51 protein-coding genes (2 of these 51 running past the window's edge) are annotated in these 57,671 nt (G+C 48.5%); 26 read left to right on the top strand and 25 right to left on the bottom strand.

Going from position 1 to position 57,671, the window contains the following annotated elements:
- Positions 1 to 381 carry the beginning of a carboxylesterase/lipase family protein gene (locus ACYVF1_RS26140; RefSeq protein ID WP_461084520.1) on the bottom strand. 1,278 nt of this gene lie to the left of the window's left edge, so the window shows 381 of its 1,659 coding nt (coding positions 1-381); it begins with the start codon at positions 379 to 381; its stop codon lies beyond the left edge, outside the window.
- A 241-nt stretch (positions 382 to 622) separates the two neighbouring features.
- On the opposite strand from ACYVF1_RS26140, the gene ACYVF1_RS26145 reads away from it, so the two are divergent.
- Both ACYVF1_RS26145 and ACYVF1_RS26150 read left to right on the top strand, forming a co-directional pair.
- Positions 623 to 1,294 (top strand): YceI family protein, encoded by a 672-nt coding sequence (locus ACYVF1_RS26145; RefSeq protein ID WP_461084522.1) that lies wholly within the window; start codon positions 623 to 625, stop codon positions 1,292 to 1,294.
- Positions 1,295 to 1,450: 156 nt separating this feature from the next.
- Positions 1,451 to 2,338: a dienelactone hydrolase family protein gene (locus ACYVF1_RS26150; protein WP_461084524.1), complete on the top strand. Its 888-nt coding sequence runs from the start codon at positions 1,451 to 1,453 to the stop codon at positions 2,336 to 2,338.
- 62 nt (positions 2,339 to 2,400) lie between these two features.
- On the opposite strand, the gene ACYVF1_RS26155 is transcribed toward ACYVF1_RS26150, so the two are convergent.
- Complete coding sequence (locus ACYVF1_RS26155) at positions 2,401 to 3,129, bottom strand: NUDIX hydrolase (RefSeq protein ID WP_461084525.1); 729 nt, start codon at positions 3,127 to 3,129, stop codon at positions 2,401 to 2,403.
- A 217-nt stretch (positions 3,130 to 3,346) separates the two neighbouring features.
- Here ACYVF1_RS26155 and ACYVF1_RS26160 point away from each other — a divergent pair, with 217 nt between their 5' ends.
- From ACYVF1_RS26160 to ACYVF1_RS26175, 4 genes are all read left to right on the top strand, one after another.
- A complete protein-coding gene (locus tag ACYVF1_RS26160; RefSeq protein ID WP_461084527.1) occupies positions 3,347 to 3,724 on the top strand; it encodes a hypothetical protein in 378 nt (125 codons plus the stop codon).
- Positions 3,725 to 3,814: 90 nt separating this feature from the next.
- On the top strand, positions 3,815 to 4,195 hold the full coding sequence (locus ACYVF1_RS26165) for a hypothetical protein (RefSeq protein ID WP_461084529.1): 381 nt from the start codon (positions 3,815 to 3,817) through the stop codon (positions 4,193 to 4,195).
- 204 nt (positions 4,196 to 4,399) lie between these two features.
- Positions 4,400 to 7,738, top strand: a complete 3,339-nt coding sequence (locus ACYVF1_RS26170) for a glycosyl hydrolase (protein ID WP_461084531.1) — start codon at positions 4,400 to 4,402, stop codon at positions 7,736 to 7,738.
- Positions 7,739 to 7,858: 120 nt separating this feature from the next.
- Positions 7,859 to 8,770, top strand: a complete 912-nt coding sequence (locus tag ACYVF1_RS26175) for a DUF2279 domain-containing protein (RefSeq protein WP_461084533.1) — start codon at positions 7,859 to 7,861, stop codon at positions 8,768 to 8,770.
- On the opposite strand, the gene ACYVF1_RS26180 is transcribed toward ACYVF1_RS26175, so the two are convergent.
- The 4 genes from ACYVF1_RS26180 to ACYVF1_RS26195 all read right to left on the bottom strand — a co-directional run bounded on the left by ACYVF1_RS26180 (position 8,761) and on the right by ACYVF1_RS26195 (position 14,096).
- Entirely contained in the window at positions 8,761 to 10,572 is a 1,812-nt protein-coding gene (locus ACYVF1_RS26180; RefSeq protein ID WP_461084535.1) for a MutS-related protein, read from the bottom strand. The two genes, ACYVF1_RS26175 and ACYVF1_RS26180, sit on opposite strands and share 10 nt — an antisense overlap.
- 126 nt (positions 10,573 to 10,698) lie before the next feature.
- Positions 10,699 to 11,115: a Fur family transcriptional regulator gene (locus ACYVF1_RS26185; protein ID WP_461084537.1), complete on the bottom strand. Its 417-nt coding sequence runs from the start codon at positions 11,113 to 11,115 to the stop codon at positions 10,699 to 10,701.
- Positions 11,116 to 11,207: 92 nt separating this feature from the next.
- The gene (locus tag ACYVF1_RS26190) at positions 11,208 to 13,013 is read right to left on the bottom strand and encodes an ABC transporter ATP-binding protein (RefSeq protein WP_461084539.1); all 1,806 of its coding nucleotides are present in this window, start codon (positions 13,011 to 13,013) and stop codon (positions 11,208 to 11,210) included.
- A gap of 108 nt (positions 13,014 to 13,121) precedes the next feature.
- Positions 13,122 to 14,096, bottom strand: coding sequence for a gliding motility protein GldB-related protein (locus tag ACYVF1_RS26195; protein WP_461084541.1), 975 nt, complete (start codon positions 14,094 to 14,096; stop codon positions 13,122 to 13,124).
- Positions 14,097 to 14,135: 39 nt separating this feature from the next.
- On the opposite strand from ACYVF1_RS26195, the gene ACYVF1_RS26200 reads away from it, so the two are divergent.
- Complete coding sequence (locus ACYVF1_RS26200) at positions 14,136 to 15,038, top strand: porin family protein (RefSeq protein WP_461084543.1); 903 nt, start codon at positions 14,136 to 14,138, stop codon at positions 15,036 to 15,038.
- 25 nt (positions 15,039 to 15,063) lie between these two features.
- On the opposite strand, the gene hisF is transcribed toward ACYVF1_RS26200, so the two are convergent.
- The 6 genes from hisF to ACYVF1_RS26230 all read right to left on the bottom strand — a co-directional run bounded on the left by hisF (position 15,064) and on the right by ACYVF1_RS26230 (position 19,491).
- Complete coding sequence (gene hisF / locus ACYVF1_RS26205) at positions 15,064 to 15,819, bottom strand: imidazole glycerol phosphate synthase subunit HisF (RefSeq protein WP_461084545.1); 756 nt, start codon at positions 15,817 to 15,819, stop codon at positions 15,064 to 15,066.
- Positions 15,820 to 16,242, bottom strand: a complete 423-nt coding sequence (locus tag ACYVF1_RS26210) for a GNAT family N-acetyltransferase (protein ID WP_461084547.1) — start codon at positions 16,240 to 16,242, stop codon at positions 15,820 to 15,822.
- A 9-nt stretch (positions 16,243 to 16,251) separates the two neighbouring features.
- Positions 16,252 to 16,905 (bottom strand): hypothetical protein, encoded by a 654-nt coding sequence (locus tag ACYVF1_RS26215; protein ID WP_461084548.1) that lies wholly within the window; start codon positions 16,903 to 16,905, stop codon positions 16,252 to 16,254.
- Positions 16,906 to 16,917: 12 nt separating this feature from the next.
- A complete protein-coding gene (gene hisA, locus ACYVF1_RS26220) occupies positions 16,918 to 17,637 on the bottom strand; it encodes a 1-(5-phosphoribosyl)-5-[(5-phosphoribosylamino)methylideneamino]imidazole-4-carboxamide isomerase (RefSeq protein WP_461084550.1) in 720 nt (239 codons plus the stop codon).
- A gap of 56 nt (positions 17,638 to 17,693) precedes the next feature.
- Positions 17,694 to 18,281, bottom strand: a complete 588-nt coding sequence (gene hisH / locus ACYVF1_RS26225) for an imidazole glycerol phosphate synthase subunit HisH (protein WP_461084552.1) — start codon at positions 18,279 to 18,281, stop codon at positions 17,694 to 17,696.
- 268 nt (positions 18,282 to 18,549) lie between these two features.
- Entirely contained in the window at positions 18,550 to 19,491 is a 942-nt protein-coding gene (locus ACYVF1_RS26230) for a DUF72 domain-containing protein (protein ID WP_461084554.1), read from the bottom strand.
- Between the two features lie 159 nt (positions 19,492 to 19,650).
- Here ACYVF1_RS26230 and ACYVF1_RS26235 point away from each other — a divergent pair, with 159 nt between their 5' ends.
- Both ACYVF1_RS26235 and ACYVF1_RS26240 read left to right on the top strand, forming a co-directional pair.
- Positions 19,651 to 22,290 carry a valine--tRNA ligase gene (locus ACYVF1_RS26235; RefSeq protein ID WP_461084556.1) on the top strand — a complete coding sequence of 880 codons (2,640 nt, stop codon included), beginning with the start codon at positions 19,651 to 19,653 and terminating at the stop codon, positions 22,288 to 22,290.
- Positions 22,291 to 22,437: 147 nt separating this feature from the next.
- Positions 22,438 to 22,962 (top strand): D-glycero-alpha-D-manno-heptose-1,7-bisphosphate 7-phosphatase, encoded by a 525-nt coding sequence (locus ACYVF1_RS26240; protein WP_461084558.1) that lies wholly within the window; start codon positions 22,438 to 22,440, stop codon positions 22,960 to 22,962.
- A gap of 169 nt (positions 22,963 to 23,131) precedes the next feature.
- On the opposite strand, the gene ACYVF1_RS26245 is transcribed toward ACYVF1_RS26240, so the two are convergent.
- From ACYVF1_RS26245 to ACYVF1_RS26285, 9 genes are all read right to left on the bottom strand, one after another.
- Positions 23,132 to 23,986 carry a DUF3037 domain-containing protein gene (locus ACYVF1_RS26245; RefSeq protein WP_461084560.1) on the bottom strand — a complete coding sequence of 285 codons (855 nt, stop codon included), beginning with the start codon at positions 23,984 to 23,986 and terminating at the stop codon, positions 23,132 to 23,134.
- Positions 23,987 to 24,039: 53 nt separating this feature from the next.
- Entirely contained in the window at positions 24,040 to 25,383 is a 1,344-nt protein-coding gene (locus ACYVF1_RS26250; RefSeq protein WP_461084562.1) for a hypothetical protein, read from the bottom strand.
- The gene (locus ACYVF1_RS26255; RefSeq protein ID WP_461084564.1) at positions 25,383 to 27,500 is read right to left on the bottom strand and encodes an ATP-binding protein; all 2,118 of its coding nucleotides are present in this window, start codon (positions 27,498 to 27,500) and stop codon (positions 25,383 to 25,385) included. The genes ACYVF1_RS26250 and ACYVF1_RS26255 overlap by 1 nt, the downstream gene beginning before the upstream one ends.
- A 26-nt stretch (positions 27,501 to 27,526) precedes the next feature.
- A complete protein-coding gene (locus tag ACYVF1_RS26260; protein ID WP_461084566.1) occupies positions 27,527 to 28,501 on the bottom strand; it encodes a DNA-methyltransferase in 975 nt (324 codons plus the stop codon).
- 164 nt (positions 28,502 to 28,665) lie between these two features.
- Positions 28,666 to 30,282 (bottom strand): amidase, encoded by a 1,617-nt coding sequence (locus ACYVF1_RS26265; RefSeq protein ID WP_461084568.1) that lies wholly within the window; start codon positions 30,280 to 30,282, stop codon positions 28,666 to 28,668.
- Between the two features lie 84 nt (positions 30,283 to 30,366).
- On the bottom strand, positions 30,367 to 30,828 hold the full coding sequence (locus tag ACYVF1_RS26270; RefSeq protein WP_461084570.1) for a pPIWI_RE_Z domain-containing protein: 462 nt from the start codon (positions 30,826 to 30,828) through the stop codon (positions 30,367 to 30,369).
- 103 nt (positions 30,829 to 30,931) lie between these two features.
- The gene (locus ACYVF1_RS26275) at positions 30,932 to 31,177 is read right to left on the bottom strand and encodes a hypothetical protein (protein WP_461084572.1); all 246 of its coding nucleotides are present in this window, start codon (positions 31,175 to 31,177) and stop codon (positions 30,932 to 30,934) included.
- Positions 31,178 to 31,197: 20 nt separating this feature from the next.
- On the bottom strand, positions 31,198 to 31,344 hold the full coding sequence (locus ACYVF1_RS26280) for a hypothetical protein (RefSeq protein ID WP_461084574.1): 147 nt from the start codon (positions 31,342 to 31,344) through the stop codon (positions 31,198 to 31,200).
- 32 nt (positions 31,345 to 31,376) lie between these two features.
- Complete coding sequence (locus ACYVF1_RS26285; RefSeq protein WP_461084576.1) at positions 31,377 to 31,853, bottom strand: pPIWI_RE_Z domain-containing protein; 477 nt, start codon at positions 31,851 to 31,853, stop codon at positions 31,377 to 31,379.
- Between the two features lie 239 nt (positions 31,854 to 32,092).
- Here ACYVF1_RS26285 and ACYVF1_RS26290 point away from each other — a divergent pair, with 239 nt between their 5' ends.
- Both ACYVF1_RS26290 and ACYVF1_RS26295 read left to right on the top strand, forming a co-directional pair.
- The gene (locus ACYVF1_RS26290; protein WP_461084578.1) at positions 32,093 to 33,097 is read left to right on the top strand and encodes a helix-turn-helix transcriptional regulator; all 1,005 of its coding nucleotides are present in this window, start codon (positions 32,093 to 32,095) and stop codon (positions 33,095 to 33,097) included.
- Between the two features lie 275 nt (positions 33,098 to 33,372).
- A complete protein-coding gene (locus ACYVF1_RS26295) occupies positions 33,373 to 34,332 on the top strand; it encodes an ABC transporter substrate-binding protein (protein ID WP_461084580.1) in 960 nt (319 codons plus the stop codon).
- An 81-nt stretch (positions 34,333 to 34,413) separates the two neighbouring features.
- Here the strand turns inward: ACYVF1_RS26295 and moaA are convergent, their stop codons facing one another.
- Positions 34,414 to 35,394 carry a GTP 3',8-cyclase MoaA gene (moaA, locus tag ACYVF1_RS26300; RefSeq protein ID WP_461084582.1) on the bottom strand — a complete coding sequence of 327 codons (981 nt, stop codon included), beginning with the start codon at positions 35,392 to 35,394 and terminating at the stop codon, positions 34,414 to 34,416.
- 241 nt (positions 35,395 to 35,635) lie between these two features.
- On the opposite strand from moaA, the gene ACYVF1_RS26305 reads away from it, so the two are divergent.
- The 8 genes from ACYVF1_RS26305 (at position 35,636) to ACYVF1_RS26340 (ending at position 46,089) form a co-directional block, all read left to right on the top strand.
- Positions 35,636 to 36,175: a hypothetical protein gene (locus tag ACYVF1_RS26305; protein WP_461084584.1), complete on the top strand. Its 540-nt coding sequence runs from the start codon at positions 35,636 to 35,638 to the stop codon at positions 36,173 to 36,175.
- A gap of 450 nt (positions 36,176 to 36,625) precedes the next feature.
- Positions 36,626 to 37,747, top strand: coding sequence for a hypothetical protein (locus ACYVF1_RS26310; protein WP_461084586.1), 1,122 nt, complete (start codon positions 36,626 to 36,628; stop codon positions 37,745 to 37,747).
- A gap of 102 nt (positions 37,748 to 37,849) precedes the next feature.
- Positions 37,850 to 38,746: a hypothetical protein gene (locus ACYVF1_RS26315; RefSeq protein ID WP_461084588.1), complete on the top strand. Its 897-nt coding sequence runs from the start codon at positions 37,850 to 37,852 to the stop codon at positions 38,744 to 38,746.
- Between the two features lie 7 nt (positions 38,747 to 38,753).
- Positions 38,754 to 40,301 (top strand): vanadium-dependent haloperoxidase, encoded by a 1,548-nt coding sequence (locus ACYVF1_RS26320; RefSeq protein WP_461084590.1) that lies wholly within the window; start codon positions 38,754 to 38,756, stop codon positions 40,299 to 40,301.
- 125 nt (positions 40,302 to 40,426) lie between these two features.
- The gene (locus tag ACYVF1_RS26325; protein WP_461084592.1) at positions 40,427 to 42,640 is read left to right on the top strand and encodes a TonB-dependent receptor family protein; all 2,214 of its coding nucleotides are present in this window, start codon (positions 40,427 to 40,429) and stop codon (positions 42,638 to 42,640) included.
- 590 nt (positions 42,641 to 43,230) lie between these two features.
- Positions 43,231 to 44,148 carry a hypothetical protein gene (locus ACYVF1_RS26330; protein ID WP_461084594.1) on the top strand — a complete coding sequence of 306 codons (918 nt, stop codon included), beginning with the start codon at positions 43,231 to 43,233 and terminating at the stop codon, positions 44,146 to 44,148.
- A gap of 95 nt (positions 44,149 to 44,243) precedes the next feature.
- On the top strand, positions 44,244 to 45,752 hold the full coding sequence (locus ACYVF1_RS26335) for a PA-phosphatase (RefSeq protein ID WP_461084596.1): 1,509 nt from the start codon (positions 44,244 to 44,246) through the stop codon (positions 45,750 to 45,752).
- A 148-nt stretch (positions 45,753 to 45,900) separates the two neighbouring features.
- The gene (locus tag ACYVF1_RS26340; RefSeq protein ID WP_461084598.1) at positions 45,901 to 46,089 is read left to right on the top strand and encodes a hypothetical protein; all 189 of its coding nucleotides are present in this window, start codon (positions 45,901 to 45,903) and stop codon (positions 46,087 to 46,089) included.
- A gap of 114 nt (positions 46,090 to 46,203) precedes the next feature.
- On the opposite strand, the gene ACYVF1_RS26345 is transcribed toward ACYVF1_RS26340, so the two are convergent.
- Together ACYVF1_RS26345 and pnuC are read right to left on the bottom strand one after the other, a co-directional pair.
- Positions 46,204 to 47,250, bottom strand: coding sequence for a ribonucleotide-diphosphate reductase subunit beta (locus ACYVF1_RS26345; protein WP_461084600.1), 1,047 nt, complete (start codon positions 47,248 to 47,250; stop codon positions 46,204 to 46,206).
- Between the two features lie 294 nt (positions 47,251 to 47,544).
- Positions 47,545 to 48,213, bottom strand: coding sequence for a nicotinamide riboside transporter PnuC (gene pnuC / locus ACYVF1_RS26350; RefSeq protein WP_461084602.1), 669 nt, complete (start codon positions 48,211 to 48,213; stop codon positions 47,545 to 47,547).
- Positions 48,214 to 48,284: 71 nt separating this feature from the next.
- On the opposite strand from pnuC, the gene ACYVF1_RS26355 reads away from it, so the two are divergent.
- Positions 48,285 to 49,478, top strand: a complete 1,194-nt coding sequence (locus ACYVF1_RS26355; protein ID WP_461084604.1) for a Gfo/Idh/MocA family protein — start codon at positions 48,285 to 48,287, stop codon at positions 49,476 to 49,478.
- Between the two features lie 61 nt (positions 49,479 to 49,539).
- Here ACYVF1_RS26355 and ACYVF1_RS26360 read toward each other — a convergent pair whose 3' ends face one another.
- On the bottom strand, positions 49,540 to 50,163 hold the full coding sequence (locus ACYVF1_RS26360) for a hypothetical protein (RefSeq protein ID WP_461084606.1): 624 nt from the start codon (positions 50,161 to 50,163) through the stop codon (positions 49,540 to 49,542).
- 165 nt (positions 50,164 to 50,328) lie between these two features.
- On the opposite strand from ACYVF1_RS26360, the gene ACYVF1_RS26365 reads away from it, so the two are divergent.
- The 6 genes from ACYVF1_RS26365 to ACYVF1_RS26390 all read left to right on the top strand — a co-directional run.
- Positions 50,329 to 51,111 carry an SDR family NAD(P)-dependent oxidoreductase gene (locus ACYVF1_RS26365; RefSeq protein ID WP_461084608.1) on the top strand — a complete coding sequence of 261 codons (783 nt, stop codon included), beginning with the start codon at positions 50,329 to 50,331 and terminating at the stop codon, positions 51,109 to 51,111.
- Positions 51,112 to 51,408: 297 nt separating this feature from the next.
- Positions 51,409 to 53,697, top strand: coding sequence for a polyprenyl synthetase family protein (locus tag ACYVF1_RS26370; protein WP_461084610.1), 2,289 nt, complete (start codon positions 51,409 to 51,411; stop codon positions 53,695 to 53,697).
- A 23-nt stretch (positions 53,698 to 53,720) separates the two neighbouring features.
- A complete protein-coding gene (locus ACYVF1_RS26375; RefSeq protein WP_461084612.1) occupies positions 53,721 to 54,890 on the top strand; it encodes a lipase maturation factor family protein in 1,170 nt (389 codons plus the stop codon).
- Positions 54,818 to 56,029 carry a hypothetical protein gene (locus ACYVF1_RS26380; RefSeq protein WP_461084851.1) on the top strand — a complete coding sequence of 404 codons (1,212 nt, stop codon included), beginning with the start codon at positions 54,818 to 54,820 and terminating at the stop codon, positions 56,027 to 56,029. The genes ACYVF1_RS26375 and ACYVF1_RS26380 overlap by 73 nt, the downstream gene beginning before the upstream one ends.
- 1 nt (position 56,030) lies before the next feature.
- On the top strand, positions 56,031 to 56,939 hold the full coding sequence (locus ACYVF1_RS26385) for an FkbM family methyltransferase (RefSeq protein WP_461084614.1): 909 nt from the start codon (positions 56,031 to 56,033) through the stop codon (positions 56,937 to 56,939).
- On the top strand, positions 56,936 to 57,671 hold the 5' portion of the coding sequence (locus ACYVF1_RS26390; protein WP_461084616.1) for a glycosyltransferase. It continues 428 nt past the right edge of the window; the window shows 736 of its 1,164 coding nt (coding positions 1-736); its start codon is at positions 56,936 to 56,938; its stop codon lies beyond the right edge, outside the window. The genes ACYVF1_RS26385 and ACYVF1_RS26390 overlap by 4 nt, the downstream gene beginning before the upstream one ends.

Raw genomic sequence — 57,671 nt, forward strand, 5'->3', positions numbered from 1 at the left:
ATGATCCACGAACGAAGCGTATACATTAGCGTAACGTTTCTCCATAATCTGCGGAGCTGAGTTACCCCACCAAAGCGTCGGCCGGACATCGGTCCAGGAAGCGGGTTTCTGGGGCGGCATAAACCGGTTTTTCCCAGCTGTATCAGCGCCGTAAGGAATCCCCAAAAACTGGTGTATACCGCGCAGGATAAATCCACGCACTTTGCCATATTCAGTCTTGGCAATGGCGATATTATCGCCCACAAACAGAATTTGCTCGTCGGCCGTTGGCTTGACAAGTTTGGGCGGGCGCGACGTAGCAGCTATGGTTTCCTGGGTTACACCCAGCCCGGCCACACCAGCGCCAAATAAATGAAGAAAATTACGTCTTGTCGCTTTCATGAGAACGTTTCGTTAAGAATCAGATACTAAAGCGCAAAGCGTCGGTAATCTAAGCATATCAACAGGCGTATGTCAGAAGCGAATGATACCGTAGTGCCAAACCCGTAAAAACAGGGTATACCCTACTTATACAGATTCAACAAATGATTAAAACTCTGCCTGTTAACAATTAATACTTATCATTGGCAGTTAATGCAAGTAATGACTTTCTTCTAATAACCATTTAACAAATTAAGTAACCATGCAGAATAACCTGATTTTACATGCAACGCTGGCAGTTATGCTTCTCACCGGCACTACGTTGGCTACTATCGGCGTTGGAGATTCCCCGGCAAAATCGGCTATTCGTAAGAACGTAGCGAAAGCCGTTACGTATACCGTCGACCCGGCGCAGAGTACCATCACTTGGAACGCTAAAAAAGTGACGGGCAAACATGATGGTATCGTAAAAATGGCAAAAGGCCAACTTATGGCCGACGGCAATAAACTTACGGGAGGAACCTTCGTGGCCGATATGACAACCATGCGCGACACCGACAAAGGGGAATCGAATCCATTTAACGAACGGTTGGTCAATCACCTGAAAAGCGAAGATTTTTTTGGCGTGGAAAAATATCCAACCGCTACGTTTAAAATTACAGACGTGAAACCCATTGCAGGAGCCAAAGCGGGCGAACCCAACTATACCGTCAGTGGCGATCTGACCATCAAAGACATTACCAAACCCCAGACGTTTCCAGCTACGGTGAACATCAACGGCAACGTAGCACAAGCAACGGCTAAGATGGTTGTTAATCGCCTGGAATATGATATTAAATACCGGGCGGCCATCATTGGTACGGCTGCCGACAAAATTATTGACGATACGTTCGCGCTGGATTTAAAAATTATAGCCAACAAAGCATCTATGTAAGCTACGGCTTAAAAAAGGTCATTTTATTATTCCAATCAGGCTGGGGAATAATAAAATGACCTTTTTTCTATCCCTTAGTGAACCATAGTTAAATACCAGATAAACATTTCAGACAATTGATGTAGTAACTTTACTCAAACCCCAAGACCAACCAACATGAGCGAAATTAAAAAAGAAGACATCAAACAGGAAGTTTTTGACCTTTACGATGACTACGCCCATAGCCGAATTGACCGGCGCGACTTTGTGCAGAAACTTTCGACCTACGCCGTGGGCGGAATTACGGTAGCGTCGCTAATGAGCTTTCTAATGCCCGATTATTTGGGAGCTATCCAAATAAAAGCCGATGACCCGCGCTTAAAATCCGACTACGTTACGTATCCATCGCCAAAAGGAGGAAAAAGTATCAAAGCCTTGCTGTCGATGCCCGCCGATGCGAAAAAACCCCTTGGAGGCATCGTCGTCGTTCATGAAAATCGTGGTCTAAATCCGCACATCGCCGACGTAGCAAGGCGAGCTGCACTGGCCGGATTTATTTCAATTGCTCCGGATGCGCTGACCCCGCTGGGCGGCTACCCCGGTAATGACGACGCCGGGCGTGAAATGCAGGCCAAACGTAACCGAGACGAAATGCTGGAAGATTTTATTGCGGCTTATGATTACCTGAAAGCCGACAAGAACTGCAACGGCAAAATTGGTGTAGTGGGTTTCTGTTTTGGTGGGTGGATTTCCAACATGATGGCGGTACGTATACCCGGTTTAGCAGCCGCCGTTCCATTTTATGGCGGTCAACCAGCGGCCGAAGATGTACCCAAAATAAAAGCCCCTTTACTAATTCATTACGGTGCGTTGGATACTCGCGTCAATGAAGGCTGGCCCGCCTATGAAGCGGCCTTAAAACAAAATAACAAAGAGTATACGGAATACATGTATCCAAATGCCAATCACGGCTTCCATAACGACACAACCCCGCGTTACGACAAAGCCGCAGCCGAACTGGCCTGGCAACGTACCATCGACTTTTTTAAAGCGAAACTAACGTAGTGCGGGTTGGAAAGTTATAGAGCCAGGGCATGCCCTGGCTCTATAACTTTTAGGTTTTGTTTCTACTGTTTTATCAATCGATATAAGTACGGTGCCTTGTTGGCAGCGCCCGTAAATTTCTTCTCAAGCCGTTCCAATACGTTCATATCCAGAATCTTCTTCTGGAAATTATTGCGGGCAAAAGGCTTATCATAAATCGCTTCGTACACTTCCTGTATGTCTTTCATGGTAAACAATTCAGGCAGCAGACTAAACGCACTCAGCCGCTGATCGACAGTTAACCGCAACGTATCAATGGCTTTTTGCACAATCTCCTTGTGATCCATAACCAGGGGCGGCAGTTGTCGGACATCGTACCACCCAATAGACTGGTCAATTTCGTGTATCTGAGGAATTACCTTGGCCATGTCGACCAGAGCGTAGTAGCCGATAGAAATAAAACGTCGGGTAAACCATTCATATTCAAGACGATTTTTGGGCAATTGAACCTGCATAGCTGGGTTAAGTTCCAGCAGGCGATCCATAAATGCCACACTGCTTCGGTCGGCCTTACCAAACACGTGAAACTGCTCCAGGTACGTGTCTTTAATTCTGGTTCGGTCCTCCAGAATGCGCCGGGCCGCTTCATCGACATCTTCACCCTGATAAATAAATCCGCTGGGCAAAACCTGAAACCCGCCTTCAAATTTGAGCGTAGAAATCAGAACCTTAAGTTGTTGATTTTCATAGCCAAAAATGACGCAGTCAATGGAAAGTTGCTGAATATAATTCTGTTCACGAAGTGAATGCATGAGTATTCGTAAGTTTTCAGTTAATAGCTGTCAGTCAACAATCACCAGCTCGCGAATTCATTAACAACTATTGCTAATGGCGTATTCTAACGCAAATGTATAAAGACCAAAATATTTAATGTCTATTTTTTAGACAATAATAAAAACATTTCTACCTTTGCTTGTGATTTTACTATATACAGACAAATAAAGAGTTCGTATTTAATCAATTATCATTATGAAGAAGGCAAGTGTGTTCTTTTTGCTCTTGTTGTTAAGCGTTGCCTATACTGGCTTTTCGCAGACTACGCCACCGACCGATTTTTTTGCCGGGAAATGGGAAATCTCGGTGACAGGAACACCGATGGGTGATGTCAAATTCCTGACGGATCTGGTTCGCAAAGACGGAAAACTGACGGGCGAACTAACCAATGCCGCTGAGCCGAATGCCGAGAAACGGAAAATTACGAAAGTGGAGGAAAACGGCGACAAACTGGCTATCTTCTTCGAGTCGTCGCAAGCCGGAGAAATCTCGATTGACTTAACAAAAGTTGATAACGACAATCTTAAAGGCACGCTCTATAACTTTGATGCAACCGCCAAACGGGGAAAATAATCCAGTTTTTTGTTATGCTCCCTTCGTCAGCATGGCAAAAAACCCTAATGTAAATGACTCTACGATCTTAGTTCTAAATCAATCAAAACCATGAAAAAAGTAAGTACATTTCTGTTCCTTTCCTTGCTGTGCCTGATCTACACAGCTTTTGCACAAACCGCCACCCCCCCAGCCGATTTCTACGCCGGAAAATGGGAAATTACCATAACGGGCACACCACAGGGTAATTCTGTATTGATAGCTGAATTAGTCAGAAAAGACGGCAAACTGACGGGACAATTGACGAATGCGGCCGAACCTAACGCCGAGAAAATTCCGATTACCAGCATTGAAGAAAATGGCGATAAACTTGGAATGGCGTTTACAGCACAGGGCTATGACGTTACCCTCGACCTAGCTAAAGTAGACGAAGACAATCTTAAGGGTAGCCTGATGAATATGTTTGAAGCCAAAGCAAAACGAGTGAAGTAAACCGTTGCTGGCATAGTAACTTAATTGAGTGATAAGCCCTAAAGCATCTTACGTTTTCCAAACGAACTAGTAAGGAAATCGTAAGATGCTTTTTTTAAATGTGCGCACAAAAGCCATCAGGGAATAAAGAAATTACTCAAATATTAATTGTTTTAATGCTATTTACCAGAATACCTTTATCCTTTAAACCTAACCGAACAAGCAATGAAGCAATTCGCCTTCCTTTCCTTAACTGTATTGTTCGCAGCTCAGTCAAGTTTTGGGCAATCGAACGCCCAACTCACTAGCCCACAGGCCCAACAATTCATGAATCCACCAAACTCGGCTAAACCCCGTGTGTGGTGGCACTGGATGAACGGTAATATTACCAAAGACGGTATTCAGAAAGATCTGGACTGGATGAATCGGGTGGGTATTGGTGGCTTTCAGAATTTCGACGCAAACCTGTTTACGCCCGTCGTTGTGCCTAAAAAGCTGGTGTTCATGACGCCGGAGTGGAAAGATGCGTTTCGGTTTACGACCGAGCAGGCCAGCCAGAAAGGACTTGAAATGGCAATTGCCGGTTCGCCCGGATGGAGCGTAACGGGTGGCCCCTGGGTAGAACCGAAAGACGCTATGAAAAAATACGTCTGGACCCAAACCAACGTAGCAGGTGGCAAAGCGTTTACCGGGAAATTACCACAGCCGTCGGACGTTACGGGATCATTTCAGAACGTAAAATTAGAGAGTGGCGGCCTAACGGGTGGTTTTGTGGGTACCGTACCCGCTTTCTATCAGGATGCCGTAGTAATTGCCTACCGACTGCCGGCCTCTGAAAAAAACCTGGCCGAACTCAAACCAAACGTTACGTCGAGTGGCGGCAATTTTACGCTCGCCGACCTCACCGATGGCGATCTGGGGAAAACCACTTTTCTGCCGCCATTGGCTGTAGGCGAGGATATGTACATCCAATACGCGTTCGATACGCCCCAAACCTTCAAAGCACTTTCCATTGTAGGCGCTATCAAAGGACCGCTGGCTGAATTTCGGGGCGGTAACGAAAACCGTACGTTACAGGTGAGCGACGATGGCACTACGTTCCGCGACATAGCGAAAGTACCGGGAAGTATAGCGGCTCAGAATACAGTGTCTTTTCCGGCAACCACGGCTAAATTCTGGCGGATGGCCATTAAAACCCTTCCTCCTCCAGTCAATCCATTTGGTGGACTAATGGGCCAGAGGGGCGGAGAAGCAAAATCGGAAGGCGTCAACGTAGCCGAATTTGTGCTTTACAACACCGATCGTATTGACCAGTTTGAAGACAAAGCGGGTTTTACGCCCTACAGAGAAGATACGAAAACGAACATTGCGTCAAAAGCTGACGCAATTCCAACCGAGGACGTAGTGGATCTGACCACGAAAATGCAGCCCGATGGTACGTTAAACTGGACGGCTCCAGCTGGCAATTGGGTTGTCATGCGGTTTGGTTACTCGCTGACTGGTCGCCAGAATCACCCAGCCTCCCCCGAAGCCACGGGTTTAGAAGTAGACAAGCTGGATAAGGAAGCGGTTCGGAAGTACATCAATACGTATCTGGATATGTATAAAGATGCTACAGGTGGTATGATGGGTAGCAAAGGACTTCAGTATATGGTGCTCGACAGCTATGAAGCGGGCCACATGAACTGGACAAAATCGTTTCCCGAAGAATTTCAGAAACGACGTGGTTACGCTATTCAGCCGTGGTTGCCGGTGCTGGCGGGCCGGGTAATTAAAAGTGCCGAAGCGAGTGAGAAATTCCTATGGGATTTCCGAAAAACCATTGGTGAACTGATTACCGAAAGCCATTACGAGGTGATTGGCGACGAACTCCATAAGCGGGGCATGAAACGGTACACCGAGTCGCACGAGGGTGGGCGGATTTACCTGGCCGATGGTATGGACGTGAAACGCTACGCTGACGTACCAATGTCGGCCATGTGGACGCCTGGCAGCCTGGCGGGCGGCAACGATGAAGAAGTACGTAGCGAAGGCGATATCCGCGAATCGGCATCGGTGGCCAACATCTACGGCCAGAATCTGGTAGCGGCCGAGTCGATGACAGCCGCCGGAAATGCCTTTTCGTCGTATCCCGAAAAGCTCAAACGCACCGCCGATCTCGAAATGGCGTCGGGTTTGAATCGATTCGTTATTCACACATCGGTGCACCAGCCTCTCGATGATAAATTGCCCGGTTTTTCACTGGGGCCATTCGGGCAGTGGTATACGCGTCAGGAAACGTGGGCTGAGCCGGGCAAAGCCTGGATTGCCTATTTAGGACGTAGCTGTTATCTGCTGCAACAGGGCCGGAACGTAGCAGATGTGCTGTATTACTACGGTCAGAACCAGAATATTACCTGGATCACGCGGGAAAAACTGCCCGCCCTTCCGACTGGCTACGAATTCGATTTTGTGAATGCATCGGCCCTGATCGACGCCATCAGCGTAAAAAATGGTCAGCTCGTAGCGAAAAGCGGCAATACGTACCGTTTGCTGGTGCTGGACGAAAGCGCCAGATCTATGACCTTGCCCGTGCTAAAAAAACTGCGTGATCTGGTTAAAGCGGGGGCCAAAGTAGCCGGAACCAAGCCTGAACAGTCGCCTAGTCTGTCCGATAATCCGGCCGATTTTCAGGCAATTGTGAATGAAATATGGACCAGCCCTAACGTAGTAAAAGGGTCGATAGCCGATGCGTTGAAGGCTCAGAACGTAGCCGAAGACGTTATCATCAAAAACGCTACGTCGAAAATTCTCTACCGCCATCGCCAAACCGCCGATCAGGATTTTTACTGGCTCGACAACCGAAGCGACAATCCGACCACAGCCGAAGTGAGTTTCCGGGTAACGGGCAAAGTACCAATGCTCTGGAATCCGCAAACCGGAAAAACCGAAACCGTTTCGTACCAGATCAAAGAGGGCCGAACCATCGTTCCGCTGCAATTTGAATCGTGGGATGCGTATTTCATTGTGTTTGGTGGTAAGGCAACTACGATAGCTTTTACCAAACCAGCGGAGAAAACGGCGGAGTTGATGGCTATTTCTACCCCCTGGACGGTACGTTTCCAGGAAGGACGTAGCGCTCCACCACAAGCTACGTTTGCCAGCCTGGCTTCCTGGACCGGCAATAGCGATCCCGGCATCAAATATTTTTCAGGCACCGCTACGTACGAAAATTCGTTCAATCTGTCGTCGGTGGACAAATTGGCCTACTACGTCCTTGATCTGGGCGATGTGAAAAATATGGCTGAAGTAATCGTGAATGGGCAAAACATGGGTATCATCTGGAAGAAACCATTCCGGATAGACGTAACGTCGGCGCTGAAAACCGGTGCCAATAACGTATCGATAAAAGTGACGAACACCTGGGTCAACCGGCTTGTTGGCGATCAGCAACCGGACGCAAAGAAAATTACGTTCGTGACCATGCCGTTTTACAAAGCCGATTCACCGCTCCAGCCTTCCGGTTTGCTGGGGCCGGTTCGTGTGCTATCTACTACGTCAGCAAAGGCCGAAGCAAAGCATTAAAATGATAATCAAAGAAATTACGAATGCCATTACTTCGAGTAATGGCATTCGTGTTATTAGAGGTTAACACTCCCAGAATTTAACGAAACCCGCGTCACTTTTACCTACGTTTTGAGTCTTATGGACCTTATGGTCCTGAAACTTCTTCTGCTTTGTGGTTCGCTTCGGTATTTTATACCAACCTGTTCGCCCATAAACACCACCGACACCTTAGACAACGTAACAGCCGTTCGGGCGGATACGCTACGTCAGAAACGACTTTGGGCGGTAGGCGCTACGTCACTGCTGACGCTAGGTTCAACTTACGTTTATCTAGAACGTACCTGGTGGAATGGAAAAGGCGTTCAGTTTCATTTTGACGAAGGACGCGATCTAACCTACGCCAGCGGACTCGACAAAGTGGCGCACCTGGCCGGAGGAACGTTTGTCGCTGAAGCGTATTACAACGCCTTCCGTTGGGCGGGTGTCTCACCCCGAAAGGCTGAATGGCTGGCGTTCGGTTCTGCTACGTTCGTTGAGTTAGGTATTGAGCTTAAAGATGCTTATTCTCCAACATACGGCTTTAGCTGGCGCGACGTAGCATTCGGTACGGTAGGCGGTTTCTGGCCGATGGCTCAGCACCGGTCTGGATTTCTGCGGGATGCACAGTGGAAAGTCAGCTACTGGCAGCAGACCCCCAAATACTTTAAAGCACGGGGCATTCCGATACAGCGTTTTTCCATTGATGATTACATCAACCAGACGTACTGGTTTTCGGTATCGCCCAGGCACTTAATCGGGAAAAAGACCTTTCCTGACTGGATTCAACTATCTGTCGGAATGGGTCTGGAAGCTGAAACGTGGAGCCTCAACAACGACGGTTTGGGCGGCCGACACGAGTGGTACGTTGCACCGGACATCAACGTAGTGAAACTGCTAAAACCACGTAGCACAACCGCAAAAGTGATTTTGGGATTATTGAAATACATCAAAATCCCCATGCCGACGCTACAGGTAGCTCCGAAACTGCGCTGGTATTGGCTTTACTTCTGAGCGCCAGCCATATCAATTCCAATGGCCTGCATGAGCTGGCTGGCATTGAAACTTTTGCAAATCCCATCGCGAAGTTTGTAGTCGAAAACCAACTGCCCGTCAATCAAATCAGATTGAAAATGGTAATTACGGACGAACGTATCGGCGTCGGTAAGCTGTCCCAGTTCGAGATCGTGGGTGGATACGAAACCCGCTGCTGTGGTGTGGTGCAATTGACGTATCAACGCTTCAGCGCCCCGGTGCCGGTCGGCGGAGTTGGTGCCTTTCAGAATTTCGTCCAGGAAATACAGAACGGGTATCTGTTCATCGGGCGATTGCTGGGTTAGCTTAATCAGCGTCTGGAGCCGTTTCAATTCAGCGTAGAACGATGACGTACTTTCTTCGAGCGAATCCTGCGTACGCATACTCGTAAACACGCGCATGGGCGAACATTTGAATTTCTCCGCGCTAACTACGGCACCCGCCAATGCCAGTACTACGTTGGTACCAACCGTTCGCAGAAACGTACTTTTTCCGGACATATTGGAACCGGTAATCAGGATTGTTTTTCCAGCGCCCTGTAAACGTAGCGAGTTCGCGATGCTACGTTCGGGAGGAAGCAGCGGATGGGCCGCCAATTTGAAATCAAGCGTTAATTCCCCATTCACAATGTCGGGCGTTACGTAACTGGGGTGCGCATACGCAAACCCGGCCAGACTGTTGAGCGCTTCCAGTTCACCCAAGGCGCTCAACCAGTGCGACAGGGCTGAGCCATAAGTTTTTCGCCACCTTTCGAGCCGAAACAAATAATGAATATCCCAGAGACTGGCGATGCCAAAAAACAGGTAGAAATAGGGATTTCGCCGGAAGTTTAAGCTTTCGGTCAGATTTGCCAATTGGCGGATAGCCGACGATGCGGGCAATTCGTTGTCAGCGAATACGTTCCGGATTGCCGTCAATCGGAGAGCATCGCCCTTCACTTGCTCAGCCTGTTTAACCAGATTCCAGAAAGCGCCGAGCGCCGTTGCCATATCGTATGTTTGCTCACTTACTTCTTTCACCCGAGCCGAAACGTGGCTGAGAACCTGTCCGTGTATAGCCAACGCGCCCAGAACAGCAAGTCCGGGAAGGATGCCCATAAGCCAGGCAACAAATATGCCTAACGTAATAGCTGGTAAAACAAACCGAACAATATTGAGATAAGTCGGTAGCGGAGCAACTTCGGCCGTAGCCCACTGCACCAGCTTTTCCGGCGATTGACCAACAGTTGTCTCAAGATTCGCCAACGCTTCAAACTGCTGACGCCAATCTAGCTGGAGCTTTAGATCGGCAGCCGCCAATTGGCGTAGGTTTATGGCATCGGGCGATGAGGTCGCTTTAAGCCACTTCGCCAGTCGGTTCTGACCTTCGTACGTGTGCGTCCGGTTGAGAAGTCGAAACAGCGAATGTTTTCCAAATACGTCCAGATCGCCGGTGTAGTAATGCGTTGGACTGGCAAATTGCTCACCGGTTTCAGGGCGGAGATATTGGCGTTTCAAGCGGCTGGCTTCGTCCTGATTAATAAAAACCAGTTGATGATTTAAATCCCGCTCCCGACGAACGGCCTGGTGTTTTTTCAACAGAATCAGAAACCCTATGATGCCCACGAGTGCAGTTCCAATTCCTAAAGAGTCGCGCTCGGCACGAATAAACAACCAGACGACCAGAACACTTACGACAAACCAAATCAATCGCCAGAAAGCCAATTGATTATACCGACGTTGAGCAGCCTGTTCGGCCTGCGTAAATTCTTGTTGACGCTGAAGAAAAATTTCGGAAGGCATAAGAAAGCAGAAAATCTGCCATTAGAATGGAGCCGAAAAAGCTAGACTTGTCATGCTGGTGAAGCATGACAAGTCTAGCTTTTTCGGACATGTTTATGAAATTGAAACAACGTCAAAACGAACGGATTATTTATTACAATCCTGACAAACCCCCTGGATAAGCAGGTTCATTTCCTTACGATTATAGCCATCCGGCAACGTAACAACAGGAATGATTACCTCATCAAGGCAGGTGGTCTGGCCACAGGCTTCGCATTTGAAATGCACATGGTCATGGTGATGGTGCCCGTCGGAGCAGGTTTCCCGGCATAAAGCGTACTTTGTACCGCCCTCATCGTCAAGCACTTTATGCAGCAAACCTTTATCCAGAAACGTACGTAGCGTTCGGTAAATCGTTACGCGGTCGTGGTCGGGACCCAGGCCGTTTTCTACGTCGTGGTGGGCTAGTGCATGGCCTGCATTCAGAAACAAATCAAGCACTTCCTCCCGGCCAGCGGTGTGCCGTAGGTTAAAGTCTTTCAGGGTTTTAGCAGACAAAGTCATAATCTATACATGGAAAAGGCTCCGACAGGCTTTGGCTGTCGAGTCGCGCTAGCGACTAACCCAGCAGCTACAGCCGACAGTCAGAGCCCTCGTTACTCAATCGGTTCAAATTGCAATTTAACCAGATTTGCGTAGATGCCGTCTTCCTGCATGGCCAGTTGGTCATGCGTGCCGGTTTCTACAATCTGACCTTCACGCAGTACATAAATCATATCTACCTTCCGGATCGTGGCCAGTCGGTGGGCAATAATAATCGTGGTGCGATTCTGCATTAACTCATCCAAAGCATTCTGAACCAGCTTTTCAGACTCGGCGTCGAGCGAACTCGTGGCTTCGTCCAGAATCAGGATGGCCGGATCTTTCAGGATGGCCCGCGCGATGGCGATACGTTGCCGTTGACCACCGGAAAGCTTGACACCCCGCTCGCCCACGACCGTTTGCAGTCCTTCCGGAAACGAGTCGATGAACTGTAACGCGTTGGCTTTGCGAGCAGCTTCGCGCACTTCCGCTTCAGTCGCACCGGGTTTGCCGTACTGAATATTTTCGAAGATGGTTCCGCCAAACAAAATGACTTCCTGCGGTACTACCGCCACGTTTTTACGCAATTCTGTTACGTTAAAATTAGCCAGATCACGCCCATCGACCGTAATCTGACCGCCGGAAATCGGATAGTAGCGCATCAGCAATTGTACAATCGTCGACTTCCCGGCGCCACTCTGCCCAACCAGCGCAATCTTACGGCCAGCCGCTACGTTGATCGACACGCCTTTCAGCACTTCCATCTCCGGCCGCGACGGGTATGAGAATCGGACATTGTTGAACGCTACGTCACCGTGAACCGGCACAAACAGCGGAAGCTCATCGGCGGCATTAACTTCGGAAGGCTCTTCCAGAATTTCCAGAATTCGCTCCGAAGCTCCCACGGTTTTCTGCACCTGGGCGTACATATCGCCAATACCCGCCACCGAACCACCAATGAAAGCCGTGTAGAAAATAAATGTCAGCAGGTCGGCAAACGGAATTTCGCCCGATTGTACCAGACTACCGCCGTACCACACGATGCCCATAATGCCGCCGAACATGGCAAAAATGATGAACGACACAAATACTCCCCGGAACCGGGCGGTACGTAGCGCAATGGTCACCATTTTGTTCAGCGAACTCCCGTAACGACCAATTTCGAGCCGTTCGTTCGTGAACGCTTTCACTACGTTGATGGATTGCAACGTTTCTTCCACAATCACACTGGCGGCAGCTAATTGATCCTGCGCCTGCTTCGACAGTTTCCGAATGTATCGCCCAAAAATGATGGCCGCCACGATGATCACCGGAAACGTAGCGAGCATGAACAGCGTCAGTTTCCAGGAAACGTAGAGGATGAATAACGTACCGCCCAGCAACGTAGCGACCTGCCGAAACAACTCCGCCAACGTAATGGATAGTACGTCCTGCAACTGCGATACGTCGGCTGACAGGCGACTAGTGAGTTCACCAACGCGCCGTTTCTCGAAAAAGGGAATCGGCAACGTAATGATTTTGCCGTATACTTCCCGCCGAACGTCGGCCATCGAGCGTTCGCTCACCTGCGCGAAAAAGTAGATTCGGAAGAATGAAAAAATGGCCTGCAAGACCAGAATCCCGCCAAACATCAGAATCACCTGATTGAGCGTAAACGGCGATTTCCCCTGAATAACGCTGGTCACCTGCCCAATCAGCGCCGGAAAACTAAGCGTGGTTGCCGTCGACAAAATCAGGAAAATAAAGCCAGCTACAAACTGCATCCGATACGGTCGAACGTAGCGAAACACACGCAGCGCTTTCTTAAAATCCTCGCGACTAATTTTCTTTTTATCGGCTTCGCTCGCTTCCTCGCCAAACCCTCTTCTTCCTTTTGCCATTGGTTAGTAGTCAATATTAGGCCCCCACAGCCTCTGGCCGTGGGAGTCGCACCAGCGACTAACTAGGTAGCTACAAACCACAGCCAGAGGCTGTGGGGGCCTGTTATATTATTCCTTTTGTCCTTTATAACCCGACTGTTCAAAAATCTGCCGGGCATTGGCGTTTCGCATCAGGTCGGCGATGCTTACGCCTGAATGTTCGTCATGGTACATACCCACGATCCGCCATCCTACCCACCGCCCGATAGCTCCAGGGCAAGCTGGCCCTATTTCAGCGGTAAAGGGCCGTTCATTCAAATATCGCTGTTTTACGGCTGGATTCGTTTGGAAAAGCAACTGATTGTCGATAAAATGTCCCCAAATTAAATCCTGCGCGTTAAACGTTTCGGTCAGCTGTTTGTCAGAGTAACCGATGATCAGGCTGTCGGCCAGTTCGGGCAGCACGGTTTTAGTAAATACATACCCTTTGCCGTAGTAAATCATGTCAGCCAGCATAGTCTGGTCCTGGCGGTTCGTGGCATTGTATTTGTCAGATAATGCAAAGACAATAGCGGGCACAATATGATCTTTGTCATACCGCCGTAAGATGTATTGTGGATATTGGTTACCGCGTGGCCGATATTTCGCTTTTGAACCGCCGAAATAATCAAGTCCAATAACAATCAGACTGTCAGAAATGGCTAGATCAGGACCCATAAAACCAGTTACAACAGTTGCAATTTTGGGTGCTTTAAAGTCAGGAAAGTCTTTTTTAATGTTTGTAAAGGCCTCGGCCAACTGGTTTCGAAGGTCGGTAAGATCACCAAATTCGGCCTGAATCTGAGCCTGAAACTCGTTCAACGCTGGATTATTGACCCGATTAGTCAATTCTCGAACAACGGCTGTATCATTTCCGGCTCCGTTCGCGTTAAAGTACAATTGAGCGACAGCCGGGTTTCGGTTCAGGAATGCCCTGATACTGTCGGGCGATTTGCTGGAGAAGAGTTGCTGATCGAGCTGAATAACCGAAACATCTTCTTTTTTCTGGCACGACGTTAGCAGAAAGAAACAAAAAAGGCCCGCAATGGCCGCTTGTATTCGCATGAAACTCTGGAGTTTTCAATATAGAAAACGTACAAAATTATGAAAAAAGTTGCAGGGTTCGGATTGATTTTGGTCTTGCTGACAGTTGGTTGCGTTTGGGCGCAGTCGACCTCGCCTGCACTTTATCGACTACGTACCAAAGAATCGAACGTAACGGAAAGACGATTTCGTAAAATTCTGGGTGACAATTACGACGGTCAGGATAAGAATCGGCGCGATTATGACGATGATCGTAAAAAACGTAAACGCAAACAGAAGCAAGCCGAAACGGAATCGACGGAAAATAACGGTTACGGTTCTGGCCCGGACTACGCCTGGCCTACGCACCTGATTGAGATGAGCATCCGGTTTGCTCCATCGCTTAACATCAATGCGGTTGAAGGCACCGGTACGTATGCAGGATTCAAAGACAATGGCGTTGGCGTTCGGATGAGTCTCGGCCCCTCGCTCGATTATTTCTTTTTTAAAGATCGTTACGCTTTTGGAACCGGACTTTGGTATACAGTGAAACGATCTGGTTTTCAGATGCCGGGTTCGTTTGGGGGCGGACGCTGGAATCCGAGTTTGCCCGAAAAAGAGTCGGTTTATAATTTACAATACCTACAGCTTCCGGCAACGGTGAAGTTATTTGCCAACAACATCGGTCCGAACCTGCGTCTCTACTTTCAAGCGGGCGGAATTTTCAGTGTAAAACTGGCCGAAAAGCCGCTCGACCAGTCGACAAACGGTTTATACAATGCTGAAAACGGTGGTACTGATCGTCACTATGGTTTCGGTGACGTAGAGTTACTGTTAGGAACGGGTGTTCAATACAAAATCAACCAACACAACGCTTTCAATCTGGGAATGAGCTACCAACGCGGCCTGATTAACGTAGCACGCGGCAGCGAACTGATCTCCAGAAGCCGGATTGTAGCACTGGAGTTAGGATTTAAGTTTTAGCAACGTGGGCTTTCGCCCGCATTACTTACAACCGCATCTCAATTCCTTTCTCCCGCAAATACCCTTTCAACGCCGGAATTTCAATTTCTTTAAAGTGAAAGATGCTGGCGGCCAATCCGGCATCGGCTTTGCCGGTAGTGAATACGTCCACAAAGTGATCCATCGTACCAGCGCCACCCGACGCGATGACTGGAATATTAGCATTGCCTGAAATTTGAGCCGTCAGTTCAAGGGCAAAACCAGCTTTAGTACCGTCGGTATCCATCGACGTTAGCAGAATTTCCCCCGCACCCCGTTCTTCGATTTCTTTCGCCCAGGCAATGGTACGTAGCGAGGTCGGCTTACGGCCGCCGTGCGTGTGGACAATGTGCTCGCCGTCAACGTAGCGCGTATCGATAGCAACCACAATACATTGACTTCCGAATTCGAGGGCTAACTCATTCACTAAATCCGGATTTCGCACAGCTGACGAATTAATCGAAATCTTGTCAGCACCAGCATTTAACAACGCCGATACGTCTGCGACAGACGAAATTCCGCCCCCGACCGTAAACGGAATATTGATGGTATGCGCTACGTTCCGAACCAGATCAATCAGGGTTTTGCGTTCATCGACGGTAGCCGTAATGTCGAGGAAAACCAGTTCGTCGGCACCCTGTTCGGCGTATACTGCAGCAAGTGCAACCGGGTCGCCCGCATCGCGCAGGTTCACGAAGTTCGTGCCTTTTACAGTACGTCCATCTTTGATATCGAGGCAGGGAATGATACGTTTGGTAAGCATTTAATAATGGGTAAAAGCTTTGATAGACATGGTATTTTCGGGTTCGTCAACCGGCTTGAACCCAAACTGAGTATAGAGCCCGTGCGCGTCTTTGGTCACCAGCATAATCCGGCGTAATCCCTGCAAAGGTGGGTAAGCCATGATGAAGGACATGAGTTGTTTGGAAAGCCCTTTTCCACGATGTTCGGGCAAAATGAACACGTCGGCCAGATACCCGAACGTAGCGAAGTCGGTCACGACGCGTGCAAAACCTACCTGCTCATCGTCTTTGTATACACCAAAACAGACTGCATTTTCGATAGCGCGTTTTACTACATCGAGCGGAATATTCTGGCTCCAGTAGGCTTCCTGGCTCAGAAACTGATGGATAACGTCAAGATTTAGTTTGGCTTTGTCGGTGCTTATCGAATAGTCGTTCATCATGGTGGAGGATTAATTGTGATGTTGAAAAAGTGCGTTTAGCTTATCCAGAATAGCGACAAATTTCTGCAACTCCTTAACCTTAGGTTTCGCACGGAGATAGCTCTGTGGATTGCCATGCTCATACTGCTGATGGCTGTTCTGGCCAAATACATCGACGTGATAACTTTCTCCATCCGATACCCACACAGAACTCTCGAACTTTTTTGCATGTACGTTTATGCTTCCATCCGGCTCTATTGACGTATAGGTTGAATCCTTATGACGTGGATGTAGCTGGCGGTCAATAGCAGCATAATCAGGAGGAGTCAGAATATCCAGTTGCACAAATTCCATCCAGACCGAATCAGGAACAGATTCAATAGATTTGACTTTTGTAAAATCGCGAAAACCCTGTTTATCAGACCGAATCTTGTATTTAGTTAGGGTGAATTTCTTTGTGCGTTTCTCAAGAAGATATAATTCATGCGCTTCACCAAAACAGAGTTGGCATTTCTGCCAGATACGTACTTCGAATTCATCCGCTCCCAATGTTGGGACTTTCAATCGCATCTTTTTCGCCAAGTTCGGAAACCAGATATTCACTGCAGAATCCGGCCTGATTTCGGCCAAAGAACGTAGCGGCAGCGAAAAAATAGCAAGCAGGATAAGAAGTGAACGTAGCATAAAGTCGAATGCTTATTCAGTAAACTTTCTCAATTCTTTCAACGTAACGCGTCCTTCGTAAATCGCCTTTCCGACAATAACGCCGAAGAGATTCATATCAGCCAGCGTTTCGAGATCGGCCATGTTGCTGACCCCACCGCTGGCAATGATGTTCAGTTTCGGAAATTGATCCTGTAAGTTGCGATACAGTTCGAATGAAGGTCCCTGCAGAAGGCCATCTTTCGCTACGTCGGTGCTGATAACGTAACGAATGCCGGTTTCCACCCACCGTTCTACGAAATCGTAAACCCACATTTCTGTCGATTCTTCCCAGCCGCTGACCGCGATTTTTTCATTTTTGGCGTCGGCACCCAGAATGATTTTCTCCGCTCCCTGCTGCGATAGCCAGCGCTCCATTACGTCGGGTTGTTTCACGGCGATGCTGCCGCCCGTCACCTGTTTGGCTCCGCACTCGAAAACAATACGCAAATCCTCGTCCGACTGAACGCCACCACCAAAATCAACGTGCAGACTCGTTTTAGACGTAATGAGTTCCAGCACTTTCCAGTTGATAACCCGTTTTTCTTTCGCACCATCGAGGTCAACAAGGTGCAGACGCGTCAATCCAGCGTCTTCAAACTGTTGCGCTACTTCGAGCGGACGGGCGTTGTATTCTTTTTTCTGATTATAATCACCCTGAGTCAGGCGAACGGCTTTTCCTTCAATGAGGTCGATTGCGGGTATAATGTGCATAGTAACGCGGACATGCTGTCCGCATAGTTAGTGACACGACGGACAGCATGTCCGCGTTACAATTTCAAAAAATTCTCCAATATCCGCTGACCAGCATCTCCGCTGATTTCAGCGTGAAACTGAGCAGCATAAAAATTATCGCGGTGTAGCATAGCGCTGAACGGACGAACGTAATCACAAACAGCCGTGGTTTCGGGGCAGACATCAGCCGCATAGCTATGCACGAAATACATATACGCATCTTCCGCCAGGCCTTCTGTCAGCGGGCCTTTTAAGCTATGAATGTTATTCCAGCCCATGTGCGGCACTTTGAAACCCGGTTCTTGTGGAAACCGTCGTACATCGATATCAAAAATGCCCATGCAGGACGTATCGTTTTCTTCCGAATAGCGACACATGAGCTGCATCCCGACGCAGGTCCCTAATACCGGCTGTTTCAGCGAAGGAATTAGTTTGTCCATTCCACGTTCGCGCAGGTAAGCCATAGCTGTGCTGGCTTCTCCAACGCCCGGAAAAATCACTTTATCTGCCGAGCGAATTTCCGTTTCATCGTCCGTGAGCAGATAGCTGGCACCCAGCCGATCAAGCGCATACATGACCGACTGAACATTGCCCGCGTTGTATTTAATAATTACTGTTTTCATAGAACTAGGCTCCGACAGGCTCTGGCTGTCGAGTCGCGATAGCGACTAAGTAGGTACTGCAACATAACCGACAGCCAGAGCCTGTCGGGGCCTAAAAAAAGCCCGGCTCCTTCACAGAACCGGGCTTTGTATATTGTGGGAATCAGAATTAGCTGACCAAACTCACAAACACGCATCTCGTTCTGCTGCGTTACCGCTCAGAATGGTGATGCCGGTGATGTGATGCGATTAAAATCATAAGGCAAAAGTAACGGCTTCGGGCGGCAAATCAAAACAAACTTCCCTGCACCACTTGCGGCTGGAGGACGGGTTCGCGCAGATTCAGACCGCAATGTTTATTCAATTCGCGAATCCAGTAAAGAATCAGTTCGGGAGCCGTGTCGTTATCGCCACCGCCATGAACGAACAAGTAGGCCGTTTGGAGTCCTTTTTCGAACCAGGTTTTCAGTCGTTGTACCCAGGCATCGGCCCGGCTATAATCGGTGGAATGGCCTTCGTTGGCGATGAAACGTAACGTGAGAATCGGGCTGCTAAGACCCATGTGCAGTACGTCGCGCCGGCCCGCTACGTCGGTAATCACTACGTGCCGACGTAGCAGATAAAGCCGTTCCAGCGTTTGTTGCCAGACCGTTCCGCCAATGCGGGCGGCTTTGCTGAACCAGTCGGGGTGGCGAAACTCCACGGCTACGTCCAGTTCGTCAGGAAGGCTTTTCAGATACGTTTCCAGAACCGGCCATTTATCAGGGCCGAAATTGGGTGGCAGTTGTAGAAATGACATTCCCAGAAATTCTTCCAGACTGAGTACCGCGTTCACAAATTCTTCGGTCACGGCTTCAGTCGCTACGAGCTGACGTTCGTGGCTGATTAGCTGCGGGAATTTTGGGCAATATGTAAATCCGGTGCGATCAGGCGAACCAGCCGCTTCCATTTTCCATTTCTCAATCATACCCGGCGTCGGAATCTGGTAATGCGTCAGATTCAGTTCGATGGTGTTGAACTGCCGCGTATAATAGTGGAGAAAATCGCGCTCTTTTGCCGTTGATGGATACAGTTTACCCACATAATCTTTGTTGGCCCAAACGGGGCCGCCGATACATACAGTTGGTCGCGTTGTCGGCTCAACACCCGCCCAGATACGGGCATTAAAAGCCGGGCCGGGCGGAAGGCTCAGATTGACAGCGTCGAGGTTTTGTATTTTTCCGAATTCCATAGACTATATGGTGAAGTGTTGCAGTAAAACGACTAAAGGATGCCTTTCGTTTTTTCGCCCTATCCAATTTAGCTAATTTTGTCTTTTATCCGTGATTCCGGTAGCGGATTTCACCGTAATGTTACGTTGCGGCACATTCAGATCCGGTTCCATTGCCTTATGATTTCAAAGACATACGCCCCCCAGGAAATAGAAGAAAAATGGTATCAATATTGGCTTGATAACCAATTTTTTAAATCGACGCCCGATGATCGCGAGCCATACACCGTCGTGATTCCGCCCCCGAACGTAACGGGTGTACTGCACATGGGCCACATGCTCAACAATACCATTCAGGACGTATTGGTACGTAAGGCGCGTATGGAAGGCAAGAACGCCTGCTGGGTTCCTGGCACCGACCATGCCAGTATCGCAACCGAAGCGAAAGTGGTGGCGATGCTAAAAGAAAAAGGCATTCGTAAAAAAGATCTCACGCGCGAGCAGTTTCTGGAATACGCCTGGGAATGGACGCACAAATACGGCGGTATCATTCTCCAGCAACTTCGCAAACTCGGCGCATCCTGCGACTGGGATCGTACGCGTTTCACGATGGAGCCGGCCCTGCACGATTCCGTCATCGACGTATTTGTTGACCTGTACAACAAAGGACAAATCTACCGGGGTGTTCGCATGGTGAACTGGGACCCGCAGGGCCAGACCGCCGTTTCCGACGAGGAAGTTATTACGAAGGAAATTGGGCAAAAACTGGTGTATATCCGGTATGAGATTGCGGGAAGCAAGGGGCAGGGTGATGCCGGTGAAGCTGACTACATCACTATTGCTACGGTACGTCCTGAAACCATCATGGCGGACGTAGCGATTGCCGTAAATCCTGACGATGAGCGGTATAAACACCTGCATGGAAAAAAGGCGCTGATTCCGCTCATTAACCGCGAAATTCCAATTATTACCGACGACTACGTAACGGTAGATTTCGGAACGGGTGGTCTGAAAGTGACGCCCGCCCACGACCCAAACGATTACTCGCTGGGAATCAAACACAACTTGCCGGTTATCGACATCCTGAACGACGACGGTACGTTGAACGAGAAAGCGCAGATTCTGATTGGGCATGACCGTTTTGCGGCCCGGAAAGCGATTATCAAACTGCTGGAAGAGTCGGGAAATCTGGTTAAGACTGAAGATTATAAATCGAACGTTGGTACGTCGGAGCGGACCGGGGCGGTGATTGAGCCGCGCCTTTCGTTGCAGTGGTTCCTGAAAATGGACGAGCTGTCGAAACCGGCATTAAAGAACGTAATGGACGATACCATCCAGCTGGTGCCGCCGAAGTTCAAAAACATGTACCGGTCCTGGATGGAAAACGTACATGACTGGTGCATCAGCCGCCAATTGTGGTGGGGGCAGCGGATTCCGGCGTTTTACCTACAGGATGGAACGTACGTCGTAGCGAAAAACAAACACGAAGCGCTGGAAAAAGTGCAGCACGAACGGCTGCTCTTTGCCATGACCGAAGCCGATTTGACGCAGGACGAGGACGTACTCGATACGTGGTTTTCGTCGTGGCTCTGGCCGATGTCGGTATTTGATGGGCTGAAAGATCCAGATAATGCCGATATCAACTACTACTATCCGACTAATGATCTCGTTACGGCTCCCGAAATCCTGTTTTTCTGGGTGGCCCGGATGATCATTGCCGGATACGAGTACAAAGGGGAAGCGCCGTTCAAAAACGTGTACCTGACCGGTATTGTCCGTGACAAACTGGGCCGTAAGATGTCGAAATCGTTGGGTAACTCGCCCGATCCGCTCGACCTGATTGAGAAATATGGCGCTGACGGCGTACGTACTGGGATGCTGTTCAGTTCCTCGGCGGGTAATGATTTGATGTTCGACGAAAAACTGGTTGAACAGGGACGTAATTTCAGCAACAAAATCTGGAACGCCTTCCGACTGGTGAAAGGCTGGACGATCGAAGACGGGGAAAATCAATCCGTTTTACCCATTCAATGGTTCGAATCGAAACTGAACGCTACGTTGCTTCAGGTTGAGGATGATTTTAGCAAGTTCCGCATTTCGGATGCGTTACAGACCATTTATAAACTGATTTGGGATGATTTCTGCTCACAATATCTGGAGTTGATCAAACCCGGTTTCGAACAGCCGATTGACCGTGCTACGTATGAGGCTACCATCAATTTCTTTGAACGGCTGATGTCTTTGGCACATCCGTTCATGCCGTTTATCACCGAGGAAATCTGGCAGGATATTCGCGAACGTAGCGCAGGCGATAGCATTTGTGTTACGTCGTTTCCGAAAGCCGGCCCCGTTGATAATCAGTTGTTGACGGATTTTGATACGTTGTTTGAGGTCATTACCAACATCCGTAACTTACGTAACGCTAAACAGATTTCGCCCAAAGTAGCGCTGCCGCTGACGATTAAAACCACGACCGTTGAGCGTTTCCAGCCCCTTGAACCGCTGATACGTAAAATGGCGAATGTATCGGAGATTACGTATACGCAGGAGAAGGCGCAGGGCGTAGCGTTCCTGATCAAAAGCGACGAATTTTTTGTCAACATAATGGGCGAAATCGATGTTGAACAGGAAATTGCTAGTACTCGTAAGGAGTTGGAGTATATTGTTGGCTTCCGGGAATCGACGCTGAAAAAGCTCGCCAACGAGAAATTTGTCGCGAATGCGAAACCCGAACTTGTTGAACGGGAGCGTCAAAAGCTGGCTGATGCGGAGGCCAAAATTCAGGCGTTGGAACAACGGTTGAGCGATTTGAGCTTGTAACTCATTGTTCGGTTTGCCATACTTAATACCTGATTATGAGCACTCTGCTGTTCTCTTCCGAAGTTTAATAATAAAATTTAGGGCAATAGTACAATTAATTGGCTTAATAATTGTACTATTGCCGTGTAAATAGACAGCGTATCATTCATGAATAAATGCATCTTCTTAGACCGCGACGGTGTTTTGAACGAGGACAGGCCCGACTATGTCTATAAAGTAGAAGATTTTATTATTCCTGACGGCGTACCCGAAGCACTGCGTTTGCTGAAGAATGCCGGCTATATGCTTATCGTCATTACCAATCAGGCGGGCATCGCAAAAGGACTCTACACCCGCGACGACGTAATGACGTGCTATAATTATCTGCAAGACCAGTGCGGACAACTCATCGACGCTATTTACTATTGCCCTCACCATCCGAAATACGATACCGAATCGCTCACACGGAAACCGGGTTCACTACTGCTTGAAAAAGCGATGGCAAAATACAACATCGAACCTGACGTATCATGGATGATTGGCGATGCTCCCCGCGATATGCAGGCAGGTCGGCGAGTTGGCGTCCGTACGGTACGTATCACACATGACGTAACACCATCGGATGAATGCGACGGCTGTGCTCCTAACCTGCTGGAAGCCTCACGGTTCGTGCTGGATTATGCTACGGCCTGAAGCGTAGTCACAGATTAGCATTTAAGCCAACCGACACTTTTCATCAATTAGGGTTTGCTACCAAATCTTTGAAGGATTCTGATCACTCCAACTTTCAAAGGTCAGGATCTATCCCGTCGTGCCGGAGTTACTGCTTGTGATGGAGAGATGCTTGAGTGGATTATATGTTCTAACGTAGTGCTTTGGCTGTTTTTTCCGAATATGTATCCAACTGCTCTTCTTCGACAATCTTAACAAATGGTTGGTCACTTAAAAGTTGAATAGCCTGATCATACGGCTTATAGAGCTGCCGATCTTTGGGGCGGGCTACCAATACATCAAAGCGAGCGTTACGTTGTTCTGCAAAAGGCCGCAACACTGTGAACTGCCCTACATTTAGCGTTGCTTTATCTGTAATAGACTGCTCTAGTTTCAAGTCAAAACTCACGGGCTTCACCAGATTGAAGCTCCCATTTTGCCAAGCGAAGGCGAATTGGTAGGCAAAATTTGTGCCTTCCAGTTTGACAGTAATTGGATGATCAAACGCTTCGCGGGAAAGAAGGCCATTGAGCCGGCGTTGAAGACGTTTCTGGTACTCCTTTAATAAATAACTCTCATCATGACGAACATTATGTTGGGTTTCCTCATAAAACGAGAGATACAGTTTATAAAATTGCTCGCCGATTGCCGACAAATCTTCTGTGTACAGAACTGCCGTTTTTAATTCCCCAAACTGTAGGGCACTGCTATCACGAATCAGAATTTCGTTATCAATAAGTTGCCGTGGGTGTGCTTCGTAATCGGCGAAGATTTCGGGCTGTTTCGTTAATTGTTTAGTTCGAGCGACAATGCCTTTGAAATAGGAGCGTATTACCTTTTCTGAAAATTTAGGGTATAGTTTTCGAATACGCCCTAGCCGTTCGGGGTGAAGGAATGTAGCGGTACGTTGCTCAGGAAACAGTAGCAACACACCAATATTCAGCACTTCACCCAGCGACTGGGCGTACCGATATTGCAGGAGGCTATAGTAAAAGACTGAGTTCACGCGATTAATGTCGTTAAGTGTTTAATAACCTATCCAATTACTATAAAATGTACTTATACAGCCTTTCCTTGAGCAAACCGCTGAAGAATACCAGCGCTAGGACGGTTCGATAGTGAAACTAACTTATTTGCCAGCGCGATGGGCATTATAGCATTGTCATACATATCGCAACGCAGTCTAGCTACGTTTGTCATAAGCACCTGCAAATCTTTAAGAGTGCTAGCAGTAGGCTTGCTGGATAATTTAGGCACTGGTACAGTCACAACATATATTGCCTCTTCTGGTGTTTTGAATATTAATTTTTGGCCATAGTAAGATGTATGGGCGTATGGCTCAGTATTATTAGCCCTTCCAGGTGTGATGTATTTGTATATATAGTCATTGTCAAGTAACAGGATTTGACCCGGTTTTAATAAGTGTGAAATCTCTTTGGCATGTTCGACGAATGCACCACTCTTTTCCAAGCCTACAAGGTATAAAGAATGATGATTTTGTTGTACAAATGAGACTAAATCTAGCATTGGTTTGTGCATATTGGCAGTTTGCCCAAAGAAGCCCAGTGGACCATCTTTAAAGAAAAATATCTCTCTAAATAGCGCTGGCTTATTGTCCAGAATTATTCGCATAAAATGCACTAATATTAACTGCTCAATAGTAGTAGTAACATAACCCATAATACCTCCAGCACCAAGCTCGTCATCAATAGCTTCATGTAAACGTAACACGTCTATAAGCAATAACTCTTGTCCACAACTTGAGCAAGGCATGGAATAAGTAGTAGGATGCAATTTAGTTGCTATTAATTCAGCTCGCTCTTGACAATGAGGGCATTGAGATAGTGTATAAGATGAGAGTTGTTGAGAAATAGGTAAATATTGGCGAAAAACAAACCAACGAAGTGTGTTAAGCATTGACTTTGCATCACCTTTGCGGGGAGTAGCAAAGAATATTTGTAAAGTACGTCGGATGGAATGAGTAATACTGCTTTCAGTAGCCATCACATAGTTGCGTAATGGCAGCACCAATTTTAATCGGTCCATTTGACGAAGACGTGCCATATCATCAGGGTCGATGAAAGGAATCTTCTCAAGGCCATCCAAATCATCACGCCGGAAATACAGCGCACCAAACTGAAAGAAACATAGAGCTGCAGATGGATGACCAGGCTCGACAACAATTTCTTGATAGCCTCCATCAAAGGCCATAAAACTTTCAATAGGGTTATTTATAGACTCTTCGTAATCAATCAGAGTGTGTTGAGATATATTGATGTCGCTAGGTTTTATCCGTGGAGCAACTTGGCTCAAATATTGTTTAACTGTATCGTCTTGGATTACGTAACGATGGGAAGTTTTGGAAGCCCCTTCCATTGGGCGGTTGCCAGCGGAATAGCTCATTATTGGACTATAGTTTGTGCATCTTCAGTAACAGCATCACTATCTACAGATATATGGTTTTCAGCCTCGGGGGACTGTGTTTTTTTACCGAACAGTTTCACTTGGACCGGTACCACAAATGGATTAGAGTAAGTTTTCATTCGGACAAAGCCTTGGTCACTACTAGCGCTGAATCGAACAAGACCTTCTGTAAAGTCCCCGAAATCATAATACTTACGCAATTCACGGGTTTCATCCTCGTTGTTAAGATGCGCGATAAACCAGTTCTGGGTATTCTTTAAAATGTTTGAGCTAATGGAAGACACTTCTTGTGTAGCATAAGTCATCCCAAGGTTAAGCTTGGCTCCTTCTTTTGCAAGACGATTATAAATCTGAGCTAGGTCTTTATCATCTTTCTTGGGAAATAGGTTATGAGCTTCCTCGAAATAGAACTGAATAAAATTGTTAGGTTCATTGGCAATAAACCGCGCCATTGCATCTAGAAAGATTTTACGGCAAATACGTTCCGAAAACATCCGTTGTAAGGAAGGGTCGCCTTGTGATAAATCAGCAATCACAATGCCTCCTGTGCGTAGGTGATTAACAATGTCTTCTTCAAAAGGCTGGCCACCCTGCTCTGTATGTTGATTGCGAATACCATTTAACTTTTGATATCCACTTACGATTGCAGAGGTAGGTGTTTTTTTCTGAGTTAACACTACCAATAATGCTTTGAGCCCTTCGTCAGCCCATTCATGACCCTCATCAGCTAAGTATTTAGAAAAAAAAGGATCAATTGTATAATTTGCCCAAATAGTGGTCCACCACTTTATGGCGTCGTCAAGCTTGATACCTTTAGAAGGGTCTATACCTCCAGCAAGTGCATTCAGTTCGGCGTTTCCTTTAAATTTCACTCTGAAGCCGCTAGGCTCTACGAAATCCGCCTTTTTTAGGCAACACAAATAGGCCGCTTTGCGTCGGTCATAACGAGTAGCAGGTGAACCAAAGGGGTCTTTCGCATAGTTGTCCGGCCTCGCCATATCAACAGCTAAAAAGCTTTTGACATAATCACCTGACTCTTCGGCTAAATATGCTTTGACCAACTCAAATCCTGATTCGACATCATTGTAAAAATTGACCTTCATTACTCGAAAATCAGGCTTGCTAATTACGCTATAGCGCATTGTCTTAGATTCATATATTTCGAAAATGGCAGTGCCCTTATCCTGTAAATTGGCATTAGCATACTCACCATTAACGTCAAATATAATTTGCCCAGCAGGGTATCTTGGCATACTTCCTTCAAATGGCTCAAGCAACGCTAATTCTTCTTCAGTAACTTTAGAATCTTCTGGCCTCTTGTCTGGCAAAGCAGGACTGACAGCTAGAGCGGTCATACTTTCAACTGCTTCAATAATAATTTTGACTGTATTGGATTTTCCAGTTCGCGTCATGCCAAACATTGCGGTACGTTTACCAAGAAAATCTTTAGGCGTTACGTAAACAGGCACGTTGGGCATAGCTGCTTGAAAACGTTTGGTAGAACTATATCGAACGGTGCCTAAATTGATGTCAGTTGCTGCTCCTGTAAGTTCACCTTTACGGAAATTGACAATTTTCTCTAACACCCTCGCATTGGGCTTGATAACTTTATAGTGATGAGCGCTCATGAAGTTCTCAACATCTGCGCCAAAGCATGTTTCAGGCACTTGATCGTTGTAGAATGTTCCGAGAACACGGCACTCAACACCAGAAAAAGAAAACTCGTAGCGAGTAAATTGGTCTACATTCACCTTGCGGCCTTCAGAAGAAAGTCCCTCTTTGTAGAACTCCACCATTGATGCTACTACGTCTGAATCAGTTGGTAAGGAAGTGGGACCGAGTACACGCAACAAGATGGCTTCATAAACATCAGATTCATTTTCATTGATGTAGTAGGCTAGTAGAAATGAGCCTTGTGGCAAACCACCAGCCTTCATCTTCCAGGCGTCAGCTACTAATAATCTCGCTTTGTCATAATCGATGTAAAATGGATTACCAACAAAAACGCCTGTTTTAGGCATTTGAGTAGACGAATCTTGTTCAAATAAATCAATGTTGGCTAGTTTGGCAATTACGGAAGTAAATCCTGTTTCCATTTAAAAAGTAAAGGGTAATGATAGAGCTATTTTGTATCTATTTTTTTGGCCGGCTTAATTACATCTTCAAATCGAAGCTTTGCTTGCTGAGCAAAGCTTTCTTGAATTTCAATGCCAACCCAGCGACGGCCTAATCTTTCAGCTACGGAACCTGTAGTACAACTGCCAGCGAATGGATCTAAAACTAAGTCACCCGGCTGAGTTAAAAGCTCCGTATAAAATGATACTAATCCTTCTGGCATACGAGCAGGATGTGGAGTGATGCCCTCCCGGCGACATGCTTTTGAAAAGGCGTCAGATGAGCCTGTATTAGCGATACGGAATGCATTAGGTAAACGAGGTTCATCCTGGGGATGAATAGATTCTATTTCAAAAAAATTCTGTGCTATGGCCCCACCATTATCAGTTAAAAAACCGGTTTCACTAATAACATGCTCTGAAGGACGTTTACCCGCGTTATAAGATTGGCGTTTGAGAAGTCGCTCCATACTAGGACTATACGGGCGTAACGCTCGTCGATTATCAGCTTTTGGGTTGTCAGATTTAGATAACCACCAAACGTGAGTGTATGAATCTGTCATACGTACGCGGTTAATGGTGACCCATTGGGCAGGAGATGGCAGACGTGCAGGATTATAACAGATTGATTCTTGACACAAGCGTAAGCCAGCGTGTGGGTGTTCAGCAAAATCAAGTAAACATCTCAAAGGTAATAACGATTGAACTGGCCGTTCCGGCTCCCAAGCGTTTCCTATTTCAATAACAATAGAGCCATCAGGAGTAAGCAGTTCCGCAAAGACTGGTGCCAAACTAACAAACCAATCTTTATAAGTCTCTCCTATCTTATTACCATAACTTTTCTTTTGATTCAAAGGGAAGGGGGGAGAAGTCACGATGAGATTTACTTTCCCTCTTAATTTCTTACCAACTTTCTCTTTAAGCAATGTTTCAGAGTCTCCAAGATACAGTTCACCTACTTTAGTTTTAAAAAATGGTTTCATTATGAAGTTAAGTTTCTTACCAGTATTAGGTCATTTATAAATGGCTTATTCGATTTATAAATATATCTACCAATTTTACAATAAAGGTAGACATAGTGAGAATCTAATTAAAAGAGTAACCTTTCTCTAATTTAATTCAGCTAGCCTTAAGGGTAGATATCTAATCACCCCGCAATCAAAGATCCCTTAAACTCCGGCCGCTCCCGCTTCTTCGAAGCTTGCTCATACGTATACCCCATCGCGAGTAATGGGCCTTCCTGATACGCGCCGGTCATGAGCGAAAACCCGACAGGAAGACCGTGAACGGTGCCCATCGGAACAGTTAAATGAGGATAACCGGCCATCGCAGCGGGTGGGCATAAATAAAAACCGGTGTCGTAATCGCCGTTGACGAGATCGATGCAGCAGGCGAAGCCGATGCTGGTACCAGCGATGGCATCTAGTCTGTTGGCCTTCATTAACTGGTCGATACGTTGGCGCCAGCTTTTTGTTTTAGCAAGGGCATCGGTATATTCTTTGCTGGTCAGATCGCCTTTAGCCTGGCTGCTTTCGAGGATTTCCTGCTTGAAAAACGGCATGGCTTTGGCCTCGTTCTGCTTGTTAAACGTAATGACTTCGGCCAGCGATTTCACCCGTGCATTGGCTTTCGACAGGTAACGATTCAAACCATCTTTAAACTGGTATTGCATCACCGTAAATTCGGCTCCGCCCATCTCCTGAAGTCCTTTGAGCAACTCTACTTCCACGACCGTAGCGCCTTGTTTTTTCAGAACGTCGATAGCCACTTTGTACAAGCTTACTACGTCTTCATGGCCTTCCAGAAACGATTTTTCAATGCCGATACGTTTGCCGGACAAACTGTCTGCTTTCAGAAATTGGGTGTAATCAGTTACGCTTTTGCCGCGACTTTCAAGCGTAATTTCGTCTTCGGGATCAACACCTACCAGAGCGCCCAGCAAAATAGCCGCGTCCGTTACGGTACGTGTCATGGGTCCAGCGGTGTCCTGCGTGTGTGAAATGGGAATAATGCCGCTGCGGCTCACTAATCCAACAGTTGGTTTAAGGCCGACCAACCCGCAATGCGATGAAGGAGCTATGATAGAACCATCGGTCTCGGTACCAACGGCTACGGCGCATAGATTGACGGCTACTGCTGCGCCAGAACCTGAACTGGAGCCACTTGGATTGCGGTCTAATACGTAGGGATTTCGTGTTTGTCCACCCCGACTGCTCCAGCCGCTGGATGATCGGGTTGAGCGGAAGTTGGCCCACTCGCTCAGGTTGGTTTTTCCCAGAATCACCGCTCCAGCCTTTCGCAACTGCGCTACAACATATGCATCTTTGGCTGCTTTGTGACCTTCCAGAGCCAGCGAACCAGCGGTGGTCATCATCTGATCGCCGGTGTCAATGTTGTCTTTGATGAGAACCGGAATGCCGTGCATCGGCCCCCGAAGTTTGCCATCTTTTCGTTCCTGATCCAGTGCTTTGGCCATTGTCAGGGCGTCGGGGTTGATTTCAATGACGGAATTCAGATGCGGACCTTTTTTGTCGATAGCCTCAATACGGTCCAGATAGAGCTGGGTGATGGCTTCGGACGTGTACTCACCCGACTTCATCTTCTGCTGAAGGTCGTTGATAGTTAGCTCATTAAGTTTAAAGTCGTCAGTGAAAGGAGCCTTACTATTTTCCGAACTTTCGGATTGGGGAGAGGAGCAAGCCGCCAGCGACGTAGCGGATAGGGAAACAACTGTACTGGTTTTGATAAAGCGACGTCGGTTCATAAGATAACTGGCAAAATGCGGGATGACACAAACGCACAAATTACCAAATTCTAGTCTGTCTGCACCAACGTAGCAGTACTGCGTTTACGCCAATACGCCCTGAAATAAACCCAGCCGCTCGCGGAGTACGTAACTGCTCACATCGGAATTCCAGCCGCCCCGGCCGCTCAGCGAAAAGATGCGTACATCGGCGGGCAACGTAGCGTATTTTTCCAGCGCTTTAAGCCATACACGCCCATCGCGGTAGGGGGCCAGCAACTGACGAGCCTGATTCAGCGCACGATGTTGCCGGGGCGACCAGATTGGACGTAGCCGGTAAGCAGCGCCCTGGCCATTAAGAAGGTCGGGCAGAAATTGCGCCGGAATAAGTGGGAGTAATTCCGCCAGCAGATACAGCCCAAGTTCAACATTGAGCATCCGGTTGGCAACCATGCCGGGCAGCGCGTGCCGAAAGCGAAGGCGGGTAGCCAGCGGCTCCTGCCAACGTAACAGATTCGTCATGCCGGGCCGAACGGTGAGAGGAGCAGAAGTCAATGTAGTGTTCATTAGTGTTGTTGTTTCTATGTTCGTATCAAATTTCACACTCTCAGAACGTAATTATTTTACGTTGTTCTTCGTCTGCAAAAATTTTTTCAACTTTTTTCAATCCTTAGGCCGCGTTACGTCTTCCCTGGAAGGAATACACGCGGAACAGTCCTTTATCTTCGATGGTCCAACCCTCTTCTTCAGCGGCTACCGCAAGCCATTTCGATACTTCGGCCTGATGCGATTGATAGCCCTGGTTGCGCAGAAATTGTTGAACAATCACCGTCGACGTACCGCCCTCGGCTACCATCAACGTAGCAGCGGCCTGAGACACCACAGCGGGCGTAATTGATTTCACAATTGTTTCCATTTCAGTTTGTGTGTTTACAGCTATTTTTTAATCCACTTCATAATTCCAATGCGCCATTGAATCATCCGACGTAGCAGAGGAGCCGTGCCGCTAATTACGCTGCACAGGGAACGTATCAAAAATGCGCTCACCCGTCCTCGTGCCATCGTGTTCGCCAGCGTCATCATTGATTTAATTAATTGATAATCAGATATCAATATTAACCGACCATCTGGCGTAATGTTATGATCCGATTCCGGAAAAAACCCACGGTTTTCTCACCAAACCGACTACGATCAGCGCTGATGTCGTAGGCCTGCAACCGGTCGGGAATCGTAGTGTAGGCATCCAGCAGCGCCGACCAAACGTTACGTTGCTGAATGTGGCTCAGCAGCATACGGCCGCGGTTCAATAGTTTATGTTGTTTAGGTGTCCAGGTCGGCCGATCCAGAAACGACGTACCGTTATCGGCCAGCAGGGAGGGCAATGCGTCGGGCGAAGCTGTTGGCAATAATTGCGACAACAGGAACAATCCCATTTCGATATCGAATAGTTGACTTGCCGACAACGTAGCGCGTTTACCAGTACGCGTAGCTGCCGATGAAGCTGACCATTGTGACGATGTATTCAGTGCCGTAAAAAGCGAGGGCGTATAGCCAGTTGAGCGATTCGAGTAGGTGTTCATAAGGGCGTTCATTAGTATTGTTATTTAAAATTCACAGAACAAAGTTCTACCGGCTAAAACGTAATCTTTTTACGTTCATCTTTTTTTGTGAAAATATTTTTCTTCAGTTTTGTGGAGTCGAGATATGAAGAAGTTATAAAGTTGTAAAGTCATAAGGTTGTAGAGTTAGCTCCGCACGCCAAACAACTCTACAACTTTATAACCGCACCGGCGGCCCGGCCTACGACTTTACAACCTTATAACTCCTTCCCATGCCCATAACCCGATCAGCCTTCCAGCGCTACCGTTTAATCGACGAAATCATCAGTCGATACCCGCGCCAGTATTCCAAGCAGCGCCTGTTCGAACTTTGCCAGGACAAGTGTGGCATTCGTTCTATTTCATCCCTGGAGAAAGATATTCAACGACTGCGCGAAGACCACGACGCGCCCATCGCCTACGACAAACGACGTAACGGCTATTACTACACCGATCCGCAGTTTCGGCTGCTACGTCTTATGCTCTCGCCCGACGATATGGAAGCGCTTGACTACGCGCGTGAAGTACTTACGGCCACACAGGGTGCATCGGTAGCGGGTGAACTGGCTAATGCGTTGCAGAAAGTGCGGCAGAGTCTGGATATTATTCGGGAGGTGAAAACCGAAACGCTGACCCGGCGCGTGGTATACGTAGAAGAGCGGATTCTGGGTGGCAACCGTCAATACGTACCGGTACTGATCCGGGCCATCAACCAGAATCGACAGATTTCGTTCCGATACAGTCGACATGATAGCCCCGAAGTTGACAATAAACTACGTACGCTGCACCCCATTCTGCTACGAGAAGTGGCCGATAGCTGGTACGTAATCGGGTACGATGAAGCCACCGGCAAAGAACGAACCTTCGCGCTGGACCGCATGCGTGACCTCGAACTGACCGACGATCTCTGCGAAGTACCACCAGCAGTGCTCACTAACGTAAGTGAGTTGTTCGAACATATCTATGGCATCACCGACAGCAGCGGGCCTGTGGAAGAAATTATGCTGTCATTTACGCCCCTATTTGGGCGCTACGTTAAAGCCAAGCCTATTCACCAGACGCAGGAGGTCTTACATGATAATGATACGGAATGCGTAGTACGGCTGCGGTTGGCACCAAACCGTGATTTACTGATGCACCTGCGCAGCTATGGTGAGCACCTGACCGTCTTGCAACCGGAGAGCTTGGTTCAGGAAATGAAGGAATCGCTGGCCACTACGTTGTCGCGGTACATGTAGAGACAAGGCATGCCTTGTCTTTCTAAGAACAGAATTTTTTGCAAAGAATTAGCCACTTTTCTACTACGTCGTGTAGGCTCGCAATGTCCTTCCTAAATTAAAAACATGCTATCTGTGGTATTATAGAAAGAAAAAGCAAAATAATTATACGACAAATTCACTCAAATACGTAATGGTTGCGTCTAAAGAAAACAAAACCTGGATCAGCGTATTAAGACTGTATTAAACCTTCCATTCGTTGAATTGTTAACTTAGCCGTAACACTGCCGCGCCGTATGAATACGCAAATTCGTTTAGCACTCGACCGTACACCTAATACGAACCATACCGGATTTTATGTAGCTCTGGCGAAGGGCGCTTATGAACAAGCCGGTCTCGACGTAGAGTTTATTATCCCCGATCAGGAAAAGTACCAGATGATGCCCTCCCGACGGGTAGCCCAGAACGATGCTCATCTGGCCATTACGCCCTCCGAAAGTGTAATCAGTTACCAGACCAATGGCACTCCGCTAATAGCTGTTGCTACGTTGCTGGCCCGTGATATCAGCGCTATTGTAACGTTGCGTGAAAGTGGCATTAGTCGCCCAAACCAGTTAGATGGTAAAGTGTACGCTTCCTATGGCGCTCGTTATGAAGATGATATCATTCGCCAGCTCGTACAGAACGACGATGGACGCGGTAATTTCGTTGCCCATAAAATACCCTGGACGGGTATCTGGAAAGCCTTACTTACCCGCGAAGTCGATGCCGCTTGGTTCTGGCTGACCTGGGAAGGTGTAAAAGCTGATATTGACGGTGTTGAACTGAACCAGTTTCTGTTCGACGAATACGAGATACCTTACGGTTACAACCCGGTGCTGACGGCGCATCAGGATTGGGCGAATCAAAATAAAGATGCCCTGAGTCGTTTTCTGGAAGCAACGGCGGCTGGTTTTCGGTTTGCCGTGAAAAATCCGGACGAAGCTGCTCGCATACTTATGAAAACAGCGAATCACCCGTCGCTGAGCAACCGCAACTTTGTGGAACAGAGCCAGCAAATGGTTTCGGGTTATTACATGGACGGCGATGGCCATTGGGGATTCATGCACCGAAGCGTCTGGATGTCGTTTGTAAACTGGATGATTCGTAACCGGATGCTAACCTCTCCCGAGGGCGAAATTATTCAACACATGGACGTTAGCACGCTTTTCACCAACGAATATCTGGAAGGCGTTCCAACAATTGTGAGACTGTGAAAAGATGTATGGAGTAGAATATATGGTACATGTTCTGCCGTTGCAATAACTATATCATACATCATATTTCATACATAATCCTCACCCTCCAATTGTCGCCATAGACTCGGTTACCGTGTCGCGTTGTTGTTCGGCTTCGAAGCCGTTGAGTGGGCGGTGGGCAAATGCTTTCTGGAAAGCGGCAATCAGTTCGGTATCCGATGCGCCCGAACGTAGCATGGCCCGAATGTCGAGTACGCCGTTGTCATAGAGGCAGGTTTTGAGCGTTCCCTGTGCGGTTAGGCGAATTCGGTTGCAGGTGCCACAAAAGGTGCGGCTAAATGCAGCAATTACACCAATTGTGCCGAGATGCCCCGGAACCTGATAATTGGCCGACGTCGAAAAAGGAGAATCAGGAAGTTTTTGTAAATCTGGAAAGTAATTGCGGAGCTCGCCAACGATACGTTGGTGCGTCCAATACAGAACCGGGTAATGGTTGCCCTCACCGTTGAATGGCATCTCTTCGATAAACCGTACGTCAACTGGATAGGAACGAGTAAGTTCAGCCAATGGGCGCAAATCCTCTATATTTTGCCCATCCATCACCACAGCGTTGATTTTTGTCTGAATTCCTGCACCCAGCAAGGCATCAAGGGTTCTCAGGACCGCAGGCAGTTCATCGCGTCGGGTGATTTTCCGGAACCGTTCCCGATCTAACGTATCGAGACTCAAATTCACGGATTTAACGCCCAAAGCTGCTAAATCCGCTACGTGTGGGGCCGTCAAAACGCCGTTGGTAGTTATCGATACGTCCGAAAGCCCGTCGATGGCCGCCAGCCGGTGTAGAAAATTCATCAACCCAGTCCGTACGAATGGCTCCCCGCCCGTGATACGTACCTTATGCACGCCCAACTGCGCCAGCACACGTACCACCCGCTCCATTTCCTCGTAAGTTAATACCTGATGTTTCGGAAGATACTTGATTCCTTCTTCGGGCATACAGTAGAAGCACCGCAGATTGCAACGGTCAGTTACGGCTAGCCGGAGGTACGTAATAGGGCGATTGTGGTTGTCGTAGATCATCGGTATCGGACTAACACAAAATTACAGCTTTTGATTACAGATGTAACGTAGAGATCAATCATACTGGCGTCTGCATATACTTTAAACTACGTGGGCCACTCCGTCCGATTTGTCGAAAACAAACGTCTAGTTATACACGCCGACGATGTAAGAATTACCTAAAAAAAGCACTCAACTGGTATGGCATATTATTTGTTCGAAAAATTATATTATTTTTGGAGAAACTTCACCGAATACTTTTGTGAGAAAAGCGGTTTCAATTGGTCTCTTTGGCTTGCTCCTCTACCACACGCTGGCGTATGTGCTGGTGTTTATTGGTACGTGGTGGCAGGCGGAACACGACCTGTCGGAACGGCTTCTAGTCTATCGCTCAGTCGATAGTATCGTTGAATTTCAGATTCCATTGAAAGATAAGCCCGACGCCAATGCCATCACCAGCACTACGTCGGATGGTTTCACGTATCGGGGCCAGTACTATTCCGTGGTGAGCATGGAGATTCAGGGCGATACGTTGCACATTGCTGGTCTTCAGTCGGAAAGCCATTCGTTCTGGCACAGCGATTTGCTGTCGTTTCTCAACAAACACATTACTGGTAACACCGATTCGCAGCAAAAAGCGAATCAATTACTGAAGTTTCTGCTGAAAGAATATTCGCCTAATCCGCGAGTTGTTTTTAGTTTTCTTGCTCCTCAATGGCGCGAGGCTATTCGGATTCCTGACGTCCTGTTTGTGATTGCCGCCCGCGCTCTGCCCGTTCACTCGCCCCCTCCTGAAGTCTGATTGGAATCATCAATCGTGTGCTAGGTGCCTGTTTTCTTCCGAAACAAGTCGGTTAATTAATGCCGTCCTGCGTTCAGGTTTATCGGCCTGACGAACGTACCGTGCTACGTTCCGGACTGAAAAATAGCGCATTCGACTCTTTTTTTCAGCGCTTTTATTGGCTATGTCTGTATGCGGACAATGGAAAATGAATGATGTAGAAATGGTAGGTATTCCACTTGGCCGTTACTCACAATTCATGCTCCTCTTTCCACTCAGCAGATTTCGGTACTACGTATCGAAAAGAGCATATGCTACTACGTCCTGAAAAGTTCTCCAGCTCACGATGAACGTAATGAATACCAAGAAACAATCAATGTCAATTATCTGACTATCAGAATAATTACTCATTTTGCATTTCCCATTGTTCATTAAAAACTCATTTCCTTTCCAATTCAGATAATCTTAGTCATGAAATCGATTTATACCATCGTTTTGGCGATTGCCTATACATTAGTTTATAATACAGAAACATCGGCGCAGGGTTGTGTGGCCGTTCGCCACATGAGCTGTTCAGCACCCGGCGGTGCTACGTCGGCCGATTTTTTTAAGCAACGTAGCGGCCACTGGCAGGTGTCGGCAGGCTATCGCTATTTCCGGTCGTTTCGCCATTACAAAGGCGATGTAGAGCAGACGGAGCGACTCGAACAGCATACTGAAGTTGTCAACGTATCACACGCGCTCGATCTGGGGCTGACTTACATGGTGAACCAGCGGCTGTCGTTTTCGGTGAATTTACCGATTCAATACAACGACCGCTCGTCGCTATATGAGCATTATGGCAATACGGTGGCGCAAAATCCGCAACAGAAGCGGTTTCACACTGGATCGCAGGGTATCGGTGACCTGCGTATTTCGGGAAGCTACTGGCTGATCAATCCTGTGAAACTTCCAAAAGTGAATCTGGCCGTAGGTGCAGGTATTAAGCTGCCAACGGGTAATTATGGCGTAACCGACGATTTCCACAAACTGACCAAAGAAGGCACCGACTACGTAGTAAATAAGCCTGTCGATCAGTCGATTCAGTTGGGAGACGGGGGCGTTGGAGCCAGCATCGAATTGCAGGGCTATGCTCAGATTACCAATACGTTGACGGCCTATGCCAACGGTTTCTACCTGTTCAATCCGCGCGAAACAAACGGCGTTGTTCGGAACCCCGAAGCGACGACCATCGATCTAGTAACTGGTTCGTTTTCAGTTGCCGATCAGTTTGCCGCTCGTCTGGGTTTAGCGCAATCCATCAAAGTAATTCCGGGGCTATCGGTCATGCTGGGTGGCCGGGTTGAGGGCGTACCGTCTACCGACGCATTCGGAGGTAGCTCAGGTTTCCGCCGTCCGGGATACATCGTGTCGGTAGAGCCAGGACTGTCGTATATGCGTAACAAAACGTCGATAGCGGCAACCGTTCCAGTGGCTGTGTACCGGAATCGTATCAAAAGTTTCTCCGATAAGCTCGATCCGCTGGGCGTTCGTCAGGGCGACGCGGCCTTTGCCGATTACCTGATTTCGGTTAACGTATCACGCTGGTTTTAGTAGCTGATTATAAGGCTGTCTGGAGCCAACTTCTGCGTTTCAGACAGCTTTCTCTGATTGCTTCACAACCTTGATAATTCGTTTTTTAGTAACTGTACATTTATGAAAACAAGTCTAAAGAGTCTGGCCATCGCTTTATTGATGGCCCCACTGGCGGCTCACGCGCAGATGCCTCATGATGCTATTTACATGCGTAAAGGGCAGGTATGCGTAGCGGCTATGTACGGACACAGCTCCTGGAAAGAGTACTGGGAAAACTCACTCAAACGCGAAAATTTTAATATAGGCACGCAAACCACCCAAAGTGTTATGCTCATGCCTGCCATTGGTATTAGCAACCGGGTCAACGTTATTCTCAGTATTCCCTATGTCTGGACCAGCACCAGCGCGGGCAATCTGATGGGGCAGAAGGGCATTCAGGACCTCTCAGCCTGGCTTAAAGTGAAGGCTGTACAAGTGGGTGGTTTTTCTCTGCACGGTGTTATTGGCGGATCGATTCCGGTTGGCAACTACGTACCGGATTTTCTTCCCATGTCTATCGGTTTGCAGTGCCGCACATTTACCGGCCGACTGATAGCGAGCTATAAGGAGCCCAAAACCGGGCTATACGTAACGGGGCATGGCAGCTATGGCTGGCGCAGTACGATAAAAGTAGATCGCGATTCGTATCAGGCCGATGACCGGATTTACAATACGAATTCGGTAAGCGTTCCAAATACCTACGATGCCGGTTTACGCCTGGGTGTACAGCGCAAAGGCTGGCAGACGGAAGTGTGGGCCGAACGTAGTTCCTGCTTGAATGGTGACAACATCCGTCGGAACGATATGCCGTTTCCGACCAATAACATGAAGGCTACGTCGGTGGGCTGGTACGGGAAAGTACAGCCACGTAACATCGGCGTTAACGCCCGCGTCGGCTACGTTGTCGACGGATTAAACGTAGGACAGAGCACGAGCTACACGGTAGGTCTGCTGTATCAGATCAATTTCAAAAAATAAGAGACCTATGAAACGCTATAAACAGTTGCTCGTGATCGGGAGTGCCGTTACTATTCTGGCCAGTTCCCTGATTTCCTGCGATAAAACCATTTCAGAACCCCAACGTGTTGGCTATACACCCGTTAGCGTAGACGAGAAAGCCGGTACGTGGAAAACCTACGTATTGACGTCGCCCACCGACGTAACGCTGGCCGCACCAGCTGCTACGTCATCGGCCGAATACCAAGCCGAACTGGCTGACCTGAAATCAAAATCGGCATCGCTGACGCAGGCTCAGCAGGAAGCGGTAGTTTATTGGGGTACCGGAGCCGTGTATCGCTGGAACGAAATTGCCCGCGAATTGTGCGCCCGTTATAACGTCCCACCCGCATCGACCGCCGATGGTAAGTATCCCGTACCGGATGCCGCCAATCCGCTGGCCGACCCTAAGTTTCCATTTGCCAACCCTCCATACGCGGCCCGTGCACTCGCGTATCTGGGTGTAGCTCAATACGATGCATTGGTAGCGACCTGGAGTGCAAAATACAAGTACAACCGGACCGCTCCATCGAAAGCCGACCCCAGCGTACGCGTAGCCTTATCGGCATCAACTATTCCGACGTATCCGTCTGAAGATGCCGTAGTGGCTGCTACGTCGGCGGTAATATTGAAAGCCATGTTTCCGGGTGAAGTTCCATTTATCGAAGCCAAACTGGCCGAACATCAGAACAGCCGGTTGTGGGCGGGCATGAACGTAAAGAGTGATTTGACAGCTGGCGTTGACCTGGGTAATCAGGTGGCAGCCAAAGTGATGACTCGCGCCCGCGCCGACGGAATGGGTGCCGCTAATAACCAGACTCTGACGGCGGGCATGATTGCAGATGCTCAAAAACGGGGTCTGCGTGAGGCCTGGGTAAGTCAGGAAACGCCAGTGCGGCCACCCATGCTGCCAAACTACGGCGCCGTTATGAACTGGAATTTCGACGCAGCTACCAGAATTAAACTGCGTCCTGAAGCACCACCAGCCCTCGATAGCCCTGAGTTCGCTAAAGCCCTGGACGAATTGAAATCGATTGAGAAAAATCAGACGCGTGAGCAGGCACGTATCGCCAACTATTGGGCCGATGGAGCAGGTAGCTACACCCCTCCCGGCCACTGGAATCGCATAGCCGCGAATGCTGCGCACGAAGCTCGCTACAGTGAGGTACGGATGGCACGCACCTTAGCCCTTGTCGGAACGGCGGTAATGGATGCGGGTATCTGCTGCTGGGACACAAAATCGTATTATTACTATCCGCGTCCGCAACAGTTTGGCGTGAAAACGTCGGTGGGTCTGCCAAACTTCCCGTCCTATACATCGGGCCACTCTACGTTCTCGGCGGCAGCGGCTGTTGTACTCGGAAGCATCTTCCCCGAACGTACCAACGAGTTCTGGGATCAGGCCAGAGACGCGTCAAACTCGCGTATTTACGGCCTCATTCACTACCGGTTCGATTGCGAAGTAGGCTTGGCCTGTGGAAAAAACATTGGTACTTATGCTGTTAACCGCGGAAAGGCCGATGGGTCCGGATTGTAATCAAAGTCAACAAATAATCAACGTATTGACTGAAATGGCTCAATAGTTGACGTAGCGTTACAGAACACAGATCCGCAAAATGTACTTTTTGAAAATCTGTGTTCTGTAACGAAATCAACGTATTTATGAAATTCAACAATACTGATAATGTTTATAGTAAACGAATAGTGGCGGGACTGACTGTCTGTATATTGAGTACACAGATATCTCTTGGTCAGCAGGAAAACGGTGATACGCTACGTTCCCATACCCTGAATCCGATTACTGTTCGGGGAGTCCGTTCAACCGTTATGGAAGCCCTTCCGGAGGTGCATGGTACGTACCTGATGGGCGGCAAACGTAGTGAAGTGGTCCGCCTTTCAGATGTTGATGTAAACGTAGCGGAGAAAACACCAAGACTCGTATTCTCCCGGATTCCGGGCGTATTTGTTTACGATATGGACGGTACGGGCAACCAAATCAATATATCGACACGTGGTCTTGATCCGCACCGTTCGTGGGAAAACAACATTCGGCAGAACGGCGTCATTACCAATTCCGATATGTATGGGTACCCAGCCAGCCACTATTCAGCGCCCATGGAAAGTATCGAACGTATTGAGTTAGTGCGTGGTACGGCTTCGCTGCAATACGGAGCGCAGTTTGGCGGTATGCTCAATTACGTAACGAAAGGGGCAGATACGACCCGGAAATTTGGCTTCGAAACCGTTAATTCCGTTGGCTCTTACGGCTTGCTGAGTACGTATAACGCCATTGGCGGTCGAGTCGGGAAACTAACGTATTACGCTTATTACTACCGTCGCCACTCCGATGGCTACCGGAAAAATGGCCGTTCGGAAGCCGAAGCTCAGTTTGGACGTTTGCATTTTCAGGCTACTAAACAACTGGGTATCACGGCCGAACTGGGTCGTTCTACGTACCTGTATCAGTTGCCCGGTCAGCTAACCGATGCCATGTTTGCGCAGGACCCGCGCCAGTCGACCCGGAGCCGAAACTATTTTAACCCAGATATTTACATTCCGTCGCTAAAGATTGACTGGCAACTGTCGGAACGCACGCGGCTGCTCTGGACAAATTCAGCCGTGTTAGGCGACCGAAACAGTGTGCTTTTTGACCGTTTGGCGAACGTACCAGATACCATCAGCCGCGTGACGCAGACGTATGCAGCCCGGCAGGTCGACATTGATAATTTCAACAGCTATACATCCGAACTCCGTGTACTGCATCGTTACCGCATCGGCTCGATTCAGGCGACGGCCGCTACGGGCGTGCAGCTGATTTCCACGGATTTACACCGTCGGCAGTTAGGCGTAGGAAGCACCAATACCGATTTCGACTTATCGCTGACCAGTCCGTTTCGACGGGATATGCACTTCCGCAGCAAGAACGTAGCAGTATTTGCCGAAAGTCAATTTTCACTGACAAATAAGCTTACTATCTCGCCGGGAATCCGTGTAGAGCATGGAAAAACGGAATTCCGGGGAACGATCGATTACTATGATGCGCTTAATCTGCCCACTGATATCAACCACAAATTTGCCCTGCTGGGTATCAACGCGCAGTATCGCGTCAATCAGTTTGTGAAACTGTACGGGGGCTGGTCGCAGTCGTACAGGCCAGTGATTTTCAAGGACATCATTCCGACATCTACCTACGAACGTATCGACAAAAATCTGAAAGATGCGTTTGGCTATAACGCAGAAGTGGGCGTTGATGCGCACTGGCAGAATCTGCACGTCAACTTAACAGTTTTTGACTTACTCTATCGCAACCGGCTTGGTACGTTGCTTCTGAATAATACGGATGGCTCGACCTATATTTTCCGCACAAACATTGGCGACAGTCGTAGCACCGGTGTTGAAGCGCTGATTGAGACACAGTTGCTACGTACCGAAAAAATCTTAATAAGCGGCTTTACGTCAACGGCTTATAATAACGCTCGTTACATTACTGGCCGGGTTTCGGCAGGAACCGAGAACCGGACGGTCATTGGCAATCAGGTTGAGTCGGCCCCTCGCTGGACCAATCGCAACGGACTGACTGCCCGCTATGGCACGGCCAGTCTGACGCTACAATACAGTTACGTTAGTGAAACATTCTCCGACGCACTCAACGCTTCTACCCCATCGGCCAATGGTGCGATTGGTCCAGTGCCTTCGTATGGTCTTTGGGATTTGAATGGAAGTTGGCGCATCCGGAAAGGGCTGCACGTACGCGGTAGTATCAGCAACCTGGCCAACAAGCAATATTTCACTAAACGACCGACATTTTATCCAGGAGCCGGAATCTGGCCATCCGACGGACGTAGCGCTGTGCTAACCGTTGGACTAACCATCTGATAGGTTAGCCAGAATTCCTTAGTGCTTTCGGATTAAGTTATCTAATTTTAGTACGATTTATTCAATCATAGGTTAGTTGCAGTACCCGGTTGCCTTGCGGCCGGGTACTCTTGTTTGGCACATATTAATTCAGGATAATCAATTGTGTATTCTGTCAAAATATTGATAATGAGACGTTAATATTTCCGTAAAAGATAGCTTAAAATGTAACTAATATAGAGTAATAGGAAAATTTATAGCATGGCTAAATTGGCAAAAACGACTCCAGGGTAGACTGAGTGTTTTGGATTTTTGCAAGTTTAACTAATAGCTTTTTCTTTGATTTGATAAGCAAATAGTAAAGACTCAGCAGCAAGAAAGCCAGTGGGAATTGTAGGCCATTCAACAACTTTTAGCGAAAGTCCTCAAAATCACGAAGGACCTAAATAATAGCAGCCAATAAGCCGACGTTGATTCTAGGTAAAGACTCAGTATCGAGGTCGGCCAGGCAGCAACGTAGCACCCCTTTTCTGTCCTTTTAAACAGAATTCTCTTCGCAAACGCCCATGATTCGGCTGAAAAACCCATTTTTGTGTGTCTAAAGCAGCCGTATGCGATTAATTTATCTTCTTTTTAGTGCACTAACAACGCTGGTTTTTGTGCAGCCAATCCGGGCGCAGGGATACATGGACGGTTTTATGCGTGGAGCCCGTAACGGAAGCTTCGGCATTATCGCTTCGCAGGAAAAATACGATACGTACTTCGTCAACAAAACCGAAACCCGTAATCCGAATCTCGGAACCGTTACTACTCAGGCCCTGACCGTAATGGCCACTTACGGACTTGGTTACGACCTCGACCTGATTGTGACAGCGCCTTACGTCCGAACCGAAGCCAGTGCGGGCTATTGGGCCAAACAGGAAGGTTTTCAGGACGTAACAGCTGCGCTACGTTGGGAAGCGTACGATTACAAGTTCGGCAATACACGCCTGTCGTGGCTGTTTGGGCTGGGATATTCCCTGCCGATGCAGAACTACGTAAACGACGCGATGGTGGCTATTGGACGGGGTTCTAAAAATCTGGATGGACGTACCATTCTGCATTTTAAAGCACCTTCGTTTTTCATAACTGGCCAATACGGCTACATCCGTCGGGGACAGGTTTCCCTCGACCATCCGGTGAATTTCTACGATCCTAGCCAGATTTTGCCTTATGGCGGCTCGAAAGTGAACGTACCGGATGTTACGGAATTGATTGTTCAGGCGGGTATTGTATCAAAGTGGTTTAACATTAACGTCTGGGGGCAACGCCAAACGCCTTACAACGAAGGAACAAACATTGGCCCAAGCATCCCCTATCCAACCAATGCTGTAGGATTCACGCGGGTGGGCGCAACGGCTTACCTGCGTTTGCTGAAACAGCTTGGCATAACTGGCAGCTATGGCACTACGCTCGATGGACGTAACACCGGCAAGAGCACGATGCTCAATGCAGGGCTGATTGTTGGCTACTGGAATAATAACAGGTAAACAGAAGGCCCCGACAGGCTCTGGCTGTCGGTTATAACTACCTAGTCAGTCGCTGACGCGACTCCGACAGCCAGAGCCTGTCGGGGCCTATACAGATGAGAGCAATTTTTTCGATTTTATTGGCAAGTGGTTTTGTCTTGTGGGTATCAGGCTGCAAAGAACCAACCATCGACGAAGGTATTCTGCCCTTCACCGATATCACGGCTGTCGATGCTAACGGCGGTACGTGGCGAACGGTTGTCTTGCCATCAGCTACTACCATCAGCGTACCGCAACCAACGGCTACTACGTCTGCTACGTATCAGAAAGAACTGAGCGACGTAAAAGCGAGTGTGCAGAGCGCAACACCCGAACAAAATACGGCGGTTAATTACTGGGCCGCCGGGGGCGTGCTCCGTTGGAATCAGATTGCCCGCCAATTAGTGGCGAAATACAACATTGTGCCGGGTTATGATGCCGCTACTGGCCAGACGACGCCCGCTGAATCAGGGAATTCGCTGGCCGGTGCTCCGTTTGCGGCACGTGTGTATGCAATTTTGAGCGTAGCGCAGTACGATGCACTCGTGGTTGCCTGGCGGGCAAAGTATCAGTATAATCGCCCATCGCTTGAGAAACAGGGCGTTGTTGCCCGTGTACCGGTGCTGGACGTACCGTCGTACCCATCAGAAGATGCAGCCATAGCCGAGGCTTCCTGTCAGGCACTAGCTTATTTATTTCCAAGTGAAACGGCGTGGTTAAAAGCCAAAGCGACGGAACACAAACAAAGTCGCTTGTATGCCGGCGCCTGCGTTCCCAGCGATCTGAAAGCGGGCGAAGACCTCGCCAATGCTGTCATGACCCGCGTACTCGTACGGGCCAAAAGTGACCGGTTTTCTACTGCCGATGATCCAACAAATACCTGGCAAACAGCCCTTACCAAAGCGTCGTATGACCAGAAATGGAAAAGCCTGGAACTGCCCGCCCGTTCTCCGTTGCTGCCGCTGGCCGGACGTGTGAAAACCTGGTTCGATTCCACCACTATTTATCGGGCGTTACCAACGGCTCCTCCAGCCACTACGTCCGCCGATTTTCAAAAAGCACTGGCTGAGGTTCAGGACGTAGCAAACAGCCGCACCCGCGACCAGTGGCGTATTGCCAATTACTGGGTCAACGGAAACAATACGTATGGATTGGCGGGATTATGGAATGCGCTGGCTGAGGACCTCATCCGGCAGTCGGGGCAGAATGAATTACGGGCGGCCCGGACGTATGCGCTGCTGAATCGGGTAATGCAGGATGGCGAAACCGCTGCCTGGGCCACAAAATACACCTATTTTGTGCCACGCCCCTCGCAGATAAACGCGGCTATCAAAACGGCAATCCCCATCCCGAATTCACCATCCTACGTAGCCGATCAGGCCACCGTATCGACAGCAGCCGCGTTGATTTTAGCTTACCTTTTCCCGAACGAAGCCAACAGCCTGAATGCACAGGCTGTTGAAGCAACCATGGCCGGTTTGTATAGTGGCACGCAGTATCGATTTGATAATGAGCGGGGAGCTCAGTTGGGAACTGTGATTGGTCAGCAGGCACTTGGTGTGGCCAAAGCCGATGGAGCTAACTAATTTTGTGTAGTATACGCTTCAAATTGCTACGTCTGCCGAAAATATATTGACAGCAAGGCAGTAGAACCGTTTAATATATTTATTAGTTTAGTCAAAGATGTGTCTTCTCCCTAATCAGGCAGTCTAAAGTATACTAACACCCAAAAACATGGACACAATTCACTATCTCAACGACGAAAAGCCACTCAACGGCGAATTGGAACAATTAATCGACACGGAAGGATTAGAGAAATTTTGCGATCTGATCATCAACTGGAACGGACGGGGTGTATCGCCGAATGTGAAGCTTCAGCGCATTCGAGAAGCATGGTGGTTGGCGCAACGCGATTCGGAGTAAGGATATAGTGTAGAGGCTGGTAATTCCTTCTACATCCATAATACCTAAAAAAAGACCCGCTACGTTCCGGAACGTAGCGGGTCTTTTTCTATAAAAAAACGGGGAACGTAGCACTTAAAAATCAGCGTCGAACGTAATGCCTTTGGGTTCTTCGACCGGTTTTACCACTTCGGTTTCAGCGTCCTGCGGATTTTGAGCAGCTGCTTTTGCCGCTTTGAATTTGGACATTACTTCTCCTCGCTGATATTCACCTACCCGCTTCTCGAAGAAATTGGTTTTGCCCTGCAAGGAGATCATATCCATGAAATCGAACGGGTTTGCTACGTTGTATAGTTTCCGTAATCCTAACGTAACAAGCAGGTGATCAGCCACAAACGCGATATATTGCTTCATCAGGTCGGCGTTCATACCGATTAACGATACAGGTAAGGCATCCGACACAAATTCCTGCTCGATCTCCACGGCATTACGTATAATATCGTACACCTGCGACTCGGGCATTTTGTGCATAATGTGGTCAGTGTAGAGCATACAGGCGAAGTCACGGTGCAGGCCTTCGTCGCGGGAAATAAGCTCATTTGAGAATGTTAATCCTGGCATCAGGCCGCGCTTTTTAAGCCAGTAAATCGAGCAAAACGACCCCGAGAAGAAAATACCTTCTACGGCCGCAAAAGCAATGAGTCGCTCAGCAAAAGAGCCGTTTTCAATCCAACGTAGCGCCCATTCAGCTTTTTTCTGCACACACGGAATGGTATCGATGGCGTTGAGCAGCCGGTCTTTTTCAGTGGCATCTTTGATATACGTATCGATCAGCAGCGAATAGGTTTCTGAGTGGATGTTTTCCATCATCACCTGAAAACCATAAAAGCATTTTGCTTCCGCATATTGCACCTCCGACAGGAAGTTAACCGCTAGATTTTCATTCACAATGCCATCCGATGCCGCGAAGAAGGCCAGTACGTGCGAAATAAAGTGCCGTTCGTTGTCATTGAGGTTGTTCCAGTCTTTCATGTCCTGCCCGAGATCAATCTCTTCGGCAGTCCAGAACGAGGCTTCATGAGTTTTATAATATTCCCAGATATCCCAGTGCTTGATTGGAAAAAGCACAAATCGGCCTTTATCTTCTTCTAAAATTGGTTCACTGACAATGTCTTGTGTCATGGCGTTTCGGATGCAGTTGTTATATGAAAAAGCCAAATCGGAACGACTGGCTAAATAAAGAGCAGACTCCCTGAATTCTGGTTAACAAAATTAACCTTTATGCTATCTCCCGCAAGGTGTATCAATGGAATCAATGTAATAGAACAAATGACGTAACGTAGTAGTGTGCCTAGAATCAAGGTGTTACGTATAATGGAGTTGAATAAGTTCTTGAAATAGTTCTGTTTACGGATTTGTAGAGTTATAAAGTTATAGTGTCGTTTAATTGTTGAGTTTAGGTACGCAAGGGCAACTTTATAACCCTACAACTTTATAACTTCGGTATTCTTTTGTCCAGTTCCAGGCGCCGACAGCAGCAATAAAACAGAACACGAAATACTCAGCTCCCACCAGCTTAACGCCTTTTTGAAAATACATGTAAGTCAGAATTACGTCGACCACCAGCCAGACGTACCAGCACTCAACCCGCTTTTCAATCATCAGGAACGTAGCAACGATGCTCATCACTGTGGTGAATGAGTCGAGGTAAGGAAACGCGCTGGGTTTGCTGAACATAACTGGAAACCACTCGTGCAGATTACTGGCGAACGTACCTAAAAGGAACGTAGCGACTATTCCCGCCACCGTCCAGACAACAAACTGACGAACAGGCATTTGGCTGATACGTAATTCCTGATGCTGGTCGGCTTCGTTTTGCTTCGGGTGCGTCCACCGCCACCAGCCCTGTATATTGGTGACGAAGAAAAAGACCTGCAAAAACATATCGGGATACAGCTGTATCTGATAGAACAGAAAGAAAAACAGCAATACACTAAAAGCGCCGATGGGCCAACTCCAGATATTGGCTTTGGCCGAAAGCCATACAGCAACGGCACCACTAACGCCCCCGAAAAATTCGAGGTAACTCATGGGGTAATCCCAGACGGTAAAGAAAATGGTACGTATGTCAAAAAAATCGGGCATAGGATTCAGCAATCAAGCGGGATTTACCATCTTTAACGCCACGAAAGTACGGACCTTTTACATAAACCCTTATGCAACGTATTGCCATGCTTGGTGGCGGCTTCATTGGCCGCTTTTACGCCGATTCGCTCCACGGCCAGCGCAGCCGCGATAAAGTCGTCGCCATTTACGCCCGCCGTCAGGAAACCGCCGACAAATTCAAAGCCGACTACGGATGCGACTTCGCTTCGACCGACATGGAAGAGGTCATCGCGCATCCTGATGTTGATATGGTCTGTATCGCGCTTCCTAATAACATCCACGAAACGGCGGTCAATCTCTGCGCAAAGCACAAAAAATCAGTGGTTTGCACAAAGCCGCTGGGCCGAACAGGCGAGGAAGCGCTACGTATGATGAAGACGGTGGAAGAAGCAGGCATCTTTGCGGGATATCTCGAAGACCTTTGCTACACGCCCAAATTTCTGAAAGCGCTCGACAGCGTGAAGAATGGCGCGCTGGGTCGAATTCTCTGGGCAAAATCGCGCGAAACACACCCCGGCCCCCACTCCGACTGGTTCTGGGACAAAGAGCAGGCCGGCGGTGGCTGTATGCTCGATTTAGGATGCCACTGCGTTGAAATCGCGCGGAATTTTATTGGAAAGGACGTAAAGCCGGTTGAAGTGATGTGCTGGGCAGCCACTCAGGTGAAACCCATCGACGCTGAGGATCACGCCATTGCGCTGGTGAAATACGAAAACGGAGCCATCGGGCAATTTGAAGTAAGCTGGACGTTTCGGGGCGGTATGGACCTGCGCGATGAAGTGATGGGCACCGAAGGCACCATCTGGATCAACAATTTCCTGCGAACGGGCTTCGAAATGTTCTCGACGGGCAAAGGTGGTGACTACATCGCCGAGAAAGCCGAATCGAATACCGGCTGGCTCTTTCCCGTTGGCGATGAAGTGAACGATCTGGGTTACAATCACATGTTTACGGATATGTTTCTGGCACAGGAAGAAGGCCGTGAACCCGCCGAAACATTCTACGACGGCTACGTAGTGAATGCTGTTCTGGACGCGGCCTATCGGTCGGCCGAAACCAAGCAGTGGGAAAAAGTGAATCTCCCTGTCTGGCGCGGTCAGGAAGGGCTGAAGCCTGAATCAACGCTGGTCGAATACGACGCCGATCATTACCTCATTAAGCAGGAAATGACCCACGACGGACGTAACAAAGTGATTTTAAAAGAGAAATCCAGCGGCAAAATTATTGAGCGGGATGTAGTGTAATCCCAATCAAACGGCCAGGTAAGCACTTGTTTATCTGGCTGTTTGAGTAAATATAACAAGCCTATTTCTGAGGTGGGCCGAGTAATTTAAGTAGCGCAGTATATTGCCCAAGTAAATCGTTTTCAGCGATGAGCGCGTCGGCTACGTAGATAGTGTTGAGTCGGTACGTTCGGTACTGGCTTTGCGAGTCGGTAGTTATTGTATTGTGAATCAGTTCGCTCATAAAAATCTGATTCAGAGCATCCAGTTTCTGTTGAAGTGTATACACTTCATTAAGCCGATGATAAATAGAATAAGGCAATAGCCGCGAAACGCCGGTAGTCGTTGCCGTCTGGAAGGCAGCATTCTTTAAAAAAACAGGATTAATACCCTGAACTTCAAATAATTTAGCGCTACGATTTAAGAATTCATGTTGTGGTAATCGCAGGCGTCGCCAGTTGACCAGAGAATCGTGCACTAACTGGTGGTAGTTGACGGTATTTTTCAAACCCGCCTGATTATCGCGAATTTCCTGACGAATAGTTGCCGTGAGTTGATTTTTCAATTGTTCATCTTTCTTTGACTCTTGCCAATCGCTAACCAGCAAGCCTAAATATACCCCTATCATGGTAATAAAAATGGGTAACAATACGTCTTTAAAAATCGCGATTTCAACAAGTTTTAGGAAGCGAAATAGATTTTTCATACTCGTAAATTATGGTCTTGTCAACGGAATGACAAATTAGTTGCTGCTTTGAACACAACTATACTACGGCTCGAACGTAGCGATGAAACGTAACAATCTTAACGAGATGTTGGCGATAGCCGGTTGATTTCGTTTCTTGCATGACAAAATAGACGTAGAAAATTGATGTGGTTAGAAGATAAAAAAATTGTCGTCATTGGCGGTACAACGGGCATGGGCCTGTCGGCTGCAGTTGCATTTGTGCGCGAGGGAGCGCAGGTTGTGGTGGTAGGAAGAAATCCGGAAAGTTGCGCAGCCGCTGAAAATCAACTTGAAGGAAACGGGTTAGCCATGTCGGGCGATGCATCTGATCCGCAAACGACGCCCAAAGCCATTGCTCTTTGCCAGCAGATTTTTGGTGATTTCGATGGCCTATACCACGTAGCAGGCGGCAGCGGGCGCCGGTTCGGCGATGGCCCCCTGCACGAGTTGACTCTCGACGGCTGGAATTACACCGCCAACCTGAACCTAACGTCGCTGATGCTTTCGAACCAGGCTGCCGTGAGGGCTTTTCGGACCCAAGGCAAAGGTGGGAGTATCCTGAACATGGGTTCGGTGCTGGGCTCGCGGCCCTCGCCCGAACATTTCGCTACGCACGGCTACGCAGCTATGAAATCGGCCGTGATCGGCTTCACAAAATCAGTTGCTGCGTACTACGCAAATGATAACATTCGCGTCAACGTACTGGCCCCAGCCCTGGTTGAAACACCGATGGCGCAGCGGGCTACGCAAGACGATGTGATCATGGCCTTCACTAAAACCAAACAACCGCTTGACGGTGGACGTATCGGGCAGCCTGACGATCTGGACGGCGCTGCGGTCTATTTCATGTCCGATTATTCGGCCTTCACGACCGGCCAGATACTTACGGTCGATGGTGGCTGGAGTGTCAGCGAAGGGCAGTATTGACACGGAAGTAATTTCCCAGCAACAGCTAAATTATCAGGCAGTTATTAAATCTGAACATAGGTTTAATAATTGCCTGATTTATTAATTTATCTTCGTCGATTAAAGCTTTAGTTTATGCATACCTGCCAGCTTTTTTTGACACAAAAGTCTCCCAAGACCCAAAATGGTTCAAATGCGATAGAAATGGTTCAAATGTGTTAGCCTGGTAAGGTGAATGGGAGAGAAATTTGTGATTAACTAAGGTTCGTTTTGGGACTGCCATCCAATCAGTTCATACCTAATCTAAGAAAACCAGTCATGGTGAAAACCTCTTCCTCCGAATTAACCATACCCGTATCGCTGCTCGAATCGTCACGGTCATTGCCCAGTGATTGGCCCGGTCCCGGCCCCATTGATTTGACTATTCATGACCGGCCTCATGCTTCATCAACTATTGAGTGGTGGTACGTCAACAGTCATCTTACGTTGGCCGATGGTCGGCTGTGTTCCCTGTTCGCTTCATTTTTCCGGATGGCCATCGGGCGGGATGAAGCTACGAAGGAATTCAAGTACGCGCACTCACTGACGTGGTCACTGACGGATGTTGGCGCCCAGCGCTACTACGCCGACTCGCTCGTTGACCATAAAGCTCCCCAGATTGGACTCGACATCATCCAACGGGGTGAAGACTCCTCGGACCCGCTCCTACAACGGGCATTGCGGGAGGTGTTGTCAAAAGGTCAGGTTCCGCTACCAGACCGTCTCCTGACGCGGGAAGCATGGGTCAGCCAGGATGAGTTGTCGCTCGATTACGACGGAAATCAATTCGTAAAACAGGCCGATGGAAGTTACCGATTAACCTTGTCGAATGCGGATAAGGGTGTTGGGGCAGACCTGTATTTTCGTTCGCAGACGCTACCTGTTCGGCATGGCGATGACGGCATCGTACGGGGAACAGCGGGGGAAGATATGTTTTATTACTTTATGCCTCACTGCCGCGTTGATGGTACTGTTACGTTGGATGGCCAATCCGTAGAAGTAGCCGAAGCAACCGGCTGGTACGATCACGAGTTTGGGAAGCCTACGTCTGATGCGCCAGAAGGCAAGATTGAACACGATACGGCCTGGAACTGGATTTCGGTTCAGCTTGGTAACGGGTATCGAATCAGTGCCTATGATCTGTTCGATAATAACCAGAATGGGGCTAGTTGTGGTCGGTGGGTTATCATGATTGACCCGCAGGGGAATGCCCATCAATACACCGATTTCACGCTTCAGGCTCTCAAAAACTGGACGAGTTCCCGAACGTTTGATAGTTACCCAATTGCCTGGCAATTAGATATTCCGGCCGCCAACGTGAGTTTGTTTGTGGAAGCCGATCTAGCCGCTCAGGAGTTCATTACGGTCATTTCCAAGCCTGCTTTCTGGGAAGGTCGCGTAAGCGTTCGGGGTACGATCAACCACGTAGCAGTGGCTGGACTTGGCTACGTGGAACGTAGTGGGTTTGGACGTATCGAGAAGCTGGATGATTTTTTCCGGGCGGTCACCAAACAGACGCGCAAAGCGGTTCAGGCGTTATTACCCCTTTCGCCAACCGATGAGCAGCTACGTCGATTGGTAGCTAGTGATGAACACCCACACTACGTTGATGGCCTTGATCCGGCGCAGTACAGTCAGGCGTTGATAAAACCCATTCGGGAAATGATTGACCGCGGTGGCAAATCATGGCGTTCGTACGCGGCCCTGGCCTGTATAGACTTAGTCGGAGGGAACTCGCAGCAATACCTGAGCTGGCTTGCCTGGCCGGAGCTGCTGCATACGGGTTCGCTGATCGTGGATGACGTACAGGACGAGTCGGACATCCGGCGTGGTGGCCCTTCCTGTCATAAACTCTACGGCCAGGCGATTGCCATAAACGCTGGTAACGCCTGCTACTTTCTGGGTGAATTGCTGCTCACGGATGCTACGTGTACGGACGCTCAAAAGCTGAAGTTGTATACCATGTACTTCGAAACGCTTCGGGCAGCTCATGCTGGTCAGGCGATTGATATTGATGGGTTCAACGCCTTGATGCCCGAAGTAGTTGGCTATGGCCGGGGCACCCAGTTAGAAGATCGGATACTGGCTGTTCATCGGCTTAAATCAGCCGTGCCGGCTAGCTCGCTGGCTCAGCTGGGCGCTATTCTCGCCGATGGTTTACCTGAGCAGGTGGAAGCAGTAGGCAGTTTTCTAGAATCGCTCGGGCTTGCTTTTCAGATCATCGACGACGTATTGAACCTGCGCGGTTTTAAGGACAATCTTAAAAATCGGGGCGAAGACATCACCGCTGGAAAAATTACGTTGCCGGTAGCCAAAGCTATGGCCCGATTGGGCTACCCCGCCCGGCGAGATTTGTGGGATATCATCCGCACCAAACCAACGGACAGAGCTGAAATAGACGGGGTTATCGAGCAATTAGAAGCCTGTGGAGCTATTGAAGCCTGTAAGCAGCAGGCGGAGGAGCTGGTTGAAACGGCCTGGCAGAAACTGGATGCTCAGTTCCCCGACTCCGACGTTAAGATCAAAATGCGGGCGTTTGGCTGGTACGTTCTTGAGCGGCATTACTAGGTCTCTTACTACGTTCTGCGGTTATGAACCTACTTGATTTAGTTGGTGAAAGCGTTCGTGCTACGTTGGTTTGGGGGCTTTTTCTGCGGGGGCTGGGCGTCGTTTATTTCATTGCGATCGCCCAGCTTTACCACCAGGTGCTTCCCTGCGCTGGCAGTCGAGGCATCACTCCGATACGTCAGAAACTGGCCCGTATCCGGCTGGATTATCCGGGCTGGCGCGGCTGGCTGTATTTCCCGACCCTACTTTGGCTGAATGCGAGCGATCGGTTCATGAAAATGCTGATTCTCATCGGGTCGGCGGCCGCGTTGATGGTTGTGTACGGTGGGCCTCTGTCGGGAGTGTGGTTAGCGATTTGCTGGGCTGTTTACCTTTCTTTTGACAGAGCGCTCGGGTTTACGTTCCCCTGGGATTGCCTGCTGCTGGAAGCTGGTTTCCTGAGTCTGTTTTTGCCACCATTACTCACCCTTCCAAATCTCGACGTAGTAAGCGCCCCCCTGCCTATAGTGGTCTGGACGTATCGCTGGTTGTTTTTTCGGCTGATTATCGGTTTCGGTAAATACAAATTCATCGGCGGCAGTCTGCGGGATACGGGTTACTTCCGAAACTTCATGGTCAATATTCCGCTGCCAACGTATCTGGCTTGGTACGTCTATCGACTACCTGGCTGGGTATTTCAGGGCGTGCTTCTGGTCGTATTCATAACCGAAGTTGTATTACCATTTGGCGTTTTTATGCCGGGTACTACGTCGGCCGTAGTAGCGGTGGTAACGGCATGCTTGATGATTGGCATTCAGCTTGTCAGCAATTTTGGCTTCTTCAACGTACTGACAATCGTACTCTGTGTTACGTTGTTCGATACCCAGTCGTCAATTTTTGATACGTCCTTTCAATTAATCAGTTCGCACTGGCTTACGCATAGTGTTATGCTGGTTATAGCGTTGGGAGGATTACTGAATCTGCCCGTCAATAGCTGGTGTACGCAAACGTGGTTTTCTGGCCCTCGTTGCTACGTATCCGCCTACCGGTTGTGCAATCGATTCTTCGATTTTATCGGCTTCTGGTTCCGTTTCGGGTTGTTCATGCCTATGGCGTTTTTCCGCCCAAAAGTGGCGCTCCCGTGCGATGGGTCCCTGTTATCGAAGGAACCCACGACGGTATGGAGTGGCTGCCTTATGAATATCGCTACATGACCACTACGGAGATGACGCCCCCACGGTTTGTGGCTCCCTATCACCCTCGGTTAGACCATGCCATTTTTTACGAATCCTACGGCACCAACGACGCCAATTTCATCTGGTCAACCCTGGGGGCAAACAATCCGTATGATTTTTCGCAGGAAGGATCCGCTCAGCGTATCATGCAGCGATTACTGGAAGGCAATGCGGCCGTTCTCTCTCTTTTCGGTAATACCCCTTTTTCAGCAGGCAACCCACCCAAAGCGGTACGGATGACGCTCTATCGCTTTCAGCCGACCAGCCCCGCCGAGCGGCAACGTACTGGACGCTGGTGGACGCGGACTTTTGCTCAAACTCATCTGCCGCCTATGCAACTCGATCCGAATGTCGGGAAGCATGCTACGTATGGTGCGGATCTGTTTCACCCAGACGCCGTTCACTGGAAACGGCGCGCGCCCCGCATTCGAGCGTTGCAACAATTGGCCACAACGGGACCGACTGACCAGCTCTGGCCAGCCGTTGGTGAAGGGCTTTCTACCTCGCTCAGCGTTTTCTGGAATGAGTTTATTCCGATGGTAAACAAGAGCAACAAAGATTGGCTGATCATGCCCGACGTAGTAGCCGAATTCAGGAAATTATACAACTGGCGTCAGCAGCAGGAGCTGGAAATTCTATTGAATCGACTGAGTCTGGCTTTGCTGGCTAAAATTGAACCGTATTTCCTGGGTACGTTGGAGCCGCAACTGAAGGTTAGTGAGTATTTTCAGCTCTGTTTACTGACGCATCATATTCTAGGAAAGGGGCCAGATGCCTACTCGGCAGTACTGGAAAATCCTACCAAAGCGTCCCTGCACCTTTCTGATTTTGAGCCAGAACAGGCTTTTTATTACTTGAGTATGTTCTGGTTTGATACGTTGGTTTATCAGGCGCGAAAGTTTCGACTGGCCATGCAGATTTCAACGCTCACCTGGGGAAACGGTTTACCCGGATTTCTGGAATTGATTCCATTTATCAGCCAGCAGTTTACGGAAATTGGCGAGGAAAATTTGCCAATTCTCAACCGAAATCCAGTCAACGGAGAATGGTTGGTGCGCGAAAAACAGGGCGACAGTAGTGCAGTCGCGAGCGAAACGAGAGCCCATTCTTATTCTTGACATGAAACAGGTCCGTTTACCTAACGGTCTACTTATCAGCGCGTTGAGTAGTACCGAAACCGATGTGCTGTATCACGAAATTTTCGCGATGCAATCCTATCAGCAACATGGAATCGAGATAGCGGATGGAAGCTGCATCTTCGACATAGGCGCAAATATTGGGTTGTATTCGCTGTTTCTAACGCAAGCGCATCAGAACCTCCGGTTGTTTGCGTTTGAGCCAATTCCGGCACTGTTCAGGATTTTACAACAGAATGCGAAGACGCACTTTTCTGAAACGAATACTCAGTTACTGAACATTGGCTTATCGAACCGGGCGGGCACGGCTCAGTTTACGTTTAATCCCTCGCTGAGTATGACGGCCAGCATGTATCCTGATGTGATTGCACAAAGCGCGCAGAAGCAACAGGGTGCCTACGCCTGGTTGCAGGCACTAATTAACGACATGGCGCTGGTATCCCGACTACCGCTCGGGCTGGCACGTAGCATCAATTGGGCTCTATCGAACCGGTATTTACGAATACCAACGCTCGGTTTGGTGGTCCTACCATTGTTAGCCATTGGCACCGCACAGCGCCTGACAACCAAGCGAATAAACTGTTCACTCAAGACAATTTCTCAGATCATTAAAGAAAACGGACTGAGCCGAATTGACGTCGTCAAGATAGATGTCGAAGGAAGTGAACTGGATGTCGTTCAAGGGATTGATACTGACGATTGGCCGAAGATTCGTCAGTTTATAATCGAGGTGCACGATCTGAACAATCGGATCGATACGTTAGTCAGCCTGTTCGCACAACATGGCTTTCGAACGGTCGTCGATCAGGAAGAGTGGGCTTTGCACAAGCTCATGAATATCTATACGTTATACGCCTTTGCTGACTCATCAACCCCGAACATGCGCCCATGATTAATCTCCCTGATAAGCGGGTGAGCATTTTATATTTCGATGCAGCATCCGGACATCGTTCAGCGGCCGTTGCGCTGAAACGAGCGCTCGATGGCCGGTATCCCCATTGGCAAGTCCAGTTGGTGAATATCGTGGATGTGTTCGATCTCCACCATCGTTTAGGGCGCCTTGTCCGTTACGGCATCGACCGTTTCAATCGTCAGTTAAAAAAAGACAGGGTATTTGATTTAGGCGGACAGATTAATTTATCGCTCCTGTGTCATGATCTCCTGTCACCCACGGGAATAGCACAACTTGCTACGTACTGGGCCGACGCTCCTCCGGACGTAGTGATTTCTGTAACGCCGATGTACAATCCGGCTATGTACCGTAGCGTCCGGTTGGTGAATCCCGAAGCTATTTGTGTAACCATTCCCGTTGATTTTGACGAAGTTAAGCCTCGATATTGGTTCACGCCAAAAGTAGAGCAACATTACCTGAATGGTACGATACGTTTAATGGAGCAGGCCGAGGCTGCTGGAGTGCCCGCTACGTATAATCATCGGATTGCGGGCATGATAGTCGATCCAATCTGTTATGAGACACCTCCACCGGAAAGAGATTCCGCGCTACGTAATTTGGGGCTTAACCCTGCCCTACCTACTGGTCTGGTTTCCTTTGGTGGGCAGGGCTGTACGCATGTACAGGCTATTGCCGAGGCTGTCGCTACGTCGATGCTGGAGGTGAACATAA

This window comes from Spirosoma flavus, from assembly GCF_054778555.1.

Excerpts from the sequence above, each read along its gene's own strand:
- ACYVF1_RS26145 (WP_461084522.1), top strand. The coding sequence starts at position 623 with ATGCAGAATAACCTGATTTTACATGCAACGCTGGCAGTTATGCTTCTC.
- ACYVF1_RS26150 (WP_461084524.1), top strand. The coding sequence starts at position 1,451 with ATGAGCGAAATTAAAAAAGAAGACATCAAACAGGAAGTTTTTGACCTT.
- ACYVF1_RS26155 (WP_461084525.1), bottom strand. The coding sequence starts at position 3,129 with ATGCATTCACTTCGTGAACAGAATTATATTCAGCAACTTTCCATTGAC.
- ACYVF1_RS26160 (WP_461084527.1), top strand. The coding sequence starts at position 3,347 with ATGAAGAAGGCAAGTGTGTTCTTTTTGCTCTTGTTGTTAAGCGTTGCC.
- ACYVF1_RS26165 (WP_461084529.1), top strand. The coding sequence starts at position 3,815 with ATGAAAAAAGTAAGTACATTTCTGTTCCTTTCCTTGCTGTGCCTGATC.
- ACYVF1_RS26170 (WP_461084531.1), top strand. The coding sequence starts at position 4,400 with ATGAAGCAATTCGCCTTCCTTTCCTTAACTGTATTGTTCGCAGCTCAG.
- ACYVF1_RS26175 (WP_461084533.1), top strand. The coding sequence starts at position 7,859 with ATGGACCTTATGGTCCTGAAACTTCTTCTGCTTTGTGGTTCGCTTCGG.
- ACYVF1_RS26180 (WP_461084535.1), bottom strand. The coding sequence starts at position 10,572 with ATGCCTTCCGAAATTTTTCTTCAGCGTCAACAAGAATTTACGCAGGCC.
- ACYVF1_RS26185 (WP_461084537.1), bottom strand. The coding sequence starts at position 11,115 with ATGACTTTGTCTGCTAAAACCCTGAAAGACTTTAACCTACGGCACACC.
- ACYVF1_RS26190 (WP_461084539.1), bottom strand. The coding sequence starts at position 13,013 with ATGGCAAAAGGAAGAAGAGGGTTTGGCGAGGAAGCGAGCGAAGCCGAT.
- ACYVF1_RS26195 (WP_461084541.1), bottom strand. The coding sequence starts at position 14,096 with ATGCGAATACAAGCGGCCATTGCGGGCCTTTTTTGTTTCTTTCTGCTA.
- ACYVF1_RS26200 (WP_461084543.1), top strand. The coding sequence starts at position 14,136 with ATGAAAAAAGTTGCAGGGTTCGGATTGATTTTGGTCTTGCTGACAGTT.
- hisF (WP_461084545.1), bottom strand. The coding sequence starts at position 15,819 with ATGCTTACCAAACGTATCATTCCCTGCCTCGATATCAAAGATGGACGT.
- ACYVF1_RS26210 (WP_461084547.1), bottom strand. The coding sequence starts at position 16,242 with ATGATGAACGACTATTCGATAAGCACCGACAAAGCCAAACTAAATCTT.
- ACYVF1_RS26215 (WP_461084548.1), bottom strand. The coding sequence starts at position 16,905 with ATGCTACGTTCACTTCTTATCCTGCTTGCTATTTTTTCGCTGCCGCTA.
- hisA (WP_461084550.1), bottom strand. The coding sequence starts at position 17,637 with ATGCACATTATACCCGCAATCGACCTCATTGAAGGAAAAGCCGTTCGC.
- hisH (WP_461084552.1), bottom strand. The coding sequence starts at position 18,281 with ATGAAAACAGTAATTATTAAATACAACGCGGGCAATGTTCAGTCGGTC.
- ACYVF1_RS26230 (WP_461084554.1), bottom strand. The coding sequence starts at position 19,491 with ATGGAATTCGGAAAAATACAAAACCTCGACGCTGTCAATCTGAGCCTT.
- ACYVF1_RS26235 (WP_461084556.1), top strand. The coding sequence starts at position 19,651 with ATGATTTCAAAGACATACGCCCCCCAGGAAATAGAAGAAAAATGGTAT.
- ACYVF1_RS26240 (WP_461084558.1), top strand. The coding sequence starts at position 22,438 with ATGAATAAATGCATCTTCTTAGACCGCGACGGTGTTTTGAACGAGGAC.
- ACYVF1_RS26250 (WP_461084562.1), bottom strand. The coding sequence starts at position 25,383 with ATGAGCTATTCCGCTGGCAACCGCCCAATGGAAGGGGCTTCCAAAACT.
- ACYVF1_RS26255 (WP_461084564.1), bottom strand. The coding sequence starts at position 27,500 with ATGGAAACAGGATTTACTTCCGTAATTGCCAAACTAGCCAACATTGAT.
- ACYVF1_RS26260 (WP_461084566.1), bottom strand. The coding sequence starts at position 28,501 with ATGAAACCATTTTTTAAAACTAAAGTAGGTGAACTGTATCTTGGAGAC.
- ACYVF1_RS26265 (WP_461084568.1), bottom strand. The coding sequence starts at position 30,282 with ATGAACCGACGTCGCTTTATCAAAACCAGTACAGTTGTTTCCCTATCC.
- ACYVF1_RS26270 (WP_461084570.1), bottom strand. The coding sequence starts at position 30,828 with ATGAACACTACATTGACTTCTGCTCCTCTCACCGTTCGGCCCGGCATG.
- ACYVF1_RS26275 (WP_461084572.1), bottom strand. The coding sequence starts at position 31,177 with ATGGAAACAATTGTGAAATCAATTACGCCCGCTGTGGTGTCTCAGGCC.
- ACYVF1_RS26280 (WP_461084574.1), bottom strand. The coding sequence starts at position 31,344 with ATGATGACGCTGGCGAACACGATGGCACGAGGACGGGTGAGCGCATTT.
- ACYVF1_RS26285 (WP_461084576.1), bottom strand. The coding sequence starts at position 31,853 with ATGAACGCCCTTATGAACACCTACTCGAATCGCTCAACTGGCTATACG.
- ACYVF1_RS26290 (WP_461084578.1), top strand. The coding sequence starts at position 32,093 with ATGCCCATAACCCGATCAGCCTTCCAGCGCTACCGTTTAATCGACGAA.
- ACYVF1_RS26295 (WP_461084580.1), top strand. The coding sequence starts at position 33,373 with ATGAATACGCAAATTCGTTTAGCACTCGACCGTACACCTAATACGAAC.
- moaA (WP_461084582.1), bottom strand. The coding sequence starts at position 35,394 with ATGATCTACGACAACCACAATCGCCCTATTACGTACCTCCGGCTAGCC.
- ACYVF1_RS26310 (WP_461084586.1), top strand. The coding sequence starts at position 36,626 with ATGAAATCGATTTATACCATCGTTTTGGCGATTGCCTATACATTAGTT.
- ACYVF1_RS26315 (WP_461084588.1), top strand. The coding sequence starts at position 37,850 with ATGAAAACAAGTCTAAAGAGTCTGGCCATCGCTTTATTGATGGCCCCA.
- ACYVF1_RS26320 (WP_461084590.1), top strand. The coding sequence starts at position 38,754 with ATGAAACGCTATAAACAGTTGCTCGTGATCGGGAGTGCCGTTACTATT.
- ACYVF1_RS26325 (WP_461084592.1), top strand. The coding sequence starts at position 40,427 with ATGAAATTCAACAATACTGATAATGTTTATAGTAAACGAATAGTGGCG.
- ACYVF1_RS26330 (WP_461084594.1), top strand. The coding sequence starts at position 43,231 with ATGCGATTAATTTATCTTCTTTTTAGTGCACTAACAACGCTGGTTTTT.
- ACYVF1_RS26335 (WP_461084596.1), top strand. The coding sequence starts at position 44,244 with ATGAGAGCAATTTTTTCGATTTTATTGGCAAGTGGTTTTGTCTTGTGG.
- ACYVF1_RS26340 (WP_461084598.1), top strand. The coding sequence starts at position 45,901 with ATGGACACAATTCACTATCTCAACGACGAAAAGCCACTCAACGGCGAA.
- ACYVF1_RS26345 (WP_461084600.1), bottom strand. The coding sequence starts at position 47,250 with ATGACACAAGACATTGTCAGTGAACCAATTTTAGAAGAAGATAAAGGC.
- pnuC (WP_461084602.1), bottom strand. The coding sequence starts at position 48,213 with ATGCCCGATTTTTTTGACATACGTACCATTTTCTTTACCGTCTGGGAT.
- ACYVF1_RS26355 (WP_461084604.1), top strand. The coding sequence starts at position 48,285 with ATGCAACGTATTGCCATGCTTGGTGGCGGCTTCATTGGCCGCTTTTAC.
- ACYVF1_RS26360 (WP_461084606.1), bottom strand. The coding sequence starts at position 50,163 with ATGAAAAATCTATTTCGCTTCCTAAAACTTGTTGAAATCGCGATTTTT.
- ACYVF1_RS26365 (WP_461084608.1), top strand. The coding sequence starts at position 50,329 with ATGTGGTTAGAAGATAAAAAAATTGTCGTCATTGGCGGTACAACGGGC.
- ACYVF1_RS26370 (WP_461084610.1), top strand. The coding sequence starts at position 51,409 with ATGGTGAAAACCTCTTCCTCCGAATTAACCATACCCGTATCGCTGCTC.
- ACYVF1_RS26375 (WP_461084612.1), top strand. The coding sequence starts at position 53,721 with ATGAACCTACTTGATTTAGTTGGTGAAAGCGTTCGTGCTACGTTGGTT.
- ACYVF1_RS26385 (WP_461084614.1), top strand. The coding sequence starts at position 56,031 with ATGAAACAGGTCCGTTTACCTAACGGTCTACTTATCAGCGCGTTGAGT.